Here is a 57,671-nt window from a genome sequence, read left to right as displayed (position 1 = left end):
AGGATCCTGAAAACGGAGCCCGAATCCTATCAAGCCATGATCCAGCTGGCCGAACTCTGCCTTTTGGAGGAGAAGCTGGACGAGGCCAAGGATTGGCTGGACCGGATCCGCGCCATCCAGAAGCAGAAGCGCGAGCCCTGGGATTCCCGTTCCAAGCTGGCCATGGGGGAATATCGCCTGAAAAAGGGCGAATTCAAGAAAGCCGCGGAACTGACCGAAGACGGTCTCTCGGAAACCCCGTTCTACTACCCCATGGAGGTTCTTCACGCCCACAGCATCCTGGAAGCCGCCTACCGGGGCCTGGGAGACGAATTCAAGCTCGGGGTTCACGGACGTATCCGCGAAGCTCTGGGGAAGAACCTGGACGTCTTCGGTTGCCTGACCGGGCTCGCCCTCGAACTGGAGAAGAAAAAAGACCTGGCCGCGGCCAAGGAAGTCCTGGAGCAGCTGCTGGTGACTTTCCCCGGCAACACCCTGGTCCTGGTCAATATGGCCGAGGCCCAGTTCAAGCGGGGCATGTCCGAAAGCGCGGTCCAGCTGGCCCGGGCCGCGACCAAGACCGCCGAGGGTTCGTTTCTCCGGGATAAGATCGAGGCCCTGAAACTGGTGGCCCGGATCAGCCGCGCCCGGGGACACGAGGCCGCGGCCAGGGATTACGAACGCCAGGCCGAGAAGCTTGAGAAGGGGAAATGACCCCGGACCGGGGCTGGTGCGCTGTCCTCACTGCGGCCAGCCCACCCCGGACGAAAACCTGAACTGCATCTACTGCGGGGAGCTGCTGGAAGAGCCGGTCGGCCCGCTCACCGGTCTGCTGTACGGCTGGAGACATTGGCTGGGAGCGCTTCTGGTCGGGTCGGCGGTCCTTGCCTTCCTGCTCTGGTTCTTCTGAAACGGCGAACGTCGATGATCACTTATCTGAAAAATCCTCGTCTCAAGCACCCCCAACTCCTGGCCGCATGGCCGGGGATGGGGTACGTGGCCTCCCAGATCGTCTCGTATCTGATCGAGGTTCTGGGAGCTGAGCGTTTTGCCTACGTTCACGCCGAGGACTATTTCGCCCCCAACAGCATCGAGGTCGATGCCGGTCTGGCCCGTGTCCCCAACCTTCCGGAAACCAATTTTTATTTTTGGAAGAACGTTTATTCCGGGGGTGACCTCATCCTCCTCTCCGGGGACGCCCAGCCCGACGTTTCCCATCAGGCCCGGATGGCCGCCGAAGCGATCGGCCTGGCCCGGCGGATGGGGGTGTACCGGATCATAACCTTCGCCGCCGCTCCCAGCCCCATCCAGCATCGGGAGACCCCCGGTTTCTGGGGGGTGGCCAACAGCCCCGAACTCCGCGACCACCTGCGCCAGGCGGGAATGCGCCTGCTCAAGACCGGGCAGATCAGCGGGCTGAACGGCCTCCTCCTGGGCGCCGCCGCCCGGGAAAACCTGCCCGGCATGTGTCTTCTGGGGGAAGTCCCCTATTATACGATCAATTTCGAAAACCCCCGCACGTCCAGGACGCTGCTTCAGGTTCTGACCAAGTTTCTCAACCTGCCCTTCGGAGCCGGGGGGTTCGAAGAAGCGATCGTCCGTTTCGATCAGGAAGTGGCGGAAATGGGGAAGAAAGCCCAGGAGACCATGGCCTCGTTGATGCCCATGGACGACGAGGATTTCGAGGAAATGGATGAGGGGGAGGAAGGTTTGGCCTATTCCGACGACGAGGAATGGGACGAGGACGAGCCGGTGCCGGGGGAAGTAATCGCCCGGATCGAGGAGCTGTTCAAGCAGGTGGAACGGGATCTGGCCCTGGCGGCTCACCTCAAGGCCGAACTCGATCACTGGGGAATCTACGAGGAATACGAGGACCGTTTCCTCGACCTCTTCAGGCCCGGCGGCGAGCCTCGGGATAATTGACGGCCGTTCCCGCACAAACCTTCGCGCCTCTTTTTTCCGTTGTGGTTCCCGCCCGGGACGAGAGCGAGCGGATCGGCGCCTGCCTCGATGCCACCGCCCGCGCCTCGCGCGCCTGCCCGGGCGCGGTGGAAACCATCGTGGTCTGCAACCGGTGCACCGACGGGACCGGGGAGATCGCCCGGGCCCGAGGAGCGCAGGTGGCGGTCGAAAACGCCCGGAACCTTTCCCTGGTCCGCAACGCCGGGGCCCGTCTCGCCCGCGGGAAGATCCTGGTGACCGTCGATGCCGACAGCGTCATGTCCGACAACATGCTCTCCGAGATCGAACGGAAGTTGCGAAACCCCCGGTGCGTCGGGGGCGGCGTCATGATCCGGCCCGAACGGCTTTCCCTGGGAATCGCGCTGACCGGGCTTCTCATCTACTGTTCGGTCCCGATCGGGCTTTCGGCGGGTCTGTTCTGGTGCCGCCGCCGCGATTTCGAAGCCGTGGGCGGTTTCGATCCCGGTCGCCGCGTAGGCGAGGATATCGACTTTGCCCGTCGGCTGCGCGCCCACGGCCGTCGCACCGGCCGAAGATTCCGGACCCTGTACCGGGCCTTTATCACCACCTCCTGCCGCAAGTTCGATTATTTCGGCGATTGGTACCTGCTTCGCCGCCCCTGGCTGGTCGGGGCGGCGTTGAGGGGGGGAGCGGACCGGTTGGCGGACCGGTTTTTCTACGATTTTCCCCGATGAGCCCGTGCCCGCGCGCGGGTCATTCTCTGGTATACTGGCATCCGGGCGCCGGGAGCGCCCCGGCGCCCGGATGCCGGCGCCGTCCGGACCATGAAGAAGACGAATCCGACAGCGTTTCCCGGGCTCGAACGGCCGGATGACGATAGGCGGTTCCCTTGGTGGACCGTCTTCGCGGCCGCTTTCGCCGTCCGCGCCGTTCTCAACGCGGCTTTCTTTCTGCGCAACGGCTGGCAGGCGTCTCATCTGATCGAGATTTGGTACTATTACGGCGTGGCCGGGGGAAGCGAGCGTCTCTCTCCGTTCGATCCGACGTTCTGGCTGCTGCGGTTTCCCGGGCTGTTTTTCGGAGGAGCCCCCCTCTATGCCGCCGTGGTTCTGACCGGCGTGCTCCTGTCTTCCCTGACGGCGCTGCTGGTGGCGGTGTGGGTCGGCCGCTGCGCCGGGAGGGAGTCGGGGTGGTGGGCGGGCCTGGTTTTCGCCTTTCTTCCCGCTCCGCTCACCCTCTGCCTGGCCAACTTCTCCCACGACCTGGCCGGGCTGCCACTGACCCTCGTGTTTTTGGGGGCCGTCGCCGCCTGGGAACGGGGCGGGAGCCGGCTCTTCTGGGGGGCGACCGCGGTGCTTGCGCTCGGGGCCGGCCTCATGGTGGGGCCGTTGGCGGCCGGGGGGCTTCTGGCGGCGCTTTTGTACGTTCCCGCGCGCGCCCTGGGACGGTCTTCTCGCCGCCGCTTCGGTCCGTTTCTGTATTTCGCCGGCCTGGTCCTGCTCCTGGCCGGGCTCGGGCTGCTCTTTCAGGCCCGCCTTCTGGAATGGCTGGCCCCCCTGGCCGCCCGGGTCCGCGGCATCGACCTCGCCGCCCAGGTGAGGATCGGGGTGGGTGACCTTCAGCCTTTCCCGCCCAACGGGCTGTGGAACCGCTACGGGCTCTTTCTTTTCCTGGTTCCCTGGGGCCTGTACCGCTCCGCCGCCCGCCGGGAGTTTTTCCCCGCGGTGGTGGCGCTCACCGCCGCCGCCGTCGCCTTCGCGGTCAACCGGGGTGCGCGTCTTCTCGATCCGGCCCTGGCCGCCCTGGCCGGCGTCGCCCTGGCCGGCATCGGTCTCGGTCCCGGTCTGGCCGCGGCCGCCGCCGGTCTGGGTTTCGTCGCCCTCAACCTGCTGGCACCGTCCGCGGCCTCCTTCCTGGGGCTGGAGATGCCCTTCGCAGCCGTTTTCTTCGCGGGCGGGCCTTCCCTGGCGTCGCTGTGGGCCACCCGCATCCAGGCGGCCGCCGCGCCGGTCTGGGTCTGGTTTTTCTTCCTGCCCCGCCGCGCCTGGCGGTACGCGTGGTTTCTGGTCCCGGCGGCGTTGTCCGCGTTCTGGTGCTGGAGCACGGCCGGAACCAGCAGCTCCCAGGTGGAATATGAACTCTATCGGAGCCTGGCGCCCCTCACCCGCCCGGGAGAGGTGATTTTCGCCCCGTGGAATCAGGGTTTCTTCATCCGGGCCGTGACTTCCCTGCGGCCCTTGACCACCCCCGAACGGATCGACGTGGACGTCAACCGGGTATATTGGTTGGACGAGGATTCGGCCTGGAGGCGGTTGCGGGAGCGCGGAGTCGATCTTCTCGAAATCAACACCCGTTGTTTCGCGGTGACGGCGGTCGACCCTCTCCACGACCGCTTCGCCATTCGGGGCAATACCGTCATCGGCCCCCAGCCCGCTCACATCCGGAAACTGAGCGATCTGAAAAAAACCCTGCTGTACCGGCTTAATTACGAACCGGCCTCGTTGACGAGCTTCTATCCGATCGCCGAACGTTTCGACCCGGGCGAAGGGGTGGGGGCGCGCGTTTTCCGGGTCCGCCCCGCCGGGGAAGGAGCGGTTTTCCCGTGAACCGTCTCGCCCGGTCGCTTTTTCCGGCGGCGGCATCCATGGCCGCCGCGCTTATCGGCTGCGCCACCGTCCCCCACACCGGCCGCAGCCAGCTCAGCCTTTTCTCCGACGACGAGGTGCAACGGCTGGGGATCGCGTCCTACCGGGAGATTCTCTCCCAGTCGGAGATCTCCACGGACCCCCGGGCTTCGGGGCAGGTGAGAAGGGTGGGCAAGCGCCTGGCCGCCGCCGCCGAGGATTTCCTGCGCGAACTCGGCTACGGGGAACGGATCGCCGGATATCAATGGAGGTTCACCCTCATCGAGGACGACGAGACCGCCAACGCCTGGTGTCTTCCGGGGGGCAAGATCGCCGTCTATACCGGGATACTGCCCTACACCGAAAACGTCGACGGCCTGGCGGTGGTTATCGGTCACGAGATCGCGCACGCCATCGCCGGCCACGGCAACGAGCGCCTCAGCCAGCTGCTCCTGGCGGAAATGGGGGCCGTCGCCCTCGCCGCGGCTCTGGAGGACGAGCCGGAGACCACCCGGGCGCTGGCCCTGGCCGCGTACGGCCTCGGAAGCAGGATCGGCATTCTTCTGCCCTACAGCCGCACCCAGGAGTACGAGGCCGACCGGATCGGCCTCATCCTGACCGCCCGGGCCGGATACGATCCCCGGGAGGCGGTCCCTTTCTGGAAGAGGATGATGCGTGCCCCCGGGACCGAACCTCCGGAGTTTTTGGCCACCCACCCCGCCACCGCCGACCGGATCCGGGAGATCGAGCGGTTTCTGCCCGAAGCCTGTTCGTATCTGGAGCTAGGCGCTCCCGCCCGGGAAGATCAGTGAACGCCGAGGATGACCAGCTCGTCGGCCCAGCCGTCGCGGTCGGGATCCATCACCGCCATCCGGTAGAGCAGGGCGCCGGATTCTTCCCCGGCGGGGAACGACGAATTATAGGAAAGGTCCGTCACGGCTCCCGAAAGATCCCTTTCCAGGTCGAAACCGTGTATCCAGGCGCCGTCTTCCGGCGAGTACTCCAGAAAGAGCAGTTCCCGGACGTCGGCGTCGGGGGATGAAGCTATCCCCAGCAGACGCGAACCGTTCCCGAAGCCGGGAAGGCGCAGGCTGGCGGTCGGTTCCGCGCGCCGTTTTTCGCCGGGGTCCGGAAGGGGGACGATTTCCAGCAGGAAACCGTCGCGCTCGGCCCGCAGGATCGCCAGCGCCGCTTCCCCGGGGACGTTGAGAGCGGCGATCCCCACCACGTTGCAGGCGGGGGAACGTCCCAGATCGAGTTCGGCCGCCGGGCCCCCGGCCGGATCGAGAAGATCGAAGAACCGCACCGTCTCCCGTTCCCCGTCGCCGGTGACGGCGGCCAGTTCGGCGACAAAACCGTCGCCGTCGAGGTCGACCCCGGCCAAGGCCCGCACTCCCTTCAGTTCGGGAGGAGCGACGGGCCCCAGGACCAGGGGATAACGGCCGGGGCCGTCGGGCCGGAAATCCCGGACTTCGAACCGGGGGCGCCCATTGGCGCCGTTCCAAGCCGCCGCGACCTGGTCGACGACGCCGTCGCGGTCGGCGTCGACGGCGGCCAGGGCGATCGAACGCTGAAAGGACGGTGAGCCGGGCCCGGGGAGCCGGGAGACCTCGGCCCGGCTCCGGCGGGCGGGGGCGAGGGGATAGACCGAGAAATGACAGTTCCGCACCGGGTAGAGAAACGCCACGGCGTCGAGGTCGTCGCGGCTCAGCGTCCGCTTGATCGGATGTTCCGGCGGCAGGGAGTCGTGCATCGCCGCTTCGGCGTAGAAGGAATGTCCGAGGCCGAGCAGGTGGCCGATTTCGTGGAGGGCGACGGTGAGAAGATCGACCGGTCCGCCGTCCGTCCAGTCGTAGTCGCGGGCGTTGAACTCGATGTCCACTTCGTCGATGGCGGCGGTTTCCGGGTTCATCCAGGTGGTGGTCATCGCCAGGTTGTCGGCCCCGTAGGGCCAATCTTTCCGCCAGACCAGGAGGTTGCGGTCGTCTTTTTCGGCCCGCGGCCTGCGGGTGCGGCCGGTGAAGACGAAACGGACGGTTCCGTGAGCAGGCGCGGCCCAGGTCTGGAAGGCGGTTTCGATACGGTTCAGTTCCCGGTCTCCGATCGCCTCGGTTGGGTCCGCCACTTCGTAGAATATGGTGCCGCCGCCGTCGCCCCAATGGGCGAATCCGCCGTTTTCGCCGGTTTTCACGGTGAACCCCGGAACCGCCGCGGCGCCCCCGAGCGTTCCCGCCAGAATCCCTGCGATGATGGCCCGTGCTTTCATCTCAATCCCGCGCGGCCCCGGCCGGGCGGATGCTCGTTATCTCCGTGTTTTCCCCGAGGGTCCCCCCGTTCAAGGCGATCTCGGCGATGATCTTGAACCCTCGGGTTATTCTTCCCACGATCACGTACTGCCCGTCCAACCACGGCGCCCTGGCGGCGTTGACCACGAACCCCGGGACCTCGTCGCGCGATATTCCGATCATTCCCACCCGATCGAAACCGGCCCCCGCGGCCGGCGGCTCCAGTGCCTGAACTCCCCCCTCCACCCGGCTCCCGGTTCCGGGAGCGACCTGGAGCAGGGTCCGGGCGATCGTCTTTCGCACTATCCATTTATCATAATATCCTTCCCGGACGAGGGCAAGGAACTTCTCCGACGTCAGGGGCGCCAGGGCCGGGTAGAGGACCGCTTCCATGGTTCCCAGCGTGGTGTCGATTTCGATTCTCGGGCCGGTTTCCGCGGGCCCGCTCCACGCCTCGGGCGCCGGGTCCGCGCGGGAGAGCGCGTCCGCGACCGCTTCCCGGACCAGGCGCGAAGGGGCGGTGGTCATGGCGGTGGCAAGGACGCCGGTCTCCTGGGACGCCAGGATCCGCTGGCGCATCAACTCGGCTTCGGCCTGGTTTTTCCGATACGAAGGCGTTTGCAGAAAGACGATGTCGCGGATTCTGCCCTGTCGAACCGTCACCTCAAGCTTGATCGAGGTTTTCGAGGATTGGTCACGGGCCATTCCGAAGAACGTCCCGTCCCGATACTCCGCGGCGCGGCCCGCCGCCGCCGCGACGAGCGCCGCCGCCGCCAGCCCCGCGATCGCCTGCGGCGTCATTGTTCGCGATATCCTTCGAACGTCGGCTTCAAGTCATGCCTCTTTCCGCCTTCCCCCGGAGTTCGGGTCAGCCGAAGGGGTTGCCCAGTTCGGCGACCAGCCGTTTCAGTCCGTCGGCGGGAAGGCCCGATCCGGGGTGTCGTTCGAGAATCGAGACCAGGGACTCCAGGGGGAGCCCGATCACGGTCGAGTAGGAGCCCTCGACCCGGTCGATGAGGAGTTCGCCGTGCTCCTGAACGGCGTAGGCCCCGGCCTTGTCCAGCGGATCGACCAGGGCGAAGTAACGGTCGATGGTCTCGTCGTCGAGGGGCTTGAACCGGACCCGGCTTTCGCTGCAACCCGTGACCGTTTCCCGGGGACGGGGGAAGATCACGGTCACCCCGGTGAAGACGCTGTGGCTTTTGCCCCCCAGTTCGGCCAGCATCCGCCGGGCTTCCCGGAGGTCGGCGGGTTTCCCCAGAATCTCCCGGCGGAAGACCACGGTGTCGGAGCCGATGACGATCGCCCCGGGATCGGTTTCCGCGACGGCCTCGGCCTTGATACGGGAGTTGTATTCCACCGTCCGGGCCGGCCGGCCGGGAAAGGTCGCTTCGTCGGTCCGGGCCGGGCGGGTCTCGAAGCGGAGTCCCGCGCTCCGCAGAAGCTGATTGCGGCGGGGGGAGACGGAGGCCAGGATCAGTCGGTAGGAACTGGTCATGACGAAGTCCTTTCCGGTTCGGGTATAATTAGATTAACAAAAGCCGATTGAAGCCATAAGATACTGATTTTCTTCGCGAAGGGAAGAAAAACCCGCCCGCTTCTCTTCAGGGATGAACCGGTTGCCGTCTTCGGGCGTAGTAAGAGATGATTGAAACCGACGAGAAACTGATCGAACGCTGCGCCGGCGGAGACACGGGCGCATTGGAAGAGCTGATGGGACGCTACCGGGATCCCCTGATGGCGTTCATGGTGGGAATGATCCGGGACTACCACCGGGCCCAGGAGGCTTATCAGGATACGTTCATACGGGTGTTTCGCGGAGCGCCGAAGTTCCGGGCGGGGAAAAAATTCAAGACCTGGCTCTATGCCATCGCCGCCAACCGTTGCCGCGACGAATTGAGGAGCATGAAACGCAAACGGACCTGGTCCCTGGACGCGCCTTTGACGTCCGAAGAGGAGGAAGGAACGACCCACGGGGACCTGCTGGAATATCCGGGGCCCGGCCCCGGCGACGAGGCCGCCGCCGCCGAGTTCCGGGAAATGCTGGACCGGGAATTGCGGGAATTGAGCGCGGCGCACCGCGAGGTGGTTGTTTTGAACCGCATCAACGGGCTGACCTACCGTGAAATCGCCGAAGTTACCGGAGTCCCGCCGGGGACGGTGAGGTCGCGGCTGCATTACGCCCTGGAGCACCTCCGCCTGCGCCTGAGCCGCTACCTCGATGAAGGGAATGAAGAAACAACCTGAGAATTGTCGATCCGTGCGGGAACTCCTGCGGGACCGGATCCTGGGGATCGCGGGGCCCGACTGCTTTTCCGAGCGGGTCCGCGAGCACCTCGAGGACTGCCCCGGCTGCCGGGCTTACCGCGAGGAACTCTCCCGGGCCTGGGAGTCTCTCCCCGCCGCTCCCCCCGTGTTCTCCCCCGCCGCCGACCACGCCGTGGTGGAGCGGCTGGAACAGGAACTTAAAAAGCCCCCGGTCTTTCCGATTCTTCCCCTGGCGCGGGTGGCGGCGGCGGCCGCCGCCGTCGTCGTGCTGGCCGGGACGGGCTGGTTTTTCCTCGTCCGCCGGCCGGCTCCCTCCTTCACCGAGGCCCTGACGTTTTCCCCGTCGCCCGTCCGCGACCCGGACGCGGTCCTGGTCGACTACCTGGAGCAGGTGGAGGAGGTCCTGGACCGGTTGGAGGCCGGCGGCTACGGGACCTGGGACGAACTGCTGGAGGACATCGTTTCCCGCGACCTTCAGGGGCGGGCCCTCTCCCTCACCCGGACGCTCTCCCCCGGGTCCCGCTACCGCGAGCTGGTCAGGGACCTCCACGGCGATTTCCGGTTCCTGCTCAATGCCGGCCGCAAGCGGGAGGGCGAAGCGGTCCTGCTCCCCCCCGCGTTCCAGGTCGACGAACTGGCGCGGCGGGTCCGCCGCGAGCGCGCGGCCTCGGCCGCCGCCGGGACGGAGGGGGGGGAGTGATACCGCGCCGCTACATCAGCTTCGTCAATTACTTCCTGGGGATCGTCCTGGCCGCCGGCGTGGGGTATCTGATCTGGACCATCGTCGTTCCGCCCCGCGCCGGCGAGGTGGGCGCGTCGGTGACCTACGAGCACGACGGCGGCTCCGGGGGGGAAGCTTCGGCTCCCGGCCCCGGCTACTACGGCGCCATCCTCGCGCGCAACCTCTGGCAGACCAAGTTCCAGCCGCCCGAGGAAAAAGCGCCCCCGACCCCGCCGCCCCCGACGGCGCCGCCGCCCCGCCTCGAACTCAAGGGAACCTCGGTCTTCGACGATCCCCGCCGCAGCTGGGCGATCATCGAGGACCTGGCCAGCAAGACCCAGAAGATCTACCGCCTCGACGACGTCATCCGGGGCTGGCGGGTGGTCGAAATCGACCGCATCGACGTCACCCTGGAGAACAACGGCCGCCGCCACGTGATCTCGTCGTTCATCGGCCACATCCCGGTCCCGGAAAACCGGCTCCATTTTTCCCGGGTCTTCAAGAAACTGGGGCCGAACCGCTGGCTGGTCAGCCGCCGGGGGATGTGGAAGCTGGTCAACGAGAAGATGCTGGAGAAGCTGGCCCGCGGGGGGGAGAACTTCCGGCTGGTCCCCGACGACGTCATCGGCTCCCTGCGGACGGTGGGGTGCCGTCCCTGGTATCCGCCCCAGGGGCGGACCCGGGGGCCGGCCTCCGGTTACGAGATCGTCGTCCTGCCCCGGGAGCACCTGGCCTACAAGCTGGGGGTGAGGGAGGGGGACGTGATCCAGGAAGTCAACGGGTTGACCATCACCGGCAAACAGGAAGCCATGGACATCCTCCTCAAGATCCAGGACGCGCAGACGGTGGTCGTCGACGTCCTCCGGGGGGACCGGCACGTTCAATTGGAATATCTGGTCCAGGACCAGGAACTGGATCCGACGCAATGAAACGAATCGGCAACGGGCGCCCGCGCGGGCCCGGGAAACGAAGCCGATTACAGAGCCAACATCGAGCAGGGGAAACCGCATGAGAAAAAACCACGGAATCCGCACACTACCCGTCCTCCTTCTTTGCCTCCTGGGACTGGCTTTTCCCGGGAGGCCGGTCCGGGCGCAGCAGCCGGCGGACGACGAAGGCATGGTCAGCATGGATTTCGACAACGTCGACATCCGGCTGGTCATCAAGTACATCAGCGATCTGACCGGGAAGAACTTCATCGTCGACAACGACGTCCGGGGCACGGTGACCGTCATCTCCCCCACCATGATCCCCCTGGACGAGGCCTACAAGGTCTTCGAATCGATCCTGGAAGTGCGCGGGTTCACCGCCGTCCCCTCGGGGAAAGTGATCAAGGTCTCGACCAAGCGCCTGGGCAGCCAGAGGAACATCCAGACCGCGGTCGGCGACAACCTGGAACAGATCGTGCCCGAAGACACCCTGATCACGCAGCTCATTCCCCTGGAGTACGCCGAGGTCGAGAAGGTCCGGGCCGCCCTGGGGCCGCTCTTCTCCAAGGAGGCCAGCGTCATCCCCTATCCCATGACCAACACCCTGATCGTGACCGACGTTTCCTCCAACATCCACCGGCTGGTCAAGATCATCAAGGAACTCGACGTTCCCGGCTACGAGACCCGAATCACGGTGTTGCCCCTGCGCTACGCCGCCGCCGAGACCCTGGCGGCGGAACTGACCCAGGTCATCGAGGAAGCCGGAACGGTTCCGGGGACGCCCCCCACCCCCCGCCGCCGCAACCGCCAGCAGCTGCAGCCCACGGAATCGACTCTCAAGCTCATCGCCGACGAACGGACCAACTCCCTGATCATCCTCGCCAACTCCGAAGACACCCGCCAGGTCATCGAACTGATCAAGAAGCTCGACGTCGAAACCGAACGCACCAACATCCACGTTTATTTTCTCCGGAACTCCGACGCCGAAGAGATATCCAAGGTCCTCAACAACGTCATCGGCAAGCGCAAAACCACGGGAGGGGAGGTCGTCCCCCTCATCAGCGAAGACAAGGCCACCAACTCCCTGATCATCGACGCCACCCCCGAGGATTACGCCTCCCTGCAGAACATCATCAAGCAGCTGGACATCATGCGCGACCAGGTCCTGGTCGAGGTCCTGATCGCCGAAGTCGCTTACGACAAGTCCTTCGAACTCGGCGTCGAGATCCAGTCGATCGGCAACGAGGGGCAGACCCAGGGGCTTCCCACCGGGCAGGGTTATTCTTCCATGGGCGCCGGCCGCAGCAACGCCCAGGGCTACGGAGGTTCGAGCTGGTCTTCCAGCGGGAACGCCCTCTCCTCCATGCTCGCCGCTCAGGCCTCCGATCCCACCGCCATCGTCACCAGCGGCCTTTCCGGGGGGACCATGGGGTTCGTTCAGAAGATGGCGGGCACCGGCACCAGCATCCCCGACCTGGCCGTGCTCATCCATGCCCTTCAGACCAACCAGGACGTCGATATCCTCTCCACTCCCCAGGTCCTGACCATGGACAACGAGGAAGCGTCGATCGAAGTGGTCAAGAACATCCCCTACGTGAGCAAGATCGAGATCAACAGCAACGACAACAACAACGATTATCAGGACATCGAGTATAAGGACGTGGGGATCAAACTCAAGATCACCCCCCACATCAGCCGCGACCGCATGGTCCGGCTCGAGATCAGCCAGGAGATTTCGTCGATCATCGGTCAATCGGTGTCGGGGTACTACCTGACCCCGGAAACCTACAAGCGCATCACCGAAACCAACGTCATCGTCAAGGACAACCACACCATCGTGATCTCCGGCCTGATCCAGGACGAAAAGACCCAGACCGAGGACAAGATCCCCTTCCTCGGCGACATCCCCCTGCTGGGATATCTCTTCCGCTGGGAGACCAACACCACCGCCAAGCGCAACCTCCTGGTCTTCATCACGCCCCGGGTGGTCAAAACCACCCAGCAGATCGCCGATCTGACCGCGATGAAACGGCACGAAATGCCCTATATCGACCTGCGCCTCTCCGAGGACGAAAACGAGACCCGGCTGCGGGAAGAAGAGGCGCGGCGCAAGCAGCAGGAGCGCCTCGACGAACTCAAGAGCATCTACCGGGAAGAGAATTCCGGTTCCGCCTTCTTCGACCGGGTCCTCCGGGAAGAACGGGCGGCCGCCGGGGAGGAGGAAGAGCCCGCTCCCGCGGCCGCGTACGAGGAGAAATCGGAGGCCGCGCCCCCCGCGGGCGAGGCCCCGGAAGCCGCCGTTTCCGAGGCGAAACCGGCGCCGGAGGAAGTTTCCGCCCCCGCGGAACCGGCACCGGAGACGGCCGCTTCCGAAGAAAAACCGCCGGAGGCGGTTCCGGCCGAAACCGATTCCGGGAGCGCCCTGGGGTTCCTCAACAACCTGCCCCGGGTAACCTTCGGCCGCCCCGACGAGGAAGAGACGAAACGGGGGACCGCGCGCTTGCGCCAGTAGGCCGGCGGGAGAAAGGCGATGAACGAGGTTCTGGAAAAGGAAGTAGCCGAGAAGCTGGTCGGCGCCGGCGCCCTCGCCCGGCCGGCTCTGGACAAGGTTCTGGATAAATGGTCTCCGGGCGAAAGCCGGTCGCTGACCGAGGAACTGATCGAAGCCGGGTTGGTTCGGGACAGCCAGGTCCGCCGGGCCCTGGCCGAATGCCTGGGGTTCCCCTTCGAGGAGCACCTGACCGAGGAGCGCGTGGACAAGGCGCTGGTCTCCCGGGTCCCGCTCAATTTTCTTCTGGCCAACCGGCTTATCCCCCTGGGTGCGTCCGCCGACGGAACGGTCAAGGTGGCGATGGCCGACCCCCTCGACGTTCAGCCTCTGGACGACCTCCGCCTTCTTCTCGACCGCAACCTGGACGTGATCGTCTCGGTGCCCGAGGAGATCGTCCGGATCGCCAACCGCTGCTACGGACACGCCGACGGCGCCGCCGAGGCCATGTTGGAGGGGCTGGAGGAAGACGAAGACGCTCCGGAGATGGTGACCATCACCGACGCCGCCGAGGACCTTCTGGACATCGCCGCCAAGGCCCCGGTGATCAAATTGATCAACCTGATCATCTTCGAGGCGGTCAAGGCCCGGGCCAGCGATATCCACATCGAACCCTTCGAAAAGGACCTGCGGGTCCGCTACCGGATCGACGGCGTTCTCTACGAGGTCCTCAGCCCGCCCAAACAGTACCAGTCCTCGATCATCTCCCGCGTCAAGATCATGGCCAACCTCAACATCGCCGAGAAGCGCCTCCCCCAGGACGGCAGGATCAAGATCCGGATCACCGACCGGGAGATCGATATCCGGGTCTCGGTCATCCCGGTTTCGTTCGGGGAACGGATCGTGTTGAGGCTCCTGGACAAGTCCAGCCAGTTGTTCGGGCTCCACGATCTGGGGCTGGGCGACGACGGCCTTAAGCTCCTGCGCCGGCTGTTGAAACTCACCCACGGCATCATCCTGGTGACCGGGCCCACGGGGTCGGGAAAGACCACCACGCTCTACGCCGCTCTGCACGAGATGAACTCCCTGGACAAGAACATCATCACCATCGAGGACCCGGTGGAGTACCAGCTGCCCGGGATCGGGCAGATCCAGGTCGCTCCCAAGATCAACCTCACCTTCGCCAACGGGTTGCGCTCGATTCTCCGCCAGGACCCGGATATCGTCCTGGTCGGCGAGATGCGCGACACCGAGACCGCCGAAATCGCCATCCAGGCTTCGCTGACCGGCCACCTGGTCTTCAGCACCCTCCACACCAACGACGCCGCCGGGGCCATCACCAGGATGATCGACATGGGAGTCGAGCCCTACCTGGTCTCTTCCTCGGTGGTGGGGATCATGGCCCAGCGCCTGGTCCGCACCATCTGCCCCCACTGCGGTGAGTCCTACGCGCCCAGCGAGGAGGAACTCAAAAGCATCGGCCTCGCCCTCGACCAGCTCGAGGGGCGCCCCCTGGTACGGGGAAAGGGATGCGAGAAGTGTTTTCATTCCGGCTACATGGGGCGTTCGGCCATATTCGAACTGCTGCTGGTCGACGACGAGATCAGGCGGATGGTGGTGGAGCGGGTGGACGTGGGCACGATCAAGCGCGCCGCCCTCAAGCGGGGGATGCGCACCCTGAGAATGGACGGGGCCCGCAAGGTCGTGAGCGGAGAGACGACCGTCGAGGAAGTGATCCGGGTCACGCAGGAAGATATCATCGAGGTCTGAAGCCGGGAGCGGCCCGGCGAACGGGACGGGAAGACGGATGGCGGTTTTCGAATACAAGGCATTGAACGGGAAAGGGAGCCAGGTGACGGGGATCATCGACGCCGATTCCCCGGCCGACGCCCGCACCAAACTCCGGCGCCAGGCCCTCTACCCGACCGAGATCGTCCGCAGCGAGGAGAAGATCGGGCTGCAGAGCGAGGTCAACGTCTCCCGCATCCTGGGGAGGATCAAGGCCTCCGACGTCTCCGTCTTCACCCGCCAGCTCTCCACCCTGGTTGGGGCGGGGATGCCTTTGGTCCCCTCCCTGAGCGCCCTGATCGAACAGTTCGAAGGCAACCCCCTCAAGCGGGTGGTGATCCAGATCCGGGACCAGGTCAACGCCGGCTCCACCTTCGCCGACGCCCTGGCCGAGCATCCCCGGATTTTTTCCCCCCTCTACGTCAACATGGTCAAGGCCGGCGAAACCGCGGGGGCGCTGGAGATGGTGCTGGGCCGTCTGGCGGACCTGGCGGAGAAGAACCTCAAGCTGCGCAGCACCGTCCGGGGGGCCATGCTCTACCCGGTGGTGGTATCCATGGTGGGCGTGCTCGTGGTGGCGTTTCTCCTGATCAAGGTCGTCCCCACCATCATCGTCCTCTTCGAGGACACCGAGAAGGCGCTGCCGTTGCCCACCCGGATCCTGATCAACGCCAGCACGCTCGTCCAGGAATACTGGTGGTTGATTCTCCTGGTCCTGGGGGGGGTATATCTGATCTACCGGGTCTGGTCCCGGGGCAAGCGGGCCCGGTACCTGGTGGACTGCTGGAAGCTCAAGATCCCCATCTTCGGCCCCATTTTCCGCAAGCTCACCATCGTCCGTTTCAGCCGCACGCTGGGCATCCTCCTCTCCAGCGGGACGCCGCTCCTGCACTCCTTCGACATCGTCAAGAACATCGTCAACAACCAGGCGGTGGGAGAGGCCATCGAACAGGCCAAGGACGCGGTCAGGGCCGGGAAATCCATCGCCGAGCCTTTCCGGCAGAGCCGGGTGTTCCCCCCGATCGTGGTGCACATGCTCTCGGTAGGGGAGTCGAGCGCGGCTCTGGAGGACATGCTCTTCAAGATGGCCCAGGCCTACGAAGACGAGGTCGAGGCTTCGGTCAGCGTTCTGACCACGGTGCTGGAGCCGATCATGATCCTGTTCATGGGGGTGGTGGTGGGATTTATCGTCATCTCCATCCTGCTGCCGATTCTGCAGATGTCCGATATTCAGATCTAGGAAGACGCTCGTGACGAACAAAACGAAAACCGGCGCCGGGAGCGCGGCGGGGAAACCCTCCGGGTCTCTCTCCGGCGCCGGGGGGAGGTAGCATGAAAAGAAAGAACGCACGACAACGGTCCGCGGGGTTCACCCTGGTCGAGCTGATGGTGGTGATCGCCATCATCGGGCTCCTGACCGCGGTGGTGGGGGCGGCTTTCATGAAGCGCATCGGGCGGGGAAAGCAGGCCGCCGCCCAGGCCCAGATCCAGGCGTTCGCCGACGCCTTGGAGATGTACTACGCCGACGTCTACGACTATCCCGGCAGTCTCGACGGCCTGGTCCGGGCCGAGGGAAGCACGGACGGGTGGTCGGGGCCCTACCTGAAGAAGCAGGAGATTCCCAAGGATCCCTGGGGGAACGCCTACATCTACACGAAAGGCGGGGCCGAGGGAGCCGATTACACCATCGTCTCCTACGGCAAGGACGCGTCCCCCGGCGGCGAAGGCGAGAACCAGGATATCGCCAACTGAGGCCGGGGAGCCCTCGACGTCATGCGCCGCCGCCCCGAAAACCGGGGGTTCACCCTCCTGGAACTGGCGATCGTGGCCGCCCTGATCGGAGTGCTGGCCCTGGTGGTTTTCCCCCGGTTCACCGGGCTGATCTCTTCCCGCAAGGCGGTGGGGTTCACCCGGCGGCTGGCCGGCACCCTGGACTACGCCCGGGCCCGAGCCGTCCTCGAGGGCCGGATCTACCTGGTCTACCTCGACCGCAACGACAAGACCTTCCGGTTGGGGCGCCTGGGCGCCGACGGTTCCCAGGAAACGGTCCCGGGCCGGCTGGGCGCCCCCCAGGCCATCCCCGAGGGGCTGCGGCTCTCGGGAACGGTCTCCTCCCCGATCTACTTCTATCCCGGCGGAAATTCGGACGGGGCCGAGATCGTGCTGCGCAGCGCCGACGATTTCGGCCGCCGCTACATCATCAACCTCAAACCGTACGTGGGGAGAAGCGAGGTTGAGATCAAGGGCTGAGAAGTCGTTTCCCGGGGCCCGGGGGTTTACCCTGATCGAGGTCATGGTCGCGGTCGCTCTGCTGGGGATATCCCTCTCCCCCCTCCTGCTCACCCACGGTTCGGTCCTGAAGAATTTCGCCCGATCCAAGGAACGCACCGGAGAAACGCTGGCGGCCGCTTCCGCTCTGGCGACGGTGGAGGCGATCGGACTTCCCGCCGCCCAGGGCGACTACGGCGGGGTCGTGGAGGAATGGGAACATCTGCGCTGGAAGGCGGCGGTCGGCGAGGTGGCCGAATCCCTGGCCCAGGTCGAGGGGGTTTCGTTCCCCGAGGGAGGGGAGGAAGAGGGGAGGAAGGTCGCCTTCTCCACCTATATCGTCAACCTCGAATACCCGGAACCCGAGGAGAAGCCGGTTGAATAAGAGCGCCGCCTCCCCGGGGCAAGCCGGGTTCACCATTCTGGAACTGTTGATCGCCGCCGCCCTCACCGCGGTGATCCTTTCCTCGGTCTACTGGTCCTTTTCCACCGTGGTCGGCTCCAGCCGCCGCTACCGCACCGGTTCCGACGCCTACCAGGCGGCGCGGGTGGTGCTGGGGGGGCTGGAGCGGGAATTGAGCGGCATCTACGTTCCTTTTTATGCGGGAGAGGACGAAGACGACGTTAAAAACCTATTTCTGACCGACGATCTCTGGGCGGGCGGTTTCGAGTCGGACCGGATCAGCTTCATCACCACCACCTTCCTCCGCTCCGGTCGGGAGGACACCCCCGGTTACGACACCTGGGAGATTTCCTACTATCGGGAAGAAGACAAGCTCATGGCCAAGGTCGCTCCCTGCTACAGCCTGGACGAACCGTTCGAGGGCGGGGAGGAGATGATACTGGCGGAGGGCGTCCGCTCCCTCGATTTCAAATACTACAGCCCCGAGGAGGAAGCCTGGCAGGACGAATGGGATATCCTCGAGGAAGAGGCGCTGCCCACGGCGGTCAAGGTCACCGTCGGCTTCGGTCCCTCCGACGAAGAGGAGGATGTCCGGCGGTTTTCCGTCGCCGCCTGGGTTCCGGCCGGAGGGAGCAAGGCGCCGCCGGAGGAGGATCGGTGATGCGCGTTTCCTCCCAGAACGGCGCGGTGCTGATGGTCGTGGTTTTCATGGCGGCGGTTCTGGCCGTCCTGGTGCTGCAGTTTTCCTACCTGATCAGCCTCGACGCCCGGATGGCCTCCGCCTTCCGCGACAGCGAAGAAGCGTACTGCCTGGCCCGAGCCGGGGTGGCTCAAGCCATGGACCTGCTGGCGCAGGACAAGCTCAGCGACCTGGAGGAATCGGGGGAAGCGCAGGGGGAGATGGAAGCCAAGCCCTACGACTCGCTGATCGATCCCTGGGCCGTGGCCCAGTCCGAAGTCGAGCTGGGCCGGGGCGGTTTCGCCTTCGCCGTCGTCGACGAGGACCGCAAGTTCAACATCAACCTCCTCATCAAGGAAGAAAAAGGGGTCAAGGAGGTCACCGGTCTGATCTCCAAACTGGAGGGGGAGAGCAAGGACGAAGGGGAGGGTGGGGGGGACGAGGGATCGACCGTTACCGGGACCAGCCCCGACCCCGAACCGGGAGGGGAGGGGACCGACCGGGACGAGGACGACCCCTGGCCCGAGGAAGAGAAGATGGTCGACGTTCTCACCTGGTTTTTCGAGTACCTGGAGTTGGAGAACGCCGAGGACATTTCCGGAAATCTGGCCAACTGGATCACGTCCAACGACCGGGGGAAGAGCGATTACAGCCTCGGCGATCCCGGGTACACGATCAAGAAAGCCCCGATGGAAACGCCGGGGGAGATCAGTCTGATCAAGGATATGACCCGGTACCTGTTTCTGGGGCCGGCCCCGGAGGAAATCCGGCTGGAGGGCGCGGAAGGCTCCGAGGAGTCCGAACCTTCCGGCGAAGATGAACCATTTTCGGGGTTTCGTTCGTACTTTACAGTATACTCTGACGGCTATATCAACCTTAACACCGCCTCGGTCCCGGTGATCGCCCTGGGACTGAGGAGTTTGGGGGAGGAATACGAGGACGACGCCTTGGACGCGGCCCAGTGCCTGGCCCAGGCCCGGGACGAGCTTCCTTTCGAGGAGCTGGACGAAACGTCGCTGGGCGAACTGGACTGCGATCTGCCGCCGGGTTTGGAAAAGCGGTTCAAGGTCGAAAGCGATTTTTTTACAATCATATCCGAGGGACGGGTCGGGGGAAGCCCGGGCGGAGAAGACTCTCCCGGACGCCCCCCCCGCGCCACCTGCCGGGTGCGGGCCCTGGTCCACCGCCTGGACGAGCGGATGGTCATTCTCCGGTGGAAAGTGGAATCCCCCTGGATACCGACGACGGAAAGCGAGTAGGCCGGCGGCGACGCGAAGATGATGAAAGACTTCTTGGAAAAAATGAGGCAGCGGGCCGATATCCCCGGCAGCGCGCTGGGGATCGACATCGGCACCACCGCCGTTCGCGCGGTGGTGGCCCGCCGCGCCCGGGGCCGGCTTCCGCGGGTTTCCTGGGCCCGCTCCGCCGCGATCGCCCGGACCGCCCCCGCGGCGCCGGGACGGGAAGAAACGGCCGCGGCGCTGCGCGAGCTTTTTTCCCCGAAGGCGCCCCGGGCGGAAGTGACCGTCTGTGCCCTGCCCCTGCACCGGGTTTTCCTGCGCAGCCTGGTCGTCCCCTTCACCCGCCTCAACCTGATCGAACAGGTCATCTCCTCGGAGGCGGAACTGCACATACCCTTCCCGTTGGACCAGGTGGTCATCGACTTCTGGCCTCAGGAAGTCCTGGAAGAGGGCAAGACCAGGGTGATGATGGTCGCCGCCCGCAAGGATTTCCTGGCCGGCCAACTGGAACTTCTGGCCGAGGCCGGGATCGACCCCGCCGGGATCGGAGTCGATTTCCCCGGTCTCGCCGACGCCTGCCGCCGGGGAGGGCAGATTCTCGACTCCGGCGTGACCGCCCTGCTCGAGGTCGGGGCCGCGCACACCTCGGCCGGGTTCTTCCAGGACGGGCGCCTGGTGCTGCTGCGAAGTTTCACCTGGGGGGGCGATACCGTCACCGCCGCCGTCATGAAGGAGACGGGGGCCCCGTTTCCCGAAGCCGAGAGCCTCAAACGCGGGGTCGGCCTGGGCGCCCCCGAAGCCGGGAAGGTGGAAGCGGCCGTGAGCGCCTGTCTGGCCCGTTTCGAAGCCGAGATTTCCCGGACCCTGCACACCGCCGGCGCCGCGACCGGGGGCCGGCCGCCGGACCGGCTGCTCCTGACCGGAGGGGGCGCGGACCTCCCCGGGTTGCGGGAGTCCCTGGAGCGGCTGGCGGGGGGCGCCTCGCAGCCGGCCGATCCCTGGACGGGCGTCAGGGAAGGAAAGCACCGCCTCCCCGGGGCCGGGGAAGCGATGGGGATGGCCTCGTTCGCCGTGGGCCGGGAGGGCCGGCGGGTGAATTTCCGCAAGGAGGAGTTGACCTGGGCGGGTTCGTGGGGAGCGGTCCGCCGGCGCCTTCTGATCACCTTGGGGTTGATTCTGGGCCTCTTGGCCGCGTTCGCCGTTTCCCTGCACCTGAGGATGGGGGCGAAGGAGACGGAATCGGCCGCTCTCCAGGCCCGCATCTCCGGAATTCTGGCTTCGGCTTTCCCCGAACAGGCCCAGCAGGCCCGGGGCCGCGAGCTGCAGGCCATGGAGGATTCCCTGAAGGAGATGCGGGATAATTTCGATTACTACCGGGAGTTCAGCAGCATTTCCGGATTGGACGCCCTCCTGGAACTGAGCCGGGTCATTCCCGACAAGCTCAAGGTCCAGGTGGTCGAACTCGACATCAACCAGGACCGTGTCCGCTTGCGGGCCCGCACCGAGAATTACGGCACCGCCGAACTGATCAAGAAGGCGATTCAGTCCTCGGCGCTGTTCATCGGCGACCAACTCAAGGAAAGCCCGGCCAAGACCAGGAAAGACGGGGCGAAGACGGTGACGGTCGAGTTCACCTACACCATTCCCCTTATCCGCCAGGAGTAACGGATGGCCCTCAAGCAACGGGAAAAACGGACGGTGCTCGTCGGCGGCGGCGGGTTTCTTCTCATCGCCGTGGTCTGGTTTCTTTTCCTGCGGGAAGGTTCGCTCTGGGACCAATGGGTCGGCGTCAACGAACGGATCGAAGAGCAGGAGATCTCCCTGCAGAAGATGGAACGTCTCCACCGCAAGTACGCGGTCTTGCGGTCCAAAACCGACCAGATCCTCCGGGGCATGGGCGGGGTGGGCGGCGAAACCGTGCTGAATCAGGGCCTGATCGAGAAATTGGCCGCGGAGAAGGCCCCGGCGGCCGAACTGACCAAGATGAACACCCGCAACCGGACCGTGCACGACCTGTATAAGGTGGTGGAGCTGCAGGTGGAGCTGGCGGGGGTCCCCCTGGATCAACTGGTGGACTTTCTCTACGCCGTCGAGTACCAGAACGGAGGCAGCCAGGTGATCCGGGAACTGACCGTGGCTCTCAACCGCAAGAACGACGACCTGCTCGACGTCGAGGCGACGATCATTTCGGCCGAGCCCCTCAAAAACCAGGGGGCGGAACGCAAGTGAAGGCGCGGCCGCTCTTTTTCGCCTGGGCGCTCCTGGCCGCGGCCCTGTCCCCTCTCCGGAGCGAGGGCGCCGAGTCCCCGACGCCGTCTCCCTCGCCCTCTCCCGGCCGGGTCTTCCGGGTGCCGGGAGTTCCGGGCGCCTCCCGCGAGGCCGGCCTGGGGCTCCACGGCGGGGGCGCGGAGAAGGTGGACGTGGTCGTGGTCGAGCCCTCGGGGGAGACCCGCGAGACGATGGTGGAGCCCCGGGAGGACTACCGGCCCGAAAACCGGAGCCTGGACTATTCCCTGCTCGGCCGGGGCTTCAAGGAGTTTTATTTCCAGGCGTTCGGCGTGGTCCTGGCCACGCCGCCCACGCCGGTGCCCACGCCCAGCCGGATCCCCACCCCCAGCCCGGGTCCGACCGCGGCCGCGGCCGCGGCCGCCCGGGGCGGATTGCACCGGGACGAAAGCGAGGAGATCGTCGTCGTCATCACCACGCCCGAAGGCGCCGAGCGCCGGGTATCCGTCTACCCGCGGAATCCTTACCGGGAAGAGAACGGGACCCTGGCCCGGTCCCTCCTCGACGAAGCCTACCGGCAGTTCTATTTCGAAGCCTTCGGCATCTGGCCGACCTCCCCGACGCCCTACCTGACGACGCCGACGCCCCCGCCCACCCGGATTCCGGGCACGCCGACCCCCACCCCCGATTACTGCTCCGGCCGCGAACCCCTCCGGGCCCGGTGGATCAACGCCCTCAGCCTCTCCCACCCCCGGAGCACCTCAACCGACGGGTGGGGCTATCTGCTCCAGACCGCCGACGGCAGGACCACCCTGGCCTACGTCACCGACAACCTCAACCAGATGCGGGTCGCCGCCGTTTTCACCGACGACCGCCCCCTGCGCCTGACCATCATAAAAAATCCCGGGTACTCCGGGAACATCGTGATCGAGCCCGGGGACACCCTGGAGATCGATTACGCCACCGGTTCCGGAAGTTCCGCCGTCAGCATCGCCCTGCCTGCCCTGGACCTGGACCCGACCGCTCCTCTGGTCGGGTACCCCGATTCCACGGGGGTCCTCTACCGGGACGTCTCCCTCTGTCAGGCGGCGCCGACGCCGACGGTTCCCCCGTCGCCGTCGCCGACTCCGGCCTACTGCGCCACCCCCCTGGCGGCGTTTCAGATCAACACGCTCTCCATCGCCCGGCCCCGCGCCTCCCTGAGTTGGGGGTGGGAATACCGCCTGGAGGCCCCGGGCGAGGATGTGCCCCTGGCCTCGGTCAAGGACAGCCTCAACTCCTTTGCCGGTCCCGGGCCCAAGCTGGACGCGGACGCGGTGCTTTCGCTGGTCATCAAGAAGGATTCCGAGGATCCCCGGATCGAAGCCGGCGATTACCTGGACCTCCAGTACTTCTATCTCGAAGAAGGGGAGGCCCAAGTCGCCCAGACCAGGATCTACCTGCCCCCGGGCGCTCCGGCCTCGTCCCGTTTCTGGCTGGGAAGGGACGGCATCTGCTACAGCGACGAAGAGCTGTGTTCCCCGGTCTCTTCGCGCCCCACCCCGACCCCGGAACCGACTCCGACTCCGCCGACCACTCCCACTCCCGCGCCCACCGCGACGCCGACTCCTTTCGGTTACCATACCCCCACCCCCAGCCCGCCCACGCCGACTCCGACTCCGACGCCGGAGGGGTACAAGACCCCGACCCCCAGCGCCACCCCCAGCGCCAGCGCCACTCCGACCCCGGAGTACGGCGCCGTTCCTCTCTCCCTGAGCCGGGTGACCGATCTCGATCTCAAGGAGACCCGCGCCGCCGGGCAGAAGGGCTGGAAATGGATCGTCGCCCGGGCCGACAACGGGGAGTGGCTGGCGCGCACCTACGACTACTGTCAGGAATTCACCGCCTACACCGACCGCACCGCCGTCCCCGCCGCGCCGGTCATGGTCAAGCTCCAACTGGGGACCGACCCCGCTTTTATCGTAGCCGAAGGCGATTATCTGGACGTTTCCTTCGAAATCCTGACCGAGCTCCCGACCCGGGCGGCGGCCGGCCGCACCGCCGTGTATCCCCCCCCCGTTATCGACGCCGTCGACCGCGAATGGTACGTGGACGTCGAGGGGAACACCTACTACGACCGTTGGCTGCAGGTGCCGGCGAAGTCGGTTCCTTCCCCGTCCCCGGAAGCCCCCGCGCCGACGCCGACCGCCGCCGTCACCCCGGCCTCCACGCCGCCCGGCTCCCCGACCCCCGTTCCCACGGTTTCCCCCTCCGGCGGGGCGGCGCCGGCGGGGACTCCGCCCTTTTCTCCGACCCCGGCGCCCCAGTTGCTGGCCGTGCCCAGCGTCACCCCCGCGCCGTTCGAAGAAGTGGCGGTGCTCGAGGGCGGAAGCGGTTGGATGGAGGCCGTCTGGGCCGATTCCCGCTCGGTGGTAGGGGGGAACGAGGACGGCAACGTCTATATCTGGGACCGCGACGATTTCAGCCGCCGCTCCCGCTGCTCCTACCCCAACGCCGGGGCCATAATCTCGGTCGCCGCCGACGACCGCTACATCTACGGCGGCAGCGACGACGGGAACGTCTACGTATGGGACCGGCTTGCCCTGAAACCGGTGCGCTCCCTGCGCGGCGAGACCAGCATCGGAGATCCGGTGGAGGGAGTGGCGGCTTACGGCGGCATGGTCTACGCCGGCACCACCGGCCGCCGGGTTTACGCCTGGAACCGGAACGGGTTTCAGCAGCAGGAAGAATGGCAGGTGTCCCGGGGCTGGGTGACGGCGGTCGACGCCGCCGCCGGACGGCTTTACGCCGCCACCGGCGGCTCGGAGTACTCGCTCTACGTCTGGGACCGGACCACCGGAGCGCCCCTGGCGGAGCTGGCCGGCGCCGAAAGCGACCTGAACTCGGTGGCGACCGACGCCGACCGGATATACCTTTCCTCCTCGGACGGGAATGTCTATGTCTGGTCCCTGGAGTTCGCTCCCCTGAAAATCCTCGACGACTGCCGGGACCAGGTTACGGGCGCCGCCGCCGCCCGGGGGTTTCTCTACGCCTCCTGTCACGACGGCTCCCTCTATGTCTGGGAGTTGCCCGGGTTCCGCCTGGCGCGCAGGCTGGAAGCCGGGGGCGCCCCGCTGCAGGGGCTGGCGGTGGAGGACGACATGGTCTTCGCCGCTTCCGGAGACGGCGGCGTTCATGTCTGGTACGCCCCCGACATAGAGGACTTGAACACGTTCGGGGCCACCCCCACTCCCACTCCCTTCGCCCGCGCGGGCTGGCTTCCCCCGGTCGTTCCCACCCCGGTATCCGGCGCGGCCGCCGGGGCCTCGGCCGCGGCGGAGGCGGAATACGATCTTCAGGACCTGGAGCCGCCGGAACCGTATCGGCCGGAAGGGCAGACCCTGGCCTACGGACTCCTCCAGGAAACCTACAAGGAAGCTTACCGGACCTGGTTCGGGGTCACCCTCACCACCCCCACGCCTCCCCCCACCCCCATCCCCACTCCCACTCCCGTGCCGGCTCCCACTTCCAGCGGCGGCAGCAGCCAGCTGGTCATCAACGAGATCAATTACGCCGGCACCCTGAATCAGCCCACCTACTGTTGGATCGAGATCGCCAATTACGGGGATGCCGCCCAGCAGGTGGAAAACTGGACCCTGAACAACGATTCCGAAAACTGGAGCATCTCGCTCAAGAGCTACGAACTCCCGGTGGGGGCGTTCTACGTGGTCGTCGCCAACAGCGCCCTGAGCGTTCCGGTTCAGGCCAACGGCGCCCGGGCCCAGGCCACCAGTACGCTGACGTGCGGCGGCAGCGGGGACAAGCTGGTCTTGAAGGACGACTCCGGTAAGACCATCGATACGGTGGACTGCAGTTCCGCCGGCTGGTTCGTGACCACCCAGGAAGGATTTTCGATGGAGCGTCTCGACCCCGACGTGAGCGGTTCCACCAAGTCCAACTGGGCCCGGGCGCTGAGCAGTTCCACCTACAGCGTGGGCACCACCACCAACTTCGGCACCCCCGGAAAAACCAACGGCAATTATTCCCCGGCCTCCCCCCTGAGGGCCTCGTTTATTTCCAGCCTGACCGTGGAGGACTATGCCGACTGGATCGATTTCGCCACCGGGTGCTACTTCAAGAACTTCGACGGCAACCTGGGGGCGTCCGACGCCCGGTTCGCGCTTTACGACTATCTCCCCAACACCGCTTTCATCTATCTGGCGACCGGGTACCGGCCCTGCGCCGACTATTTTCGCGAGAACCTGCTGGCCCTGGTCCGGGATTCCTCCTTCGACTGGGGCGGAACCTCCACCTCCCGGGGCATCTCCGACGTCGCCGAGGCCTACCTGGCCCTGGCCGCCTCCGGGATTTTCTCGTCGGCCGAGCGCGCCGAGATCGAGAAGAAATTCGTCCGCCTGGCCCTGGACCGCCGCGAAGTCGCTTCTACCGGGAACTATGCGCAGGGGACGGTCTGCGGACTCAACGCGGTGGTGGGGTATATCGTCGGCGGAGAGCCGGGCCGGGAGATGATTGCCTGGGCCAACCGGCTCCTCAGTTACGACGACACCTGGACCCTGCCCGAAAACTCGCGCTATTGGCAGGGGCTCTTCATCCGGGAAATGCTGCGGGTCGCCCTTTACTCCAACCGGATGGAGATCCCGGTGGAGGACGGGGAAGGCAAGAGGTGGCGGGACAACTTCTACCGCCAGGTCTGTCTCCTGATCGAGACCTTCCCTCCCAACGGGTTCATGCCCGCCTACGGGCAGGATTACCTGCAGGCCTTCACCGACCGTTTCCTCGAAGTCCTGGCCGCCGCCACCGCGGTTTTGGACGATGACGTGCCCGAGCACCGGTCCGCCGCGGCGCGGGCCAAATGGCTTCTGCAGCAGGCCTTCGAGTACGCGCGGGGCCATGAAGTGGTGGCCTACGGCCGCAACGATTACGGTTACCCCGGCACCCAGATGGGGCCGTTCGCCGTGTACATGAACCCCGTCTACCTCTACTGGTTCCTGAACGAAGATCTCGTTCCCGAGGCGCCCGCCGACGGGGACTGCCCCGGGGGCGTGCTCTCCCGGCCGATGATGCCGGGACAATCGTTGGCGGGAGTCTACGACGAGTCCCTGGCGCAACTGGTGGATACCCCGGACAAGGTCATCCACCGGTCGGGGTCCGGGTCCGACGCCCTTTTCCTCATGCTCGACCTCGGCGCCCAGGTCGCCGGCAGCGGCCAGGACCGGTACGGCTTCGGCAACGATATCCTCAGCCTGGGGGTCGGTCCCGAGGAGTTCGTCACCGGGGTGACCATGAACTACTCCAATCCGTCGTTCAAACTCCATAACCTGGTCGAGACCGGCGGCACCTACCCGCCGGCGGCGGCCGAGACCTGGGAAGACACTTCCGAACTGTCCCGCAGCGTCACCGTTTCCACGGTCGGAGCGCTGAGCTGGCGCCGCGAGGTAGTTCTCTACAAGACCGGAGACAGGAGAATCGAAGTCAAGGATACCCTTCCCGGCCAGGGGATCGTGCGCTGGCACCTGCAGGGCGACTACCGGTGGATCGACGACGGGATGGTGCTGACGGTGGGAGGGACGGAGCTGGAGGTGACGTGGACCGGAGTGGATCATGCCGGGCACGTTCCCGCCGAAACCTGGGCCGATCCCGACCCCGATCTGCGCTGGGGGAAATCCGGGGCGTGGGACCAGGAGATCCGCCTTCACCGCTATTCCCCGGGCGCGGTGGTCACCACCTTCCGCCCCGTTTCCGATCTGGAGAACCAGGTGGTTCCCGAAAGCCCTTACTCCGAGCTTCGGTAGGACTTGGTCCCGGCGCCGGCTTCTGCTACCATGGGCTTCGGGTAAACCCGGAAACCGTCGGGGGGATGATCTCGATGCCCGAGGAAGAACGCTACGTCCGTCTCCGTCTCAAGGTATTGATCCGCACCGAGGAAGCCAGCCTGGTCGACCTGGGGGGAGGCAAGGTCTGGATTCCCGAAGAAGCCGTGCGTTCCTGTCTGCGGGCGGAGCAGGGCATCTACGAGATGGAAATCCTCGAATCGGTCCTCGAGGCCAAGCGGGCGGAAATGAGGGGGCTGAAAGAGAAGGCCACCGGGGTCAAAGGTTCGATCCTGGGAGATGTGGTCGAGGTCGTCGGGCGCCTGGTCAGGGAGGAACAGGACGCCCTCTGCGTCGAAATCGACGGCCGGGAGATGTTTCTGCCCCGGGTCTGTTTTTCCGAGATCGAACCGATCGAGGACGACCGCTGCCGGTTCGTCATCCAGAAAAACTACTACAACTTCAAACTCCGCCGCCTGGAAAACCCGAGCGAGGACGACCAGGCCTTCACCGCCGCGCGCGCCCGGATCCTCCGGGAAACCGATCGCGCCTATTGTCTCGTTTCCGAGGGAAGGGAGTTCTGGTTTCCGAAGCGGGAAGTGCTGGAGGTCAAGGACGTTCCCGGCGAGGAGGAGAAAGAACTGACCGTTCCCACCGATTTCTGGCTCTTCAAACTCTCCGGGGGCAGTTACTGACCGGCCAGGGCCGCCGTTAAGGCGGCGCAGGGGCCGAAGGCCCCGGCGGCCAGGGGGAGGATGCGCTCCCGCATTCCCGCCGCTTCTTCACGGGTCCAGGCCCAGCCCGGCAGCAGCGGGGTATCGGGGTAGGGAGGGGGGAGGGAGGCGAGTTCCGCCAGTGTCTCCTCTATCTTGGGCCGGAGTTGCTCCGGCGCGTCGATGGGACGGCGTTCGTCCTGGTTGCAGGTCCAGAAAAAGTCGAAGAACGTTCCCCCCGCTCCCGCGAACCGCTCCAGGGAGCCGGCGAGTTCGCCCGATCCCAGGCGCCGGTAATAACGCTCCCGGGTGCGGGTACTCTCGGCGCCCAGGAAAAAGCCGGCGGTGATCGTTTCCGTGGTGGCCATGACCCGAAACCCGGCTTCGCCGTCCGGTTCGCCCAAGGGGTTGTCCCACCAGGTCAGGGCCACCCAGGAACTGGTGTAATCGACCGCGCTCAGGCTGGGGCCCAGCCTGAGGCCTCCCCGGTCGCCCAGCAAGCCGCCCAGGGCGCCCGCGGCCTCGTCCAGGCGCTTGCGCATTCGGAGCAGGTCGTCGAAGTCGGCGAGAGCGAAGCCCTGGAATTCCCGTTTCTTTTGTTTGGTCTCCCTGACTTTGAACCCGAAACCCTGCTCCAGGCGGGCGAGGTCGGCCACGGTCATCTCCCGGACGACTTCGGAGACCGGTACCCGGGCGTAGTTTTCGAAAACCCATGCCACCAACTCGACGAAAAGCCGGATCCGGCGCATGCGGTGGGAGGGTACCATGCTGATTTTTTTCTCCAGGAAGGGCCGGATCGGTCTCCAGTTCTCGTAGACCTTGGCGGCGATTTCGGCGGGGAACTCGGTTTCTCCGATCAGGCGGTCCAGCCGCCGCCGGATGTTCATGGCCTCGATCGGCCCCGTCTCTCCGGGAAGGTTTTTTTCCAACAGCCGGCTCAGCGCCGCCAGCGCGTAGTATCCCGCGTGGTTGCCCCGCTGCTGACGGGCCAGGAGACTGGCCGCCAAAATGAAATCGATGCTTTCGGGATCGGCCTTGAGACGTTTCGCCCCCACGCTAGCCTCGTTTCTCTTCGTCGCCGGGTTGGGTCCCCGGCGTGTTCGATCGGCGTTCGGTCCGCTTCATTCCCGGCTCCCGGCGCCCCGCTCCCCGCCTTTAGTGTACTCCGGCCGCGTTTCTCCCGCCATCAGGGATGTCCCAGGTATCTGAAAACCAGCATCGTGGTGTCGTCGAACTGCTCGACTTCCCCCCCGAAGGCCTCCAGCTTGGCGAAAACCGTCGCGGCCAGGTCGCGGGCGGGGAGGTCGCCCGCTTCGGCCACCGCCCGCAGCAGCCGTTCTTCTCCGAAGAGCTCGTTGTCGCGGTTGTGCCACTCGGTGACCCCGTCGGTGTAGAGGAGGAGAACGTCTCCCGGATCGAGGGTCATACGCCCCTGGCGGTAGTCCGCATCCTCCAGTATCCCCAGGGCCGGCTGCCCCGTTTCTCCGGGCTCGCGCAGGAGGCGGACGGCCCCGCCCTTGCGCACCACCGGCGGGTTGTGGCCGGCGTTGCAGTATTCCAAACGGCCCGTCCTCAGGTCGCAGACGAAATAAAACAGGGTGACGAACGTGCAGGAGGTGTTGTTGAGGCAGAGGAGCCGGTTGACCTTGGCGATGGTTTCGGCCGCTTCCCGGTTGAAGGAGGCGTTGCTGAAGAGCAGGGTCCGGGTGACCATCATGAAGAGGCTGGCGGGAACCCCTTTCCCGGAAACGTCGGCGATGGCCACTCCGATGTGATGATCGTCGATCATGATGTAGTCGTAAAAATCGCCTCCCACCTCCCGGGCCGGCACCATTCTGCCGAAGAGTTCGACTTTTTGTGAAGCCACCTCCGGGGGAAAAACGTGGGGAAGGATGTCCTGTTGAATCTGGTGGGCCAGGCGCAGTTCGCTCTGGATCTTTTCCTTCTCCGCGGTGGTTTTCTCCAGTTCCCGGGTGTAGTTCTTCAGGTCCTCGGCCATGTGGTTGAAGGCGCGGCCCAGGTCGCCGACCTCGTCCCGGGCCCGGGAATCGACGCGCCGGCTGAAATCGCCCCGGCTGATTTCGCGGGTTTCCACGGTCAGTCGCTTCAGGCGCCGCACGAACAGCCAGGAGAAGACCAGGGCCAGCAGGGTGAAGGAGATCACGATCAGAACCGCGTTTTCCTTGACCCTGCTCAAGGTCTCCTGTTCTATCCGGGCCATCTCCTCCGTGGACCGGTAGATTTCGATGACGTTGATGACTTCGCCGTGCCGATCGAGAACGGGGAGGAGGTAACTCACCCACTCCCCCTGGTCGTCGACGAACCGCCCCCAGGCCGGCTCCTTCTTCACCAGCGCGTCCAGAAACATCCTGCGCTGGGCGGGGACGATGAAAGGCTCGAAGATGGGGCCTCTCCAGCTGTTGATCCCGAAGTAATAGCGTCCCCCCGCGATCTTATGGATGATCCACTTCGGAGTCTGGGGGACGTTTTTGCGGTCGATCAGGCGGTCGGCGGCGGCGAATATCTTCTCGTAGGTTTCGCTTCCCCGGTCTTCGGGCCGGTTGATGTTCTCCAGTTCCTCGACGGGGACGCTGTTGAGGATCGCCCGGGCCAGGTTGGCGGAACGAAGCCTCGACTCCTCCAGGTAGGCCTGGTAGCTGATCTTGCGGGCCCGGGAACTGATGAGGAACCCCCCCACCACCAGCGGCGCGAAAATAAGCATGATCTTGAAAAAAACCGGAATCCTCCTCCGTCTCCAGAGGGCGGCCAGGCGGTCCCGGGCGGCGATCAGCAGGACCAGCAGCCCCGCCCCCAGCCAGAGCAGGACCGTCCGGAGCCGGGCGGGCCTGCGGAAGACCTCGACGGCTTCGAAGGTCGGACCCGCGACGACCAGGCACTTGTTGGCCAGGTCGTAGCTGAGGTTCCTCCCCGCGATATCGAAGATCCTTCCCACCAGGATATCGATGTAAGGATACCCTTTTTCCAGGGGTTCTATGACCCGGACGGGTTCCCCCTCACGGTCGAAACAGACCCAGTCGCGGTTGCCGGTTCCGGCCACGGTCAACCGGGGTTCCCCTCCCGGAGCCTCCGCCAGCAGGAAAACGTCCACCGGGGCCAGAAGTTCCCCCCGCTCCCGTCCCGGTCGTCCCCACGCCCTCAGCCGCTTGCCCTCGGAGTCGAACCGGACGATCTGGTCGTCTTCGCCGGACGAGAGGTATGTCGTCCCCTCCGGGTCGACGAAGAGGCTCATCCAGTACCCGAACTCGCCGTTGCGGTCGCCCAACTCCTGGATCTCCGCGGGGGGAACGCCGTTTGTCATGACCACTCCCCGGGCATCCTCCGGCAGCCGCCAGACGCAACGTTGTCCCCGGCAGTTGTTGGCGAAATAATGCCGCCCCCCGGGCCCGGCGGCGTAGCGCAGCTCCGGGGATTCGTCGGGTTCCTTGAGGAAAATGGTGAAGACGGTTTCGGGCGCCCGGGCGATATCCCGGTAGAGGTTGAAGCGGTAGCCCAGAAAGTCGGTGGTCCGACGGTCGTAGATGTAGCTGTGGACCATGACCCCCCCGGGGGCCGGATACAGGTCCCTGACCATGTAGTAGAAACGGTCGTCGTCGGGTTCGATGGCCCGCTCCTCCTCCAGGTGCATCGGGGCACCGGGGGAAAACCCGCGCAGCCGCAGGATGGTGTTGTCGTTTTTCTCGACGACCAGCAGGTCTTCCCCGCTGAAGGTGAAAGCCACGGGGATGTCGAAACGGGCGGTTTCGGTGGGAAAGACCACGGCGGCGGCGACGGCCGCGGCCGCGATTATCAGGGCCGAAATTGTGAATGATTTACGCGGGTTCATCGGGATCCGTTTCGGACGAAAGGATTCTCGCATTATTCGCCGCCCGGAATCCAGATGAAACCGGAACCGGGAGGAGCCGCCCCGCCGGGGTTCACTCCTCGCCGAAGACCTCGGCGGTGTAGACGTAGACCTCCGTCTCCGGGTCTTTCCAGGCGTCGGGAGCCAGGCCGGCTTTGTGGGCGCAGCAGGAGGAGAGGAACTCCTCCAGTCCCATGTGGTGTTCGGTGGCGACCTGGGGCAGGTAGGTGCCCCCCCGCGCCCCCCGCCGGATGTAGATGCCGTGTTTGCCCGGCACCACCTCCCGGAGGGGATCGGAGATCCGCCGCATGGGGGAGAGAACCGAGATTTCGATGTCGATCCGGTCCGCTTCGGCGGGGGAGACCGGGACGAAACGGGGATCGTGGAGGGCGGCTTCGCGGGCCATGGTGCGCACCACCCGGTAGAGGGGCTCGTCGGCGGTGAACTGGCCGATGCACCCGCGCAGGGCCCCGTTTTCGTTGAGGGTGACGAACGCGCCCCGGTGCCCCTGGAGTTCGGGGTCGTCGATGGGGGAATCGGGAAGCGGCCTGCCGTTGACGACCGCGGTCAGGGCTTCGCGGGCCGTCTTCAGCAGTTCCGCCCGGGCCTTCGGCGAGAGATTTGCGTCGGTGGCGGTGTTCATGGGCTGCTCCTCCTGATTGTCCGCTCGGTCTCGTTCGGAATCGTAAATCGCCACCGCGCCGTAACCGACCACGGAGTCGGGGTTCCCCGCCGGGGAATCGGCCGAATTGGCGTAGGCGATGACGGCGGCTCCGTCGGCCCCGGCCCGGAGGGCCGCGGCAACGACGGCCTTGACCCCCCGGAATCCGCACATGACGCAGACCAGGTTGGGAACGTTCCCGCCTTCGAAGCGCTCCCGGACCAGGTCGAGACGGGAAGGATCGAGCGCCGCCACGGCTTCAAGCGTCTGCCGGTCGACCCGGGCCGCGTCTTCGACGCCGGGGTAGTGGCTGAGATCGGTGCTGCAGACCGCGATCGTTTCCGGATCGTCCCTGAGAATGTCGCCCAGGACCGTTCCCAGCGCGGCCAAGGCCGCCGGCGGCGCATCCCCGATCAAAACCGGCACGATCCGGGCGTCGGGGAGCACCGTCTGGATGAAGGGGATCTCCGCCTCCAGGGTGGGTTCGCTGCGGTGGACCCCGGGAATGCTGACAATCTCCGGGGCGGCCGCCCGGATCCGCTCCGCCAGAACCGAATCGACCGGCACCGCCCCCAGGGGGGTCCGGTAAGAGGAGAAATCGGGGACGGAGACGCCGGGGAAGCCGACCCGGTGGGCGCAGCCGACGAGTACGACCGTGGCGATCTTCCTCCCCCGCACGGCCTTGAAGGCGGCGGCGGCGGTGGGTCCCGAATAAACGTAACCGGCGTGAGGAGCGACCACGGCCAGCAGCCTCCCGGGAACGGAAACTTCGGGGGCGGCGGCAAGCAGGGCATCCACTTCCCGTTTGAGTTCGCCGGGGTCGGCGGGATAGTAGGAGCCCGCCAGGACCGGCTTCCGTTCGCCCGCCCCCGCCGCCGGCTTATCCTCGGCGGAGCAGCCCCCGCCCGCTATCGCCGCGCTCAAGCAGATTATCGGCAGTATCCGGTTCATGGGTTCCCGCCTTTTGAGTATACCACAACCCGCGGCCCCGGGCAGCGTCGGGAACGGCGCTGCAGTTTTTATTTGACTAGATCGGCTCCGCGGCTATAGTTGACCCGATTGATCGGGGCTGTAGCTCAGCTGGGAGAGCACATGGCTGGCAGCCATGGGGTCAGGGGTTCGAATCCCCTCAGCTCCACGACCGGTTCCCTCCCCCGGGGAGCCGGTTTTTTTCCGCCGGGCCCCCTCGCGGCCGCCGCTTCAGGGAATTTTCTCTTCCCGGCGCCGTCGTTCCACGATCTCCTCCGCCAGGGAGAAGGGCACGGCGGCGTAGTGTTCGAAATGCATGGAAAAATCGCCGCGGCCCCCGCCGAGTGGGTTACGCCCGAAGCGGTCAGGGAGCCACGCGAGCAGCGCATTTGACTCCCCGATCCATCATTGCATTGAAAACCGGTCAGCCCGGTTTCCATGCTGTCATGAATTCCGTAAACTTCTCCACGATGCAGACGTTCCTTCTGGGCATACTCCAAAAGTCCCGTGACCTGCGCCTCAATTTATAGCATCTGACGGGTGGACTAATCAATCGACTAATGGGCATACAGAAAGCAGTTTATCGGATCCTTCTTCTTTCTACTATCATCACACAGCATACACATCATATATTATTAAAATCAGCATGCAAATGCATGACGTCGTACACCCTACGAAAAGGCACAAGGTTGAACTGAAAATAAAACTCCTGAGCGTCCGAGTTACCCCGCAAGTCTAAGAAATCTTGGAAGAGTTGACGGAGAAAGAGGAGCGTTCGCTCTCTTGGATTGTGTCACGCATGATTGAGGAGAATCTCGCCGCCCGGGAAGAAAAAAGCAAGTAACAGGAGTGATGATGTGCAGCGATAGCTGGCTGGATGCATCACAGACAAGTTGGCAATATTCCCTGCGTAACTACATGTCGACGGAACGCGACTATCGTAGGGCCCAGGTCGGTGTTGTGAGGAGCAATGAGGAGTGGTCCGCAATCTACCCTCACTGGGTTAAGATCCTTGAAAAACAGCCTAACCTTCCAGTCTCGGTTGATCCACGTTGGCTTTCGTACTGGTGGGGCCACTTCGGTTCTGACAGGGAATTGTCCATCTTCTGGGCCGCGCTGGGAGATGACGTTCTTGCCATTCTGCCTCTGATGCGCAAACGCGTAGGATCCCATACGATCCTTACGCTTCTTTCTGATTGTTGTAGTGACTACCTAGGCGGAGTCTTCTCGGCCTTTGCATGTGATCCTATCGACCGCATCGCAGCCGCGATGTGCGACCATTTGGAATGGGATGAAATAAGGCTACAAAACATACGGCAAGATGACGTCACCTTGCACATTGTAACACGTGCACTTCAAGATTGCGGTCTATCACCGGTTATTGTCAGGGCAGAGGATGCGCCGTATATAGAACTTGGTTGTTCTTGGGATAAGTATCTTAAGTCACGGACAAGAAACCGGCGGCGAATGCTGAACCGCAAGATGCGGGCTCTGCGCCGCCGCGGCAAGGTAGAACTCCAAGTTGTCCGGGATTACGACCATGAAACCCTCGAACGTCTATTTGATCTCCATGATACTCGTTGGGACAGTATTCACGGAGTCCAAGCATTTGCCGACACAAGGCGCAGAGGCTTCATTCATGACGTTGCGAAAGATTTCGCCGGAACCGGGAATTTCTGTCTTTTTCATCTGCTTCTGAACGGCAACATAGTTGCTTATCGGATGGGCTTCATCCGTGGTGGCAGATACTATGACTGGAACACATCCTTTGATTTGGCGTTAGACGATTGTTCTCCGGGGCTAGTGCTATTGGGTGAAGCGATTCGATGGGCTTGCGATAACGGGCTACAGGAAGTTGATTTCATGCGCGGCCATGAAGAGTACAAGCTATCCTGGAATACCGCCGTGAGGTCGCTCTATACGATCCAATGTTCACGCCCACGCGAGCCACGCCATCCGAGGGTGCCAGTAAAGTCCACGGATAAGCTGCGGGATCTGGCTTCAAAACGGGGAGTTGTGCTGGATCTCGACGGTGTTCTCTATAAAGGAGACAAGCCGATAGAAGCCAGCCTCGCGGCCATTCGCATTTTGCGACAATCTGGCGTTACAGTTGGCTTCTTGACAAACACGAGCGTAAGAAGGCAGCAGGAGTTAGCAGACAAACTCGGCCAGATGGCCGTGATAGCGGACCCGCGGCATATCATGACGTCCACTATTGCCGCTGCCGAGTATTGCCGCACTAAGGGATACAGGTGTTGCTTGGTGCTGGGTGGAGCACCAGCACTACCTGAGTTGCTCGCCTGCGGTGGCATGGATATCGCCGCCAATGATCACACTGGTTACATTGACGCAGTTGTCGTTGGCTATTCAAAGGATTTCATATATGCCGACCTAGTGGCAGCCCAGCGAGCAATTTTGAAGGGTGCGGAGTTCGTATGCACGGACCGGGATCGTGTGTTCGCTGCTCCGGGTATGGACAAGCCCGGAACTGGCTGGATTGTGGCTGCAATTGAAACAGTAACTGGCAAATCGCCCTTTGTCGTGGGGAAACCAAATGACTTCTCGCTTCGCCTTCTACTTCATCTTATGGGTATGAAACCGCAAGAGGTAGCCGTAATTGGGGATTCGCTCGATACTGACATAGCAGCAGCCAGAAAGGCTGGAGCGTTGGCTTGCCTTGTTCTTGGAGGGATAAGTACTGCTGAAGATGTGGCTCGACGCACGCATGATTCCCGGCCAGACCTTGTTTTTGCGGATTTGGTTGAAATGGTAGATCAGATGAGAGGAGATACAAGATGAAGTATCAGAAGATCGAGGTCTTAGACAAAGTTGCAAAAGTTGTCTACTTGGTTCAGCCGTCCCCTGTTGTACTCGTGTCAACGGTCGACACAGCGGGGGTTAAGAACTTGGCACCCTACGCTATGTTCACGCCGTGTTCGACGTGCCCCCCGATGGTTGCGCTTGGTATCTCGCCAAAGTCTGACACCTTCAAGAATATCTCAAAGACCGGCGAGTTTGTGGTAGGAATTCCTACGAGCAAGATTCTGACTCAACTTTACCAGGCTGCTAACGAGTATCCGCCGGCCGTGGATGAGTTTGAGGAAACGGGATTGACACCATATGCGAGGAACAAGGTGAAGCCCGCGCGGATAGCAGAATGTGCAGTCAATCTGGAATGTAAGCTGCAATGGCACAAGGAGGCAGGAAACCACCACGTTGTTGTTGGATTGGTCGTTGCAGCAGATATCGATAAAGAATTGTTCTCAGAGGATAAGATAAAACTGAGAAGTGCAATACCGCAGGTGTACCACTTGACGAGCGGAACCTTTCTTGTAGATGGCAAAGTCATTGACGTTAAGCACTAAGGATCGATTATGCATGCAACTGTAACACTTCACATGATCCTAGAAAACCGTGAGAAGGGGCTGAAGCAACTCCTCGCTGCGATGGATCTAGGCAGCACCGGAACGATTCCGCTGCGACGTACCGATGAGCCTTGTGAATTTCACGAAGACCCAGAGATTCTCGATGTTCGTGAGATTGATCAATCCAAGAACGAGCTTGAAGTGCTTTTGTCCCTGCCGCCTTGTTCTGCTGGACTTGGTACGGGTCTCGCCATGCTCCTAGGGAGTGTGTGCTATTGCTCTGTCTTTTCAGCGCTGAAGCGATTTGCCGTGGTGGATCTGGCATTGCCCAAAGTTTGCCTCGATGAATACAAGGGGCCAAGGTATGGTGTATCAGGGATTAGGAAGCTTCTTGGTGTTTCCCAACGGCCGCTTCTGGGGCTCATCCTGAAACCGCGGTTGCGCATGAGTCTATCTGATATTCTCCCAACAGTGCAAAGAGCATTGGAGGGTGGTGTTGACTACGTGATTGACGACGAGTTGCTCGTGTCCCCAAGTTGTAGTCCATTTGGACAACGCGCACAGGCCATTGAAACCGTAGTTACTGCAGCCCAAGAGAAAACGGGGCGCAAGTTGGGCTACTTCATGAATGCAACCGCAGATGTGGAGACATCCTTGCGCTTGGTCGAGGATGGACAGCGCCATGGCGTTTGTGGTTTTACCCTCAACTGTATCGCGATGGGTTTTTCGGCTGTCAGGCATGTGATCGATACGTGTGATGGTCAGACAGCATTCGTTGTGAACAACATCGGCCGGGGTGTATTGACGCGCAAGAGCACGCACTACCTAGCGGAGCAGGTAATTGCCCTACTTTCGCGACTTGCAGGTGGAGATGCTGTCTACACAGGGCCGTTCACCCAGGATTTTCCGTATGAGCAAGCAATATTGAAGGAGGAAATCGAAAAGCTACAGGGCGATCAGTATGGTCTCAGACCATGCTTCGCTGTTTCTTCGGGAAGTATTTTCCTCGAAGAAATATTTCAGAACGTTGAGACATTTGGTGCGGACGTGATGATTCAAATGGGACGCGGGTTGCTTTCGGACCCAGAGCGGATACGTTCGAGCGTGACAGCATTGGTGCATATTCTTGGCGCTGTCTCCGAGGCATCGGCCCCAAAGGATATTCTGACCGATGTGAGGAGAATCGTCGGCGTTCCCAGATCCTGTGAAGAGAGGAAGGACGAAACAGTGGCTAACGGGATACCGGTAGAGAAACAGAGGCTGGAAGATATTCGGGATAATCTACGCAAGGACTTCGTCCTTCTCAAACGCACTGAAGATACCCTGAGAGTCGAGGACCGACCCAAAAGCATCCAGCGGCTTGAGGAAGATATCCTAGAGATACGGGGCAGAGTCGTCGCGTCTGTCATGGAATACGAACAACTTCAGATGGCAGGGAAGATCGCTGCTACAGAGGCGGTATCAGAGGCGAGAACGGCCCGGGATGTTGTTGTCGAGTCATTCGTCTCAGCGATGGACCATGAGCCTGAAACAGAGGAGATGAAAGCGCTGCTTGAAGAATCCAGAGAGGTGTTAGCGACGCTCTGTGACACCATAAAATCTTCAGCCATTTTGCCTAAGGTCGCAGAACGGGTCTCCGTTACTTCCACTGTGCTGAAGTCTGATATTTCTGTTACGGACAAGCTAAAGGTAACTATACCGATCATTCCTCTTCTTCTTCAGTATGAAGGAGAACTCTCGCTTGGCAGCAAAGTTTCAATCGCCAGTCTTTGGCGGAAAGTTGTTGAATTCGTTAACCTGCGAATCAGAAAATTTGAATCCTGATGTCGCGCGTTTTTGTGATCGTTGTAGATGGTTTTGGAGTTGCTCCTGACGGCGGTGAGACCAGCACCCTAGGGACTCTGTGCGAACAGTACGGCCGCAAAATCTCCGTTCTTCCAGTCCTTTTTAATATGGGATTGGATGCTGCGGTCACGGGTCGTGGACATGTGATGAGACAAGCGTCAGTCGCGGTGGGATCGGAGGAAGGACATCGCGAGATGTTCGGATGGATAACTAAACAACCTCACCCTATACCCTCGGAACCGCTACCGCGTGATGTTCTGATGAAGCTTGGCAATAATTGTGGAGTTAAGTTGATTGGCAACAAACAGGGAAGGGGCAGGGATGTTCTCCCGGAGTTGTGGCTCGAACATTTGCAAACTGGGGCAATAATGCTCTATAGGGGGCTCGACAGCACTGTGGTCGTGAGTGCAGATGAAATTGTCGTGCCCCGTGAGTGTCTATATAAAGTCGCACAGGCACTCCGCTGCATGTTGGATGCATCAGCGGAGTTATGCGTGAAGAAGGTGCTTGCAAGACCGTTGCGTGGCGGAGAACCGGTTGAAGAACTACGGCGTGACTTCTTTCAGATGATCGATGGAGAGTCTCTGCTGCAGAAATTCGTGCCGCTTGGATGGAGACGGATAGTCAACGGCAAGGTGCAGGAAATCCTATCCTTGCCAGCGAATATGGCAGTACGAACTGAGCGAGACGAGCAGTGCTTTGAGCTGTTGAATGCAGAGGTTACAGCGGCGGAGGACGAGGCATTTATCATGGTCAATCTGGAGGATTTTGACCGTTATGCCCACATGGGAGATGCATCGGCGTGCTGGCGAACCCTTGAGCGGTTTGACGCTTTTCTACAGTCATTCTTGGATTTTCTTCGTTCTGGCGATTGGGTGTTCGTAGTGGCTGACCATGGTGTGAAGATTGGCGGAGGAGATTTGGGGTCTGCACATCTACGCGAACGAGTACCTCTTCTTTGTGCGTCTTTCACCGGTCCAATGCTCCGGATACCGAGCTATGACACATACGCTGTTGTCGGTCAGGCGGTTGGTGAGATTGCAGGTTGCGGTCGCCCCACATCTCTATGTCGGACAAGCGATTGAACTGTGTGTTCGGCTTGCTTCCGTTGCTTCGGCGCGACGGGGACAAGTGCCGGTTTTGCGCGTGGGCGCACGACGAATGGAACCCGTTCGATCCGCGACACTTGGAGTTGCATCACATCGAGCATCACGTGAAGGGCAGCGTAAATATTGAAGGGAACCTGAAGACATTGTGCATCGTTTGTCATAACAAAGTGCATCAACGGGACAAAAGGGCAGGGAAGTCTTGATGGTGGACCGAGTAAATGCTGAGACTCGGCACAAGATCATGGCTGCGAATCGGGGAAAAACACAGGCCCGGAAATGGAGGTGCGTAGGACGCTGTTTGGAGAAGGCTTTAGGTATCGGTTACACGCCAGGAATCTACCGGGCCGACCTGACATTGTTCTAGCCGGGCATAAGACTGTTGTGTTCGTCCACGGATGCTACTGGCATGGGCATGAATGTGGTCGAAGGCCGAAGGCAAAGAGCAATCAGCAGTTTTGGAATAAGAAGATTAAACGCAACAGATTGCGAGATTTGTGCGTGCGAGGCAAACTGCTAGATATGGGCTGGCGTGTTCTCGTGATTTGGGAATGCGCCGTTCGGAGGCGCACCCCAGCGTTTGGTGAAGGCCGAGATGTGAAGAGAATAGCCACTTGGATTCGCAGAGGGGGAAGGCTAGCGATTCTTTCAGAAGATGGATTTGAGGAGTGCCTGTGATTGATACAGTTAAGAATAGAGACGGATCTGAGCTTCACGGGTAACAGAAAAACGGCGAAGGGAACAGAAGGTATGCCGACGGTCATTGACTTGTTCTGCGGTGTGGGAGGGTTGACTCTCGGTGCAGCGCGCGCAGGCTTCCAGATTGCCGCAGCCGTGGATAACAATGCCCAAGCCAAATCCGCTTTCAAGAAGAACTTCCCTAAATACGAATACGTTGATGCAAACATTGCTGAACTCACAGGCGCAGAACTTATTGAGAAGGCCCAAATCGACATCAACGGAATTGATGGGGTTATCGGTGGACCGCCATGCCAGGGTTTTAGTCGAATCGGTCGCCGCAAACCAAATGACGCGCGCAACAACCTGTTCGACCACTTCTTTCGGTTGGTGGCGGAGCTTCAACCCACGTTTTACATTGCTGAGAACGTGCTAGGCATACGGGACTCTCAATTCGACGAAGTTCGCGCGAATGCGTTGGCCAGAGTGGCTAACTACATAAACCTCGGTCCTATTATTCTCAAAGCATCGGATTTCGGCGCGGCAACAAGTCGAGAACGAGTGTTCTTTATTGGTATTGTTGTGGGGCGTGCGAACGGGTTGACGAAGGATTGTTTTGCGCCCCCTGCCAACGTCGCGAAAGTCAACGTTGGGACGGCACTTCTAGGTCTTCGCCAGAAGATCAGTCCTGAGTGGCAGCAAGAAGCCCAGAGTTGGCGCACAGTAACGCCTCACAACAGCGGCCCGTTTTGGGAAAGGATTCGCGACAAGATACCAGAGGGTGTTGGCGATCTGGAGGCGATTAGGCGCTTGCAAGACGAGAACCGCGTTTCAGGCTGTCTTGGTACACGGCATACGAAAACCGTTCTGGAGAGATTCGCCAAGCTGGCGGAGGGAGCCATTGACGGGCCTTCGCGAGCTGTGCGTTTGGCACGGAAGGGGTTCTGTCCGACTCTAAGATCGGGCTCAGACCCGGAGCATGGAAGCTACCAAGCCCTTCGGCCAATTCACCCCACAGAGCCGCGCGTCATTACTCCCCGGGAAGCGGCCCGGTTGCAGGGCTTCCCCGACTGGTTCCAGTTCGACTCGACGAAGTGGCACAGCTTTAGACAGATCGGGAATAGCATCAGCCCGATTCTGGCAGAAAGCGTACTTAGTCGCATGAAGGAGTTTATTGAATAAGGAGGTTACTCAGATGCATCTTAGGAAGATCCCACACATTCCGGCCAATCCGGTCAAGTCGTTTTTCGTACATATGCTAACAAGGGACATCGAGCTTCAGGATGCGATCCTGGATCTGCTGGATAACTGTGTAGATGGTATTCAGCGGGCTGAAACGAAACGGCAACTTTCTAGGCGTCTCCCATACGAGGGATATTGGGCAAGTATTGAGTTTGACGGGACGCGCTTCAGGATTGAAGACAACTGTGGGGGGATACCGGTGAGATACCATGACTACGCCTTTCGCATGGGACGGATTAAAGCGGACATAGACAAGGGGAAAAAAACCATCGGTACGTATGGAATTGGGATGAAGCGCGCCATCTTCAAGATGGGAGCGGACTGCACAATCAGAACACATGCGAAGGACGGTTCTTACCGTTTGCGGCTATCACCGCAGTGGATATCAAAAGAGGATGACTGGTTGATTCCCGTAGTCGCGATCAAGCCAGCAGAAACTCTTGGTACCACACTTGAAATCAGAAGTATTTACTCATCCGTGCGTACGGAATTCGAATCCGGAGCCTTTGAGAGAGCGTTTCGTGAGGCCGTAGCGACGCACTATGCGTACATCATTGGCAAGGGGTTTGAAGTCCGTATCAACGGAAAGGCGGTAACTCCTAGGAGCATAAGCCTGCTATTCGCGGAGGAAGCGGTGAGATCGAAGCACCCGATAATGCCCTTTATCTACGAAGGGAAACACGATGGGGTTGATGTGTTCCTTGTTGTGGGTTTCACGAGCCCGATCCCCAGCCGAGAGGAGGCAGACGAAGGCCTTGAGAACTACAAGGAGCGGTATTCTTCTGCAGAGGCCGGGTGGACTGTGATCTGCAACGACCGAACTGTAGTTTACTGTGACAAGACGCCTTTGACTGGGTGGGGAGTTTCGGGAGTGCCGCAATACCACATGCAATTCATTGCGATATCGGGGATTGTCATATTCAGTGCGGATGACGCGAATCTCTTGCCTATGACGACAACCAAAAGAGGGATCGAGGCCTCATCTCCTCTTTACCTGCAGGTGCGTGACAAGATGATTGAGGGAACAAAGATGTTCACTCAGTACACTAACCAATGGAAAGGTAAGGATCTCGTTGCCAAGTCTCGATGTGAGATGAGATCAACACACAAAGCGACGCTTGACGAGATTCGAACTCGAGCATTGAAATTGCACATGACTGCGACGCGCGGTGCCGTGAAAGGCAAACAGTACAAACCTGTGTTACCGCGACCGGACAAGAAGAAGACGACGGAGCGAATAGTCTTTACCCGTGCTGTCAGGGATGTGCGTCGTGTTTCACAGTACATCTTTGATAGCCCCGACAGAAATCCATCCAATGTTGGGGCGAGGTGCTTTGACGTGATCCTTGAGGAGGCGAGGGAATGACCTGGCTCAGAAAACCAAAACATCCAGCATATCATTTGCGATCCAACAAGGCTATTGATCGCTTGGTCTTGGTCGAGTTGCTGCGTACGTTTGAACTCACACATAGCTTGAAAGAGCATTTGTATATCGGGTTTGGAGGTCCGTTTCTTGAAGACTTCAGGTTGCTGAGCAACGTGTTCCCGAACCTTGACATGGTGTCGGTTGAGAGTGATGGTGAGACGTACAGGCGACAGAAATTCCACCAGTGTTCAAAAAAAGTGAAACTTCTGTCCTGTCGGTTTGAGGAATTCCTGTCAACGCTGTTTCCCAGCGAAAAACCAACGATTGTGTGGGTGGATTACGTTGATGCTGGGCGACAAGAGTTGACAGAAGTGTCCGGTATCGCACGTCAGGCTCTTGAATGGAGTGTGCTGCGGGTAACGCTCATGGCGGAGACCCCGGTATATAGGGAGGTCAAGCTTCGGCGCCATCAGCAGATACTTCCGTCCTACAAGAAGAAAGATTTCAATGAGTTTCGAGATGATTACCTGAAGGCCATGACAGTCGCAGAAGTATCCTATGACCATGACCTGTTCACATGGGAGAACTTCAAAGAGGAGAACTTCCCATGGTTGCTCAGTCATATGGTGCTATCGGTTCTGGAGAGCGCTTGCAGTAAGCCGAAGACTTTTCTTCCGCTACAGGTGGCAAAGTACTCGGATGGTACAATTATGTTAAGCATAACAGGGGTGTTCTGTCCGGAGAATAACCGAGATGCGTTGCTTGGTCACTTTAAGGCTACGAGCCCCCTCTATGTGACTGCTTCGGGCTTGATCGATGAGATCGATGTTCCGGTGCTGAGCACGAAGGAGCGTCTGAAGCTCGAAGAAATTCTGCCGACCGAAACGGGAGACGGGACAGTATGTGTTACCGCTCTAGGGTATCTAACTGAGGGTGATGACTCGGAGGAAGTTAGTATCGCCAAGATGAGCAACTACGAGCGGTACTCTCGTCTCTACCCTTACTTCGCGAGGATGGTGCCGTAGACTCAGCGAGTGAGTACTTATGGTCTGGAAAGCGGTGATGATATGCCAGCACGGTAAAGGACACTGGTTATTGCGCGCCCGTGCTGAGCGGCTCGATACTCGCACGCGGTCGTGAAGTAAACCACACTTCACGAATCGTATGTTCCGGTAGGCGCATTTTCGTTGTCAAAGTAAGTTTGAGATCGAGGGACAAAGCTCCACGACCGGTTCCCTCCCCCGGGGAGCCGGTTTTTTTCCGCCGGGCCCCCTCGCGGCCGCCGCTTCAGGGAATTTTCTCTTCCCGGCGCCGTCGTTCCACGATCTCCTCCGCCAGGGAGAAGGGCACGGCGGCGTAGTGTTCGAAATGCATGGAAAAATCGCCGCGGCCGCTGGTGATGGTGCGCAGTTCCGAGGAATAGCCGAACATGTTGGCCAGGGGCACCTGGCCCGCGAGGACGCAGTGCGTGGCCTTGTGGATCAGGCTCGTTACCTTTCCCCGCTTGGAACAGATGCTCCCGGTCAGGGGGCCGATATATTCTTCGGGGGTGACGATCTCCACGCTCATCATCGGTTCCAGAAGCTGCAGGCCCGCCTTGCGGCAGGCTTCCTTGAAGCCGACTGCGGCGCAGGTGCGGAAGGCCATGTCCGAGGAGTCGACTTCGTGGGCCGATCCGTCCAGGACGGTATAAACGATGTCGACCATGGGAAATCCGGCGTAGGGTCCCTGGGCCATGGCGTCGACCACCCCGCGTTCGATCGAAGGAATGTATTCCCGGGGTATGTTCCCCCCCCGGATTTCGTTGAAGAACTGGAAGCCTTCGCCGGGTTGGCCCGGCTCGATCCGGAAGATGATGTCGGCGAACTGGCCGTGGCCTCCGGTCTGCTTGACGTGGCGGTAACGGTGCTCGATATCCCCCAGGATCGTCTCCCGGTAGGCGACCTGGGGTTGCCCGACTTCGACCGCGACGTTGAATTCGCGCTTGAGCCGATCGACGATGACCTCGAGGTGCAGTTCGCCCATGCCCGAGATGATCACTTCGCCCGTCTCCTCTTCGGTGCGGACGGTGAAGGTGGGGTCTTCGTCGGCCAGGCGGCTCAGGGCCGCCGCCAGGCGATCCCGGTCCGCCCGGCTGGCGGGGGCCACGGCCACCCCGATCACCGGGGCGGGGAAATCGATATTTTCCAGGATGATGGGGTGCGCCTCGTCGCAGACGGTGTCTCCGGTCCTGGTCTCGGCCAGGCCGACCACCGCCCCCACCTCGCCGGCTCTCAAATTGTCGACCGCCTGCTGCTTGTTGGCGTGCATGAGGAATATCCGCCCCACCCGCTGCCTGGTTTCCAGGTTGGAGTTGAAGACGAACGACCCGTTGGCGAGCACCCCCGAGTAGACCCTCAGGTAGGTCAGTTTCCCCAGGTGCCGGTCGGCCATGATCTTGAAGGCCAGGGCGGCCAGCGGGGCGTCCTCGGAAGGGTGGCGGATGATCTCCTTGTTCTCCTCCTTGCGGGTGCCGATGGCCGGGGGCAGGTCGAGGGGGGAGGGGAGAAGATCGACGATGGCGTCGAGCAGCCGGCGGACGCCCTTATTCTTGAACGCGGCGCCGCAGAGGACCGGGATGACCTCCCCGCGGATGACGGCCCCGCGCAGGGCCGCCGTCAGTTCGTCCCGGGAGGGTTCCTGTCCCCCCACGTATTTCTCCATGAGGGCGTCGTCCTGTTCGCTGACCCGTTCGACTAAAAACTCCCGGGCGGCTTCCGCTCTTTCCCTGAGCTCGGCCGGAACGGCTTCTTCCCGGATCCGCGCCCCGACGGGCGCCTCGTCGTAGAAAATCGCCTTCATCTCGATCAGATCGACGACGCCTTCGAATTCCGCGCCCGCCCCGATCGGGATCACGATCGGAACCGGGTTGGCCCCCAGGGTCACCTCGATTTCCTTCACCACGCCGTCGAAATCGGCCCCGATCCGGTCCATCTTGTTGATGAAGGCGATACGCGGGACCATGTATTTCTCGGCCTGGCGCCATACCGTCTCCGACTGGGGCTGGACGCCGCCCACCGCGCAGAAGAGAGCGACGGTCCCGTCCAGGACCCGGAGCGAACGCTCGACTTCCGCGGTGAAGTCGACGTGGCCCGGGGTATCGATGATGTTGATTCTATGGCCTTTCCAGAAGGCGGTGGTGGCCGCCGAGGTGATGGTGATCCCGCGTTCCTGTTCCTGAACCATCCAGTCCATGGTCGCTTCGCCGTCGTGTACCTCTCCGATCTTATGGCTGCGGCCGGTGAAGAAAAGGATGCGTTCCGTCACCGTGGTTTTCCCGGCGTCGATGTGGGCCATGACCCCGATGTTTCGGACTTTTTCGATTGGTATTTCTCTGGTCATCGCATTGCTCCGCGTGTTGGCCCCGTCCGGCTCGTCGAAACGGGGACAGGGGCGCAACAGGATAGACGGATCGGCCCGAAATGCAAGGAAATTTCGGGTTTCCGCCGGCGCGCCGCCCGGAGACGAACCTCCCCGGGCGGCGCCGCGGGCTTACCGGGTAACCGGATCGTCTCCGGAAAGGCCGTAGAAGACCTTGGTCATGCTTCGCAAGGCCCAAAGCCCGGTCGGGGGCCGGAAGATGCCGAGGGTGTCGTGTTCGCCCCCGACGTATTTACCGGGAAGAGGACGGTCGCCGGTCACGCCGAAGTAGTATTTGGGACCGCCGCTGATCAGCCAGACTCCCCGGGAAGGTCGGAAGACCGCGAATTCGGTTCGGAAGGGGCCGCCCCCGCCCCCGTACCAGGTGTAAGTGCCGGGGACGGGGATGTCTCCGTCGACCCCGTAGAATTTTCTGGTTATCCCCCGGACCGCCCAGAGGCCGGTGGCGGGGCGCCAGACTGCAACGTCGGCGGCCAGGTCTCCGTCGTAATCTCCGGGCACGGGCAGGTCGCCGGCCGCGCCGAAGTGGAATCGGCTGACGCCCTTGACCGCCCAGAGAGCCGCTCCGGCGGTGAAGATTCCGGGATCGGTTCTGCCGTCTCCGTCGTAATCCGCCGGAACGGGTCGGGTATCGGGACCGATGTCTCCGAGGTTGAAATAAAGCCGAGTGACTCCCTTGGCCCACCATAGACCGCGGGAAGGGCGGAAGACGGCGACGTCGGTGACCCCGTCGCCGTCGTAATCTCCGGGAACCGGGATGTCGGTGCCGCCGCCGAAGTAGGTGGTGCCCAGGCCGCGCACTTTCCATGCCCCGGTGGCGGGGCGGAAAACGGCGATGTCGCTCCGGCCGTTGCCGGAATAATCGCCGGCGCCCAGAACCAGGAAGGGAGGAGTGGCCGGTGCCGCGGAAGGTGTGGGCTGAGGCCCGGCGGGCGTCGGCGAGGAGTATGGGGTCGGGGAGGGGGTGGGGGGTGAGGGGAGGAAGGGGGTGGGAGAGAAGGAGGGCGCGGCCGTCGGCGTCGCGCTGGGGGAACAGGTGGGTGCGGTGCTGGCGGTCGGGGTCGGGGTCGGTGGGGCCGGTACCAGACGGGAGACGAAGAAATCGGCCCCTCCCGCCGCCGCGGCTTGGAAGGGGTTGACGGTCGGGAAGTCGGTGGATTCGGTCCAGCCCCCCAGATAGATGATGCCGTCTTCGGCGGCGGCACCCATGGCGCTGTCGTCCCCGCTTCCCCCCAGGTATGACGAAAAGACCAAGGCCGTGGCGGGGGAGAGAGCCAGGCGGGCGGCGAAGGCGTCGAAGCCACCGGCCGTTCCCGGCTGGAACGGATGGGCAGTGGGAAAATCCTGGGAATCGGTGTCTCCGGTCAGAATGATGTCTCCGTCTTCGACGGCCAGCCCCGTGGCGTCGTCGTCGCCGGAGCCGCCCAGATAGGAGGAGAATATCAGGGCGGCCGAGGGGTTGAGCGCGATGGCTCCGGCGAAGCCGTCGGCATTGCCGCCCAGGAAGGCCTGAAATGGGTTGACGGTGGGAAAATCGGTCGAATCCGTCGATCCGCTCAGGTAGAGGGTTTCGTTATCGGCGGCGATCCTGAAGACGTAATCGTCTTCGCTCCCGCCCAGGTACGACGAAAAAACCAGGCTGCCCGAGGGGTTTAAGTCGATAGCGGAAACGAATCCGTCCCAGCCTCCCGCCAGGGCGCCCTGCAGCGGGTCGCTGGTGGGAAAATCGAGGGAATCGGTGTAGCCGCCTACTCCAAGCACGCCTCCATCCACCGCGATACCCTCGGCGTTGTCGTCTCCCGTCCCTCCCAGGTAGGAGGAATAGGCCAGACTGCTGGAAGGGTTGAATTGGAACCGGGCGACGAAGGCGTCGGTTCCCCCGGCCAGAGCGGGCTGCCATGCTCCGACGACGGGGAAGTCGGTGGAGGTGGTGAATCCGGCGATGTAGATGTCGCCGCCGGAGGCGGCGACACCGAACGCTTGCTCTTCGTCGGACCCTCCCAGGTAGGAAGAAAAGATCAGGTCGCCCCCGGAGTCGAAACGAGCCACGAAAGCGTCCAGAAAACCCTCCAGGTTCGCTTGGCAGGGGTCGACGGTGGGGAAATCGAACGACATCGTATAGCCGACCAAGCAGACCGCCCCTTCATCGACGGCGACCCCGATACCGGCGTCGATGGTCGAGCCTCCCAGGTAGGAGGAAAAGACCAGGTTCCCGTCCGAATCGAAACGGGAGATGACGGCGTTGATGAACCCGGGCAGTCCCGCCTGGTAGGGTGCGACGGTGGGGAAATCGGCGGACGCGCTCATTCCGCAGACATAGACGGAACCGTCTTCGACGGCTATATCGCCGCCGGTATCGTTGAGGCCGCCGCCCAGGTAGGTGGAGTAGTCGGGAACGTAGCCGGCCGCCCCGGATTCCCCGGGCGCGAGAATCAGGACCGTTGCCGCCGCTGCTGCCCACCAAGACTTTTGCATGAAAGAGCCTCCGTTAAGGATTGAATGGACTGATTTAAATATTACCATTTTCCCTCCATAATGTCAAAAAGCAGAAAACCCGTGCCCCGTCCCGGCAAATTTTTCCCGCGCCGCCGAGTCTCCCCGGATATACTATGATCGAACGGAGAAGAACGGGCCCGGGAGCACGATCGTCCCGGCGGACGGACTCAGGAGGTTAGAATGGCGGAATACGCGAAGAGCGAGTTCGAGAAGAAGCTCGACGTCGAACTGTTGGAGAAATCGGAAGGGAAGGCCCGCCGCGCTCTGGAGCGCCTGCTCTCGCTGAAGGCGCTGGAGCGGCTGATGGGGTTTTGCAACGTGGTTTCGGTCGAGCGCTACGGGTTCAACGACCACGGCCGGGTTCACGCCAAGATCGCCACCCTCAACGCCCTCAAGATCGTGGGCATTCTGGCCGAGTCCGGGGTCGACCCCACCGTGGTCAGGGAGGGTTCGGGCGATGTGGAGGACGCCCAGGTGGTGCTGACGGTTTCGGCGTTTCTTCACGATCTGGGCATGTCGATCGGGCGCCAGGACCACGAGATCAATTCCACCCGCGTCGGGGATCCGTTCATCTTCGAAGTGCTTCGGGATATTTATCCGGACGAGGGAAAGGTCTACATCCTGCGTTCCTATATCTTCGAATGCATCATGGGTCACATGGCCCACATGAAGGTCAACTCGATCGAATCCGGGATCATGCTGGTATCCGACGGCTGCGACATGGAGTACGGCCGCGCCCGGGCGGCGGTGAAGCGCAAGCACGATCCCACCGTGGGGGATATCCACGCGTATTCGGCCCTGAGCGTGACCAGCGTCGAGCTCAAGCGGGGAGAGACCAAACCCCTGGAAATCGCCATCGACATGCGCGACGCCACCGGGATCTTCCAGGTGGAGGAGGTTCTGATGGGGAAGATCGCCATGAGTTCGATCAAGCCCTATATCGAACTGAGCGTGCGGATCGGGGAGAACCCCCGGCTCTATTACCTGAAGTAGGTCTCCTGCGTTTCCGTCCGATCTGTGGTATGGTTATAACAGGCCGGGCCGGCAGGATGGTCCGGTTTTCGGGTATCGGCAACGCCGGGGAACGAACCAGTGCCGTCAAAGCCGATTTATTTCGTTTCGGACGCCCACCTGGGCATCGGCATCGAGGGGGGCGAGGGCCGGGGCGCCGCCCTCGAGTCCTTTCTGAGAAAGTGGGGCGGGGGAGCCTCCCGGATCTTCATCGTCGGCGACCTCTTCGATTTCTGGATCGAATACCGTTACGCCGTCCGGCCCGACTATTTCCGTCCTCTCCACGCCCTCCGCTCTCTGGTCGAGGCCGGGGTTGAGGTCCACTACTGTCAGGGCAACCACGATTTCGCCCTGGGGCCGTTCGTCAGCGAGACCGTGGGCGTCACCGTCCACGACCGGGAGTTCCGGGGAAAGCTCCAGGGGAGGAACGTGAGGGTCAGGCACGGCGACGGGATCCGGCCCGGGGACCGGGGCAGCCGTTTTCTCCATCGGCTCCTGCGCAACCCGGCGCTCCAGCGGCTGTACCGGCTCCTCCCCCCGGCGGCCGGAGTGCCGTTGGGGGAGTTTATCTCCGCCCGCAGCCGCCGGTTCGAGCTTACCCGGGCCACCGAAGAGGTTTTGGGCGCTTACCGGGTCCGCGCCCGGGAGTATCTGCGGGAGGGTGACGACCTGGTTATTCTCGGGCACACCCACTGTCCGGAGCTGTCCTCGTTCCCGGAGGGGACGTACGGCAACACCGGCTGTTGGGTCAAACGCTACACGCTGATCCGGCTTCTGGACGGCCGGCCCGAACTCCTGGAATTTTTCCCCGGCGAGGACCGGTTGGAAACCTACCGGGAGAACGCCGATGAATAGATTGCTTTTCGCCGTCGCCCTCGCCGGCTGCTGGGCCGCTTCCGCCCGGGCCGGGACCGGGGTTTTTCGCTGGGGCCGCGACGACGGGATCGATCGGGGCTGGCTGATTTCGGTCGGGGGCGGAATGGTCTCCGAACTGGAGGGAGAGGTGACCGAGACCGTCCGCCCGTACTACGAGCTGATCGGAAGGGAGAGCGAGGGTTCCACGTATTCCCTGGACGACCTCGGCCTCAACGACCGGGTTCCCATCTTCGGCATCGCGGTGGAGAAGGAATGGAAATACTTCACCCTCAGTTTCGAGGCTTCCTACTTCAGAACCGACGCCGATGCCGTGGCCAACCGCGATTACTACATCGGGATCGACGACGACATCGAATACCGGGGGAAGAGCTACGACCACATGATGATTCCGGAAGGGGACGAGTTCACGGCCTCGCTCGATTCCGGTTTGGTCGAGATCGATCTTGCTTTCACCCCCTTCACCTTCGAACCCGCGGAATCGGTGGCGCTCGTTCCCTGGATCTACCTGGGGCTGATCGGCATTTTCGGCAAGTACGATCTCGACGACGGCCCCCCCCGGGGGACCACCGTCTACGAGGAGCCCCCGGTGGAGTACGTGATCGGCGGCCAGACCGACGGCTGGGGCGGGATCGGTCTTCCGGTGCTCGGGGCCGGCGGCGACCTTACCCTCGGCCCCGCCGACGGCGTGCGCCTGGTCCTCTCCGGTCGCTACGGTTTTTTCTCCTACAACGGCTCCACCGAGCATTTCCCCGTCAAGACCCGCCACGAAAAGGACCTCGACATCGACTTCGACACCTACCGCCTCAGCGCCCGGATCGAGTTCCCGGTTTCGGAGGCGGTCGATCTGTTCTTCGGAGGGGCGTACCTGCACTTCCGTACGGACGGCGAGGTCAACGCCCTGGACCGCGACCCGGACGAAATCGAGGAGCTGCGGGAAAAGTTCGACAAGGCGTTCGACTTCCGGATGAACACCGTGACCGGCTTCGCCGGGGTCCGTTTCTAGAGGCGCCCGTGCCCGTCGCCGACAACGGAGGACGAGAAATCGGCACGGCGCGGGAATACATCCGGCAATCCCGGCGGCTCGCCCCCGTCTCCGCCGCCGGAGCCACCGCGGACTTCGCGGATTTCTACGACCGCCGCGCCGAGGCACTGGGCGCCCTCCTGGAGCGACGGCACGCCGCCGACCCGGCGCTGGCCCCCGGCGTTCTCCGGGCCGGGCTGATGCCTCCGCTGTCCTCCGTCGTCGCCGAGCGGGTGAAGCGGTTCTGCCGCATCCCCTACCGCACGGCCGAGGGGACGATTCCCTCCTGCCCCGGTATCCTGAGGGGGTGGAAGGGGTGCCCGCCCTACGCGCCCGCGGTCGAAACGACGCGGGAGCTTCTCTCCCGCGCCCGCGGTTTCCTCGTCGTCCAGTTGGAAGCGGACGAGGACGAACTCTCCCAGAACCGGGTCCATCCCTTCATCGCCCGGACGGCGCAAGCCCTGCGCGGGGAAGGTTTCGCCGTCCTCGCCGCCTACGCCAGCGGGCCGTGCCGGGTCTGTCCGCGGGGGTGCGCCGAGGGAGAGGAGTGCCGTCGGCCCCTCCGGCGGCTGTTCGCCCTCGAGGCCTGCGGTTTCTGGGTCGACGCGCTCTGTTCGGCCGCCGGCGCGTTCCCCGTCTGCGGCGGCGGCCCCCGCCCGATCCGCTGGATCCGGGACTGGAACCTGCCCTCTCAGGACACGAAGTCGGTCCGCTACACCGGCGGGTTCCTGCTCGGCTGAAAATAAACGTCCCCCGGCGCGCGAATCCGCGGGCGGACGTGCCCCCGGTTTTTATCCGTTTCCGCCGAAATGCCCCGCCGTATTCGCCCGGCCTGCCGGGGAGGGAGGGTTTTGTTTTGAAAAAGCACCTTCCTTGGCCTATTCTTCTGCGGTCATGGCGGAGAAAGTGTACAGCGCGCTCACCATCGCCGGTTCCGATTCCGGCGGCGGGGCCGGGATCCAGGCCGATCTCAAGACCTTCGAGGCGTTCGGAGTTTTCGGGACCACCGCCGTCACCGCGGTCACCGCTCAGAACACGAGAGGGGTCGAGGCGGTGGTCTGCCTGGAGCCGGATTTCGTCGGCGCTCAGATCGAGGCGGTGGCGCGGGACATGCACCCGTCGGCGGTCAAGACCGGGATGCTGGCCAACGCCGGCATCATCCGGGAGGTGGCCGCGCGGATCCGTTCCCTGAAGCTTCCCAACCTGGTGGTGGATCCGGTCATGGTCGCCACCTCCGGCGATCGGCTCCTGGAAAAGGAAGCCGTGCGGACGCTGATCTCGGAGCTGCTTCCCCTGGCCCGCGTCGTCACTCCCAATCTCGAGGAAGCCCGGATCCTGGCGGGGTTCCCGGTGGCCGACGCCGGGGAGATGTTGGCCGCCGCCCGGGCCATAGCCGGTTTCGGCGCCGCCGCCGTCGTAGTCAAGGCCGGCCACGGTTCGGGGCCGGCCGACGACCTCTTCTGGGACGGGAAGTCGGCCTGCTGGCTGCGCTCGCCGCGTCTGACCGAGGAGCCGCTCCACGGCACCGGATGCACTTTCTCCGCCGCCCTGGCCGCCGGCCTGGCCCGCGGCCTTGAGGCGCGCGCCGCCGCCGAGGAGGCCAAGGCGTATATGTGTAGAGCGATCGGGTTTCGCCGCCGCCCGGGCGCGGGCGCGGCCACGGTCGGATGGAAAGCCGCCGCGGCGGCGGAGGAACCGAGATGAATGCGATTCCGATCAGGATTTACGGGGACCCGGTCCTACGGGAAAAGGCCCGGGAGGTGGAACGGTTCGATTCCGATCTGCGCGCCCTGGTCGAACGGATGCGCGACACCCTCTACTACAGCCAGGCGGTCGGCCTGGCCGCCACCCAGGTGGGGGACTCCCGCCGGTTATTCGTGCTCGATGCCCAGGACGGCGCCGGCTTCCAGGTCTTCGTCAACCCCGAGATCCTGGGCGGCGAAGGCCGGGAAACGGCGGAGGAAGGGTGCATGAGCCTTCCCGGGATCTACGTGGAGATCGAGCGCGACCGCACCGTCCGGATCCGCTACCGGGGTCTGGAGGGGGAGAGCCGGGAGATCGAGGGCTCCGGTCTGTTCGGGCGGATCATCCAGCACGAGACCGACCACCTGGAGGGGGTGCTGATCAGCGACCGGGCCGGGTTCTTCTCCCGTAAACTGATCGCGGGCAAGCTCAGGAAACTGGAACAGGGGGTGATCCTGTGAGCGTCCGTCTCTCCGTGGTCGTGCCCGCCTATAACGAAGAGGCGCGCCTGGTCCCCACCCTGGAGCGCCTGCGCGGGTATTTTTCCGGCCGCGACTATTCCGTGGAGGTGATCGTGGTCAGCGACGGCAGTACCGACGCCACCGCCGCCGCGGCCCAGGCCTGGCGCCCCCCCGGATTTCCCCTGACCGTGGTCGACCGCAAGCTCAACCGGGGCAAGGGGTACACGGTCCGGGAAGGCGCCGCCGCGGCTTCCGGCGAATTCGTTCTTTTCTCCGACGCCGACCTTTCGACCCCGATCGAGGAAGTGGAGAAATTTTTCCCGTTCCTGGAGGAAGGGTACGACGTGGTGATCGGCTCCCGCAACCTTTCCGGTTCCGACCTGGTCGTCCGCCAGCCCTTCTACCGCCGGGTGATGGGCCGCGTCTTCAACGGGCTGGTCCGAGCCGTGGCCGTCGGCGGGATAGCCGACACCCAGTGCGGATTCAAATGCTTCACCCGCGCCGCCATGTCGTCCATCGCCCCCCGTTGCCGGATCGACGGGTTCAGCTTCGACGTGGAGATGCTGTACCTGGCGCGTCGCCTCGGCTACCGCATCCGCGAGGTCCCGGTGAAATGGCTCAACGCCGAGGGCTCGACCGTCAGCCCGGTCCGCGATTCCCTGCGGATGTTCCGCGACGTTCTCCGGGTCCGGATCAACGCCGCGGCCGGCCGTTATTCCTGATCCGTCTCCCGGCACCCGGTCCGGGTCAGCTCTCCTCAGCTTTCGAGTGCAGCAGGCGGTCGGCGGGAATGGGAGCCTCCGCGCCCCCGGGGGGAGTCCAGACCAGCTTCATCCAGGCCCCCCAGGCGCTGTCGAAGTACTTGACCCGGAACCGGTGGTACCCGGCGGTGAGCTCGATTTCGCCGGAGACGTACTGGTTGCCGTGGTTGCCCCCGTTGTCGACCACCAGCTTGTCGTCCACGAAGACCCAGGATCCGTCGTCGGACTCGGTGGCGAAATAGTAGGTGCCGTCCGAGGGGATCAGGATCAGGCCCTCCCAGACGATGCTCAGGGGGGCCTTCAGGCCCAGGCGCTCGACTTTTTCCTCGTCGTTGTTGAGCCGGAAATAGACGTCGCTTTCCACGGTCCTCCGGACCGGTTCGCCGACGGGACTGATCTTGTTGTAGTAGCTCGCCACCAGACCGGGGGCGAGGTCGGCGGGGACCTCATCGAGGGGCCGGTCCCCCTTGAGCTCTTCTTCCGGGGTTTTCCCCTTGTGCTGCCGCAGGTAGAGGATGAGATCGACTCCGGGCCGCAGGCTGTACATCTCCGACAGGTAGGTATCCTTGAGGGCTTTCTCCAGTTCGGCCTGGGTCCGGGCGCGGCCGATTACGATGGGGGCGTCGGGGTCGGGGATGACCCGGCCCCAGTAGGCGGTATGTTCGTAATTGTGGAGATACCAGTTCAGGGGCCAATACTCGTCGGTGATGATGTTGATCTGGGTGTTGAGCCCCTGCTGCCCGGCGGCGTAGGCGTTGAGGGATTCGAGCAGATCGTAAACGTCGCGGCGGGTCTGGGAGTAGACGATCATGTTCCGGTCGTCGTCGTATTCGACGAAGTTGACCTTCCACGATTTTCCCGCCAGCCAGGCCCCGTTGACGACGAAAAAGCCCGCGGCGATCCCGGTCAGGGCGCCCCGTTTCCCGGCGCAGCCCCGGTAGACGTTTTCGAAAAAGCCGCCGGCGAGGACGGCCAGGGGGAGGATGAAGTTCAGGGCCAGCCAGGGGGTCTTGTAAGGCACGGAGCTGTAGATCAGGAGCAGCAGGACCGCCCAGAGCGCGGTGAAGATCATGAAGACGTTCCGGCGGACGAAGGCGTAGACGGCGCCGCCCAGGCCGAAGGCCAGGATGGGCAGTTCGAAGCGCCAGAGAAGCTGGAGAAAATAGGGCCAGGGTTTTTCGTGGCCCGCTCCCTTGGTCCCGGTCTTGCGCCAGATCAGAAGCGAGTTGATCAGGTCGGAGGTGGTCCCCTTGAGGTTGGTGAAGAGCGAGGAGTAGTAGATCGCCACCAGGAAGAGGAAGAGGGCGACGGCCCCGGCGGCGGCGAAGGGATGTTTCCCGACCCAGATCCACAGGGAACGGAAGACCTCCCGGGGTTTGATCTCCCCGGGCCGGGGTCGCCGGGAGAAATAATACCAGCAGAAGGCCAGCGCCGCGACGAAGGCGGCGGCGGTCATGATGTAGGTTTCCTTGTTCGTGACCACTCCCGCCCAACAGGCCGCGGCCAGGAAGATGAAGACGGGCCGGCGGGTTTCCTGGAAGCGGACCGCCGCCGTCACCGTCCCCAGGGTGAAAAACGCCAGGAAGATTTCGTGGATATTGGTCCGGGAGAAAAAGAGGAACGAAGGCGAAGTCGCGATCAGAAAGGCGAAGGCCGCGGCCGCGGCGTAGCCGATCCGCTTGCGCAGCGGCCAGATCAGCCAGACCAGGAGCGAACCGAAGAGGGCGACGTTGAAGCGCATGGCGAAGGCGGTGTCGCTTAAGGCCACGGGGACGATGTCGGTCAGAAACAGGAAGGGACCGTGGTAGTTTTCGGGGTCGTACTTCCAGCCCGAGGGAAAATCCTTCTGCAGGTTGAGCAGGAAGAAGGCGTTGACGCCCTCGTCGTGGTGCAGCGGCTTGCGCTCCAGGTCGTAGAAGCGCAGGAAAGTCCCCAGCGCGAAGGCGGCCAGGAAGATGAAAAAGAATATCCGCCGCGCCCGCCGCGGGTAGGCGAAGGGCGGCGTCGCCTCCGGCGCCCCGGCGACGGCTCCCTGGTGTTTTTTCTTGCTCATGGCTTCCTTTCCGTCGGGTTAGCGGGATTTCATGCCGAATATTTTCAACCCGGCCCGGGCCTTGCGCCGGAATTCGCCCCAGGATCTGACCTCGGAGAGTTTGTTCAGGATGTAGGAGGGCCGGGTGTAGAATTTCCGGTAGGCGTACCGGAGCAGTTCCTGGAGCTCTTCGTCGCTGAAGTTTTCGTTCCAGAACGGAGGGGTGAAGCCGGGCCGGGGGTCGCGGGCGAACTCGCGCCAGTAGTCGCGGGGGAAAATCCCCTGGCTCAGGCCCCGCGCGTAGATTTCGGTGTTGGGGAAGGGACAGAGGATGGTGATGTGGACGAAGTCGGCCCTGAGGGAGAGGGCGAAGTCGATGGCGCGCATGATGTCGTCCCGGGTTTCGGAGGG

47 protein-coding genes and 1 tRNA gene (1 of these 48 running past the window's edge) are annotated in these 57,671 nt (G+C 63.1%); 38 read left to right on the top strand and 10 right to left on the bottom strand.

Annotated elements, in window-relative coordinates; translation table 11 throughout:
* The 6 genes from PLZ73_07385 to PLZ73_07360 all read left to right on the top strand — a co-directional run.
* Positions 1 to 693, top strand: the 3' portion of a protein-coding gene (locus PLZ73_07385) for a tetratricopeptide repeat protein (protein HOO77695.1). Its footprint begins 669 nt before the window's first position; the window shows 693 of its 1,362 coding nt (coding positions 670-1,362); the start codon falls outside the window, past its left edge; it ends in the stop codon at positions 691 to 693.
* Positions 677 to 889: a hypothetical protein gene (locus tag PLZ73_07380; GenBank protein ID HOO77694.1), complete on the top strand. Its 213-nt coding sequence runs from the start codon at positions 677 to 679 to the stop codon at positions 887 to 889. The genes PLZ73_07385 and PLZ73_07380 overlap by 17 nt, the downstream gene beginning before the upstream one ends.
* A 14-nt stretch (positions 890 to 903) precedes the next feature.
* Positions 904 to 1,902, top strand: a complete 999-nt coding sequence (locus tag PLZ73_07375) for a PAC2 family protein (protein HOO77693.1) — start codon at positions 904 to 906, stop codon at positions 1,900 to 1,902.
* Positions 1,899 to 2,636 (top strand): glycosyltransferase, encoded by a 738-nt coding sequence (locus PLZ73_07370; protein ID HOO77692.1) that lies wholly within the window; start codon positions 1,899 to 1,901, stop codon positions 2,634 to 2,636. Before PLZ73_07375 ends, PLZ73_07370 begins: the two co-directional genes overlap by 4 nt.
* A 90-nt stretch (positions 2,637 to 2,726) precedes the next feature.
* The gene (locus PLZ73_07365) at positions 2,727 to 4,508 is read left to right on the top strand and encodes a hypothetical protein (GenBank protein ID HOO77691.1); all 1,782 of its coding nucleotides are present in this window, start codon (positions 2,727 to 2,729) and stop codon (positions 4,506 to 4,508) included.
* Positions 4,505 to 5,338: a M48 family metallopeptidase gene (locus PLZ73_07360; GenBank protein HOO77690.1), complete on the top strand. Its 834-nt coding sequence runs from the start codon at positions 4,505 to 4,507 to the stop codon at positions 5,336 to 5,338. The genes PLZ73_07365 and PLZ73_07360 overlap by 4 nt, the downstream gene beginning before the upstream one ends.
* On the opposite strand, the gene PLZ73_07355 is transcribed toward PLZ73_07360, so the two are convergent.
* The 3 genes from PLZ73_07355 to PLZ73_07345 form a co-directional block, all read right to left on the bottom strand.
* Positions 5,332 to 6,792, bottom strand: a complete 1,461-nt coding sequence (locus PLZ73_07355; protein HOO77689.1) for a matrixin family metalloprotease — start codon at positions 6,790 to 6,792, stop codon at positions 5,332 to 5,334. The genes PLZ73_07360 and PLZ73_07355 overlap by 7 nt on opposite strands.
* A gap of 1 nt (position 6,793) precedes the next feature.
* On the bottom strand, positions 6,794 to 7,612 hold the full coding sequence (locus tag PLZ73_07350; GenBank protein HOO77688.1) for a peptidylprolyl isomerase: 819 nt from the start codon (positions 7,610 to 7,612) through the stop codon (positions 6,794 to 6,796).
* 67 nt (positions 7,613 to 7,679) lie between these two features.
* Positions 7,680 to 8,309 (bottom strand): Maf family protein, encoded by a 630-nt coding sequence (locus tag PLZ73_07345; GenBank protein HOO77687.1) that lies wholly within the window; start codon positions 8,307 to 8,309, stop codon positions 7,680 to 7,682.
* Between the two features lie 146 nt (positions 8,310 to 8,455).
* On the opposite strand from PLZ73_07345, the gene PLZ73_07340 reads away from it, so the two are divergent.
* The 15 genes from PLZ73_07340 (at position 8,456) to PLZ73_07270 (ending at position 28,327) form a co-directional block, all read left to right on the top strand.
* Complete coding sequence (locus PLZ73_07340; protein ID HOO77686.1) at positions 8,456 to 9,058, top strand: sigma-70 family RNA polymerase sigma factor; 603 nt, start codon at positions 8,456 to 8,458, stop codon at positions 9,056 to 9,058.
* The gene (locus tag PLZ73_07335; protein HOO77685.1) at positions 9,042 to 9,779 is read left to right on the top strand and encodes a hypothetical protein; all 738 of its coding nucleotides are present in this window, start codon (positions 9,042 to 9,044) and stop codon (positions 9,777 to 9,779) included. Before PLZ73_07340 ends, PLZ73_07335 begins: the two co-directional genes overlap by 17 nt.
* Complete coding sequence (locus PLZ73_07330) at positions 9,776 to 10,729, top strand: hypothetical protein (protein ID HOO77684.1); 954 nt, start codon at positions 9,776 to 9,778, stop codon at positions 10,727 to 10,729. The genes PLZ73_07335 and PLZ73_07330 overlap by 4 nt, the downstream gene beginning before the upstream one ends.
* Before the next feature lie 79 nt (positions 10,730 to 10,808).
* Positions 10,809 to 13,241 (top strand): secretin N-terminal domain-containing protein, encoded by a 2,433-nt coding sequence (locus tag PLZ73_07325; GenBank protein HOO77683.1) that lies wholly within the window; start codon positions 10,809 to 10,811, stop codon positions 13,239 to 13,241.
* A gap of 18 nt (positions 13,242 to 13,259) precedes the next feature.
* Positions 13,260 to 14,987, top strand: coding sequence for a type II secretion system ATPase GspE (gspE, locus tag PLZ73_07320; GenBank protein ID HOO77682.1), 1,728 nt, complete (start codon positions 13,260 to 13,262; stop codon positions 14,985 to 14,987).
* 37 nt (positions 14,988 to 15,024) lie between these two features.
* Entirely contained in the window at positions 15,025 to 16,245 is a 1,221-nt protein-coding gene (gene gspF, locus PLZ73_07315) for a type II secretion system inner membrane protein GspF (GenBank protein ID HOO77681.1), read from the top strand.
* A gap of 92 nt (positions 16,246 to 16,337) precedes the next feature.
* Positions 16,338 to 16,757, top strand: coding sequence for a type II secretion system major pseudopilin GspG (gene gspG / locus PLZ73_07310; GenBank protein HOO77680.1), 420 nt, complete (start codon positions 16,338 to 16,340; stop codon positions 16,755 to 16,757).
* A 21-nt stretch (positions 16,758 to 16,778) separates the two neighbouring features.
* A complete protein-coding gene (locus PLZ73_07305) occupies positions 16,779 to 17,255 on the top strand; it encodes a GspH/FimT family pseudopilin (protein HOO77679.1) in 477 nt (158 codons plus the stop codon).
* Positions 17,239 to 17,658, top strand: a complete 420-nt coding sequence (locus tag PLZ73_07300; protein HOO77678.1) for a prepilin-type N-terminal cleavage/methylation domain-containing protein — start codon at positions 17,239 to 17,241, stop codon at positions 17,656 to 17,658. The genes PLZ73_07305 and PLZ73_07300 overlap by 17 nt, the downstream gene beginning before the upstream one ends.
* The gene (locus PLZ73_07295) at positions 17,651 to 18,337 is read left to right on the top strand and encodes a type II secretion system protein GspJ (GenBank protein ID HOO77677.1); all 687 of its coding nucleotides are present in this window, start codon (positions 17,651 to 17,653) and stop codon (positions 18,335 to 18,337) included. The genes PLZ73_07300 and PLZ73_07295 overlap by 8 nt, the downstream gene beginning before the upstream one ends.
* Complete coding sequence (locus PLZ73_07290) at positions 18,337 to 19,614, top strand: type II secretion system protein GspK (GenBank protein ID HOO77676.1); 1,278 nt, start codon at positions 18,337 to 18,339, stop codon at positions 19,612 to 19,614. Before PLZ73_07295 ends, PLZ73_07290 begins: the two co-directional genes overlap by 1 nt.
* Positions 19,615 to 19,632: 18 nt before the next feature.
* Positions 19,633 to 21,261 (top strand): pilus assembly protein PilM, encoded by a 1,629-nt coding sequence (gene pilM / locus PLZ73_07285; GenBank protein ID HOO77675.1) that lies wholly within the window; start codon positions 19,633 to 19,635, stop codon positions 21,259 to 21,261.
* A gap of 3 nt (positions 21,262 to 21,264) precedes the next feature.
* Entirely contained in the window at positions 21,265 to 21,825 is a 561-nt protein-coding gene (locus PLZ73_07280; protein HOO77674.1) for a hypothetical protein, read from the top strand.
* Positions 21,822 to 27,614: a lamin tail domain-containing protein gene (locus PLZ73_07275; protein ID HOO77673.1), complete on the top strand. Its 5,793-nt coding sequence runs from the start codon at positions 21,822 to 21,824 to the stop codon at positions 27,612 to 27,614. Before PLZ73_07280 ends, PLZ73_07275 begins: the two co-directional genes overlap by 4 nt.
* Positions 27,615 to 27,688: 74 nt before the next feature.
* A complete protein-coding gene (locus PLZ73_07270) occupies positions 27,689 to 28,327 on the top strand; it encodes a hypothetical protein (protein HOO77672.1) in 639 nt (212 codons plus the stop codon).
* On the opposite strand, the gene PLZ73_07265 is transcribed toward PLZ73_07270, so the two are convergent.
* The 3 genes from PLZ73_07265 to amrB all read right to left on the bottom strand — a co-directional run bounded on the left by PLZ73_07265 (position 28,321) and on the right by amrB (position 33,819).
* Positions 28,321 to 29,400: a hypothetical protein gene (locus PLZ73_07265; protein ID HOO77671.1), complete on the bottom strand. Its 1,080-nt coding sequence runs from the start codon at positions 29,398 to 29,400 to the stop codon at positions 28,321 to 28,323. The two genes, PLZ73_07270 and PLZ73_07265, sit on opposite strands and share 7 nt — an antisense overlap.
* 131 nt (positions 29,401 to 29,531) lie before the next feature.
* On the bottom strand, positions 29,532 to 32,189 hold the full coding sequence (locus PLZ73_07260) for a SpoIIE family protein phosphatase (protein HOO77670.1): 2,658 nt from the start codon (positions 32,187 to 32,189) through the stop codon (positions 29,532 to 29,534).
* Positions 32,190 to 32,280: 91 nt separating this feature from the next.
* Entirely contained in the window at positions 32,281 to 33,819 is a 1,539-nt protein-coding gene (gene amrB / locus PLZ73_07255; protein ID HOO77669.1) for an AmmeMemoRadiSam system protein B, read from the bottom strand.
* 114 nt (positions 33,820 to 33,933) lie between these two features.
* Between amrB and PLZ73_07250 the strand changes: the two genes are divergently transcribed.
* The 10 genes from PLZ73_07250 (at position 33,934) to PLZ73_07205 (ending at position 44,464) form a co-directional block, all read left to right on the top strand.
* Positions 33,934 to 34,006, top strand: a tRNA-Ala gene (locus PLZ73_07250).
* Between the two features lie 683 nt (positions 34,007 to 34,689).
* Positions 34,690 to 36,636 (top strand): HAD-IIA family hydrolase, encoded by a 1,947-nt coding sequence (locus PLZ73_07245; protein ID HOO77668.1) that lies wholly within the window; start codon positions 34,690 to 34,692, stop codon positions 36,634 to 36,636.
* Positions 36,633 to 37,202 (top strand): flavin reductase family protein, encoded by a 570-nt coding sequence (locus PLZ73_07240; GenBank protein HOO77667.1) that lies wholly within the window; start codon positions 36,633 to 36,635, stop codon positions 37,200 to 37,202. Before PLZ73_07245 ends, PLZ73_07240 begins: the two co-directional genes overlap by 4 nt.
* A 33-nt stretch (positions 37,203 to 37,235) precedes the next feature.
* Complete coding sequence (locus PLZ73_07235) at positions 37,236 to 39,026, top strand: RuBisCO large subunit C-terminal-like domain-containing protein (protein HOO77666.1); 1,791 nt, start codon at positions 37,236 to 37,238, stop codon at positions 39,024 to 39,026.
* Entirely contained in the window at positions 39,026 to 40,132 is a 1,107-nt protein-coding gene (locus PLZ73_07230; protein HOO77665.1) for a hypothetical protein, read from the top strand. Before PLZ73_07235 ends, PLZ73_07230 begins: the two co-directional genes overlap by 1 nt.
* Complete coding sequence (locus tag PLZ73_07225) at positions 40,114 to 40,359, top strand: HNH endonuclease (GenBank protein HOO77664.1); 246 nt, start codon at positions 40,114 to 40,116, stop codon at positions 40,357 to 40,359. The genes PLZ73_07230 and PLZ73_07225 overlap by 19 nt, the downstream gene beginning before the upstream one ends.
* Before the next feature lie 73 nt (positions 40,360 to 40,432).
* On the top strand, positions 40,433 to 40,831 hold the full coding sequence (locus PLZ73_07220; protein ID HOO77663.1) for a very short patch repair endonuclease: 399 nt from the start codon (positions 40,433 to 40,435) through the stop codon (positions 40,829 to 40,831).
* Positions 40,832 to 42,013, top strand: a complete 1,182-nt coding sequence (locus PLZ73_07215; protein HOO77662.1) for a DNA cytosine methyltransferase — start codon at positions 40,832 to 40,834, stop codon at positions 42,011 to 42,013.
* Between the two features lie 13 nt (positions 42,014 to 42,026).
* The gene (locus tag PLZ73_07210; GenBank protein HOO77661.1) at positions 42,027 to 43,439 is read left to right on the top strand and encodes an ATP-binding protein; all 1,413 of its coding nucleotides are present in this window, start codon (positions 42,027 to 42,029) and stop codon (positions 43,437 to 43,439) included.
* Positions 43,436 to 44,464, top strand: coding sequence for a hypothetical protein (locus PLZ73_07205; protein ID HOO77660.1), 1,029 nt, complete (start codon positions 43,436 to 43,438; stop codon positions 44,462 to 44,464). Before PLZ73_07210 ends, PLZ73_07205 begins: the two co-directional genes overlap by 4 nt.
* Positions 44,465 to 44,726: 262 nt before the next feature.
* Here PLZ73_07205 and fusA read toward each other — a convergent pair whose 3' ends face one another.
* Together fusA and PLZ73_07195 are read right to left on the bottom strand one after the other, a co-directional pair.
* Positions 44,727 to 46,820, bottom strand: coding sequence for an elongation factor G (fusA, locus tag PLZ73_07200; GenBank protein HOO77659.1), 2,094 nt, complete (start codon positions 46,818 to 46,820; stop codon positions 44,727 to 44,729).
* Between the two features lie 150 nt (positions 46,821 to 46,970).
* Positions 46,971 to 49,334, bottom strand: coding sequence for a VCBS repeat-containing protein (locus PLZ73_07195; protein HOO77658.1), 2,364 nt, complete (start codon positions 49,332 to 49,334; stop codon positions 46,971 to 46,973).
* A 201-nt stretch (positions 49,335 to 49,535) separates the two neighbouring features.
* Here PLZ73_07195 and PLZ73_07190 point away from each other — a divergent pair, with 201 nt between their 5' ends.
* From PLZ73_07190 to PLZ73_07160, 7 genes are all read left to right on the top strand, one after another.
* On the top strand, positions 49,536 to 50,348 hold the full coding sequence (locus PLZ73_07190; GenBank protein ID HOO77657.1) for a phosphohydrolase: 813 nt from the start codon (positions 49,536 to 49,538) through the stop codon (positions 50,346 to 50,348).
* A 99-nt stretch (positions 50,349 to 50,447) separates the two neighbouring features.
* Positions 50,448 to 51,221 carry a UDP-2,3-diacylglucosamine diphosphatase gene (locus PLZ73_07185; GenBank protein ID HOO77656.1) on the top strand — a complete coding sequence of 258 codons (774 nt, stop codon included), beginning with the start codon at positions 50,448 to 50,450 and terminating at the stop codon, positions 51,219 to 51,221.
* A complete protein-coding gene (locus PLZ73_07180; GenBank protein ID HOO77655.1) occupies positions 51,214 to 52,245 on the top strand; it encodes a hypothetical protein in 1,032 nt (343 codons plus the stop codon). Before PLZ73_07185 ends, PLZ73_07180 begins: the two co-directional genes overlap by 8 nt.
* An 8-nt stretch (positions 52,246 to 52,253) precedes the next feature.
* On the top strand, positions 52,254 to 53,003 hold the full coding sequence (locus tag PLZ73_07175) for a DUF2284 domain-containing protein (GenBank protein HOO77654.1): 750 nt from the start codon (positions 52,254 to 52,256) through the stop codon (positions 53,001 to 53,003).
* A 154-nt stretch (positions 53,004 to 53,157) separates the two neighbouring features.
* Positions 53,158 to 53,967 (top strand): bifunctional hydroxymethylpyrimidine kinase/phosphomethylpyrimidine kinase, encoded by an 810-nt coding sequence (gene thiD, locus PLZ73_07170; GenBank protein ID HOO77653.1) that lies wholly within the window; start codon positions 53,158 to 53,160, stop codon positions 53,965 to 53,967.
* Positions 53,964 to 54,467 carry a peptide deformylase gene (def, locus tag PLZ73_07165; protein HOO77652.1) on the top strand — a complete coding sequence of 168 codons (504 nt, stop codon included), beginning with the start codon at positions 53,964 to 53,966 and terminating at the stop codon, positions 54,465 to 54,467. The genes thiD and def overlap by 4 nt, the downstream gene beginning before the upstream one ends.
* Complete coding sequence (locus PLZ73_07160) at positions 54,464 to 55,189, top strand: glycosyltransferase family 2 protein (protein ID HOO77651.1); 726 nt, start codon at positions 54,464 to 54,466, stop codon at positions 55,187 to 55,189. The genes def and PLZ73_07160 overlap by 4 nt, the downstream gene beginning before the upstream one ends.
* Before the next feature lie 25 nt (positions 55,190 to 55,214).
* Here the strand turns inward: PLZ73_07160 and PLZ73_07155 are convergent, their stop codons facing one another.
* Positions 55,215 to 57,281 (bottom strand): TIGR03663 family protein, encoded by a 2,067-nt coding sequence (locus tag PLZ73_07155; protein HOO77650.1) that lies wholly within the window; start codon positions 57,279 to 57,281, stop codon positions 55,215 to 55,217.
* Positions 57,282 to 57,299: 18 nt separating this feature from the next.
* On the bottom strand, positions 57,300 to 57,671 hold a 372-nt coding region (locus tag PLZ73_07150; GenBank protein ID HOO77649.1), incomplete at its 5' end, for a hypothetical protein.

This window comes from bacterium, assembly GCA_035380285.1.
In the GTDB taxonomy this organism is placed as follows: Bacteria; Auribacterota; Erginobacteria; order Erginobacterales; family DAOSXE01; genus DAOSXE01.
Note: the sequence above shows the minus strand (reverse complement) of the source record. Positions and strands in the feature narration are given on the sequence as shown.

What these genes read in the sequence shown, in the direction of transcription:
- PLZ73_07375 (HOO77693.1), top strand. Translation starts at nt 904, where the DNA reads ATGATCACTTATCTGAAAAATCCTCGTCTCAAGCACCCCCAACTCCTG.
- PLZ73_07365 (HOO77691.1), top strand. Translation starts at nt 2,727, where the DNA reads ATGAAGAAGACGAATCCGACAGCGTTTCCCGGGCTCGAACGGCCGGAT.
- PLZ73_07355 (HOO77689.1), bottom strand. Translation starts at nt 6,792, where the DNA reads ATGAAAGCACGGGCCATCATCGCAGGGATTCTGGCGGGAACGCTCGGG.
- PLZ73_07350 (HOO77688.1), bottom strand. Translation starts at nt 7,612, where the DNA reads ATGACGCCGCAGGCGATCGCGGGGCTGGCGGCGGCGGCGCTCGTCGCG.
- PLZ73_07345 (HOO77687.1), bottom strand. Translation starts at nt 8,309, where the DNA reads ATGACCAGTTCCTACCGACTGATCCTGGCCTCCGTCTCCCCCCGCCGC.
- PLZ73_07340 (HOO77686.1), top strand. Translation starts at nt 8,456, where the DNA reads ATGATTGAAACCGACGAGAAACTGATCGAACGCTGCGCCGGCGGAGAC.
- PLZ73_07335 (HOO77685.1), top strand. Translation starts at nt 9,042, where the DNA reads ATGAAGAAACAACCTGAGAATTGTCGATCCGTGCGGGAACTCCTGCGG.
- PLZ73_07325 (HOO77683.1), top strand. Translation starts at nt 10,809, where the DNA reads ATGAGAAAAAACCACGGAATCCGCACACTACCCGTCCTCCTTCTTTGC.
- gspE (HOO77682.1), top strand. Translation starts at nt 13,260, where the DNA reads ATGAACGAGGTTCTGGAAAAGGAAGTAGCCGAGAAGCTGGTCGGCGCC.
- gspF (HOO77681.1), top strand. Translation starts at nt 15,025, where the DNA reads ATGGCGGTTTTCGAATACAAGGCATTGAACGGGAAAGGGAGCCAGGTG.
- gspG (HOO77680.1), top strand. Translation starts at nt 16,338, where the DNA reads ATGAAAAGAAAGAACGCACGACAACGGTCCGCGGGGTTCACCCTGGTC.
- PLZ73_07305 (HOO77679.1), top strand. Translation starts at nt 16,779, where the DNA reads ATGCGCCGCCGCCCCGAAAACCGGGGGTTCACCCTCCTGGAACTGGCG.
- PLZ73_07290 (HOO77676.1), top strand. Translation starts at nt 18,337, where the DNA reads ATGCGCGTTTCCTCCCAGAACGGCGCGGTGCTGATGGTCGTGGTTTTC.
- pilM (HOO77675.1), top strand. Translation starts at nt 19,633, where the DNA reads ATGATGAAAGACTTCTTGGAAAAAATGAGGCAGCGGGCCGATATCCCC.
- PLZ73_07280 (HOO77674.1), top strand. Translation starts at nt 21,265, where the DNA reads ATGGCCCTCAAGCAACGGGAAAAACGGACGGTGCTCGTCGGCGGCGGC.
- PLZ73_07270 (HOO77672.1), top strand. Translation starts at nt 27,689, where the DNA reads ATGCCCGAGGAAGAACGCTACGTCCGTCTCCGTCTCAAGGTATTGATC.
- PLZ73_07260 (HOO77670.1), bottom strand. Translation starts at nt 32,189, where the DNA reads ATGAACCCGCGTAAATCATTCACAATTTCGGCCCTGATAATCGCGGCC.
- amrB (HOO77669.1), bottom strand. Translation starts at nt 33,819, where the DNA reads ATGAACCGGATACTGCCGATAATCTGCTTGAGCGCGGCGATAGCGGGC.
- PLZ73_07245 (HOO77668.1), top strand. Translation starts at nt 34,690, where the DNA reads ATGATGTGCAGCGATAGCTGGCTGGATGCATCACAGACAAGTTGGCAA.
- PLZ73_07240 (HOO77667.1), top strand. Translation starts at nt 36,633, where the DNA reads ATGAAGTATCAGAAGATCGAGGTCTTAGACAAAGTTGCAAAAGTTGTC.
- PLZ73_07235 (HOO77666.1), top strand. Translation starts at nt 37,236, where the DNA reads ATGATCCTAGAAAACCGTGAGAAGGGGCTGAAGCAACTCCTCGCTGCG.
- PLZ73_07230 (HOO77665.1), top strand. Translation starts at nt 39,026, where the DNA reads ATGTCGCGCGTTTTTGTGATCGTTGTAGATGGTTTTGGAGTTGCTCCT.
- PLZ73_07225 (HOO77664.1), top strand. Translation starts at nt 40,114, where the DNA reads ATGTCGGACAAGCGATTGAACTGTGTGTTCGGCTTGCTTCCGTTGCTT.
- PLZ73_07220 (HOO77663.1), top strand. Translation starts at nt 40,433, where the DNA reads ATGGAGGTGCGTAGGACGCTGTTTGGAGAAGGCTTTAGGTATCGGTTA.
- PLZ73_07210 (HOO77661.1), top strand. Translation starts at nt 42,027, where the DNA reads ATGCATCTTAGGAAGATCCCACACATTCCGGCCAATCCGGTCAAGTCG.
- PLZ73_07205 (HOO77660.1), top strand. Translation starts at nt 43,436, where the DNA reads ATGACCTGGCTCAGAAAACCAAAACATCCAGCATATCATTTGCGATCC.
- fusA (HOO77659.1), bottom strand. Translation starts at nt 46,820, where the DNA reads ATGACCAGAGAAATACCAATCGAAAAAGTCCGAAACATCGGGGTCATG.
- PLZ73_07195 (HOO77658.1), bottom strand. Translation starts at nt 49,334, where the DNA reads ATGCAAAAGTCTTGGTGGGCAGCAGCGGCGGCAACGGTCCTGATTCTC.
- PLZ73_07190 (HOO77657.1), top strand. Translation starts at nt 49,536, where the DNA reads ATGGCGGAATACGCGAAGAGCGAGTTCGAGAAGAAGCTCGACGTCGAA.
- PLZ73_07180 (HOO77655.1), top strand. Translation starts at nt 51,214, where the DNA reads ATGAATAGATTGCTTTTCGCCGTCGCCCTCGCCGGCTGCTGGGCCGCT.
- thiD (HOO77653.1), top strand. Translation starts at nt 53,158, where the DNA reads ATGGCGGAGAAAGTGTACAGCGCGCTCACCATCGCCGGTTCCGATTCC.
- def (HOO77652.1), top strand. Translation starts at nt 53,964, where the DNA reads ATGAATGCGATTCCGATCAGGATTTACGGGGACCCGGTCCTACGGGAA.
- PLZ73_07155 (HOO77650.1), bottom strand. Translation starts at nt 57,281, where the DNA reads ATGAGCAAGAAAAAACACCAGGGAGCCGTCGCCGGGGCGCCGGAGGCG.